Origin of the sequence: Methylobacterium persicinum (assembly GCF_022179525.1) — a bacterium.
Taxonomy (GTDB): Bacteria; Pseudomonadota; Alphaproteobacteria; order Rhizobiales; family Beijerinckiaceae; genus Methylobacterium; species Methylobacterium persicinum.
This window is the reverse complement of sequence record NZ_BPQX01000010.1, coordinates 56,363-102,383: the sequence shown is the minus strand read 5'-3', so window position 1 is coordinate 102,383 and position 46,021 is coordinate 56,363. Positions and strand designations below refer to the sequence as shown.

The following is a 46,021-nucleotide window of genomic DNA, read 5'->3' as shown; positions in this document are numbered from 1 at the left end:
GCCGCCGCCGTCTACAGCTACGCGCGGTAGACCCACGCCCTCGCCACCTCCGACGCAGCCCGCAAAGAGGGGAGCAATGGCGGGCAACGATACGGAAAAGAAATCGCGTTCTGCGATGACCTCGCGTATGGGCTGCGGATCGGCGGGCCGGACGAGGAGCCGGAGACACCGCCCGCTGCCTGGGACAAGGGTGCTGAGCAGAGCCCGATGAAAGCCGGACGTTCCGTCCCCCTCCGCGGGTTCCTTGCCGCCGCGTTATCGCTTCCGGGCCTGTGCCTCGCCCTTTCCGGAAGCGCCCAGGCCGACGTCACCGTCGGGGTGGCGGTGCCCCGCTCGGGCCCCTACGTCGCCGTGGGCGAGCAGGTGCTCCGGGGCGTCGAGGCGGCGGCCCGGGATGCCAACGCCATGGGCGGCCTCGACGGGCAGCCGGTGGTGCTCGACGTGCAGGACGACGTCTGCGATTCGAATTCCGCCACGGCGGTGGCCAACCACTTCATCCGCTCCAACGTGCGCCTCGTGGTCGGGCATGTCTGCTCGAACGCGTCCATCGCCGCGTCGGACCTCTACGCGGCCAATGGCATCGTGATGATCACGGCGGCCTCCGTCGCGGCGAAGCTGACCGACCGGAGCCTGCCGACGGTGTTCCGGGTGTGCGGGCGCGACGACGATCAGGCCCGGCTCTCCGCCGCCGTGCTGGCCGAGCGGTTCCGCGACCGCAAGATCGCCCTGCTGCAGGACCAGACCGCCTCCGCCCGGCTGCTCGCCGCTGCGACCAAGGACAACCTCAACCGCATCGGCGTGAACGAGGCGCTGTTCCTGTCCTTCCAGCCCGCCGAGAAGGACGACGAGGCCCTGGCCGACAGGCTCAAGGCCGCCGGGATCGAGGTCGTTTATTACGGCGGCGACGCCGCCGAGATGGGTCGCCTGGTGAAGATCGCCGCCGACCGGGGCTACCGCCCGCAATGGTTCGGCACCTCCGCCATCGCCACGCCGGACTTCGCCAAGGTGGCGGGGCCGGCGAGCAACGGCGTCCTCATGACCTTCTACCTCGATCCGAGCCGCCAGCCGGCCGCGGCCGGGGTGGTGAAAGCGTTCAAGGCCCAGGGAATCGACCCCACCGGTTCCACCATCTACGGCTACGCCGCGATGCAGGCCCTGGTGGCGTCGGCGAACTTCGTCCATTCCACCGAGCCGCGCCCGATCGCTCAGGCGCTCCACACCGAGCGGTTCGATCTCGTCCTCGGGACGGTGGGCTTCGATTCCAAGGGCGACGTCACCGCCCAGGGCTACGTCCTCTACGTCTGGAAGGACGGCAGCTTCACCCCCGCCGGGAAATAGCGGGAGTCCAGAGGGCGAGCCCTCTGGCCGGTGCAGGGCAGCGCCCTGCAATGTCCCAGGGGCCAATTTTCCAGGGGCCTTGCCCCTGGACCCCACCAAAGGACCTGTCCTTTGGAATCCCCGTCGGACCTCCATGCCGTCGGTCGGGCCGGTCCCGGCCGGTGGATACGGCCCCCGTGGGAAGGATTTCACATTGTTTCTGCGAGGCTGAGCCGTTAGGGTCGACTTAGCCGCGACGACGGCCTGTGCCGTCGTCGCGTCGTGCCTGAAGCCCCCGTGGGGGGAGGAGGTTGCGGTGACCGCCCTGTCGTCGGCATCCGGGCGGTTGCCCGGGAGATCGATCATCCCGGAGGTCAAGACGGCCTCCGTAGGGTCCAATCCCGTGATCCCCCCCTTCACGGTCGAGCCGGGCTCCGAAGGCGATGCTCTTCCGCCCGCCGTCCTCCTGACCCTCTCCACGACGACCCGGATCGCCGACGAACGCTTGGTCGCCTACGGCCGACCCGCGGCGGTGGCGGACACGGATCAGGCGCGCATGCTCGATCGCAGGATCGCGGCGGGACGCAAGGAGGTGGCCGCGATGCAGATCCGGCAGGCGAAGGCCGCCGCGCGGGACGCGCGCGTCCTCGCCCTCCTCAACCCCGAGGGCGGCCTCACCGTCGCCAAGACCCTCGGCAAGACCGTGTCGAGCGCGATGAAGACCTTCGGCGAGGCGGAGAAGACCATCCGGCGCACCGAGGACGACAGTCTCGCCGAGGCCGCCCCGGAGGAGGTTACGGCGGTCGCCTACGATCTCTACGAGCAGACCGCCACCCTTGGCCCCACCGACGAGGGGCGCCGCGCCATCGACGCTGCGCTGGCCCACCCGCCGGATGCGCAGGACCCGGGTCCGGCCGACCGGGACGACGCGTCCGGACCCGATGCCCCGGCGACGCTGACCGTCACGACGCAGGTCGAGGCGCTGAGCATCGTCCAGGTCGAGGACGACAGCGGCGGCACCGCCCGCGAGGCCGGCATCGAGGCAGATCGCTCGCAGCGGATGGGCCAGGACGCGGAGGTCATCAAGGACGGCGTGTCGGGCCTTCGCGACCTCGGCGGGCTCATCGCCGCCTCGACCCGGCGCCTGCGGGAAACCGGGCGCTTCGATGCGCAGAGCGCGCGTGAGGCCGCCGACGCCCGGAACGCGTGGGACGATGCGGTGGCGAGCACGGCGACCGCGGCCCTTCCGGTCGTCCAGGCCGGCTACAGCATCGTGCCGGACGGCGACGCCTGAGCGAAGCCCGGATTCGGGAGGGATCCGCGGGGGAATCGTGGGCGTCGTCAGGGGGCGACGGCGGCATCCACCTCGGCGCCCCGGCCCAGGGAGCGGAGCAGGTCCGCAAGGTGCGGCCGCACCCGCAGCTGTAGCCCGTGGAGCCGCCGAACGGCCTCGCTGAGGGTTCCCTCCCGGCCGAGCATGCCGTCGGCGAAGGCGATCATCCGCGCATTGGGCCAAGCCGGCTCGCGCAATGCGTGCAACCTCTCCACAAGCGCCCCGGCCTCCGTCCCGGGCTCGCCCTGGGCGAACAGCATCAGCAGCGCCGCCGTGGAGCGCGACAGCCCGTAATGGCAATGGACCAGCACGTGGGAAGCCCCGTCGAGATCCCGCCCGAAGGCGAGGATCGCCGCCACGTCCGCCGGCTCCGGCGGCACCAGCACCGTGCCGTGCTTGTCCGTGCCGGGGCCGAGGCAATCGTGGAAATGCAGGGTGGTGCGGCGGTGGACGCCGTAGCCCCCGAAGGCGGCAGGCTCGGGCGTGCCGGGATCGAGGAGCGACAGGACATGGCTGATTCCCGCTTCCCCATGGCCCGACAGTTCCTCCAGGCCACAGACGGTATGGAGCGTGAGGGCGGGTTCGGACGGGGGCATGGGTTCTCCTGACTGGCGGCAGAGGTGATATCGCCTCCCGCCGATCGCAACGATTTCGCGTCCCTCGCGACGGCGGCATGGGGACCGTCCGCCCGCAAAGTGCGACCGGTTCCTGAACCCGGTGGGCGGGTGATCCGTTTCGACAGGCGGGCCGGGCGTGCTACCGACCCCGGCCGATTCCCTGCGGCACGGACCATCAGCCCGGACGAGATGCCTTCGGACGACAGCAACGCCCCCGCCCGCCCCGCCTCCCCGGCCCGGCGCGGCCTCCTCACGGCCGGTCTCGGCGCGGCGCTCGCGGCCCCGCTGGCGGCGCCCGCCCTGGCGCAGGCGGCGCCGGAGCTGCGCTGGCGCCTGTCCTCGGCCTACGCCAAGAACCTCGACATCCTGTTCGGGGCCCCGGAATCGCTCGGGCGGATCATCGCCGAGGCGACCGACGGTCGCTTCCAGATCCAGGTCCAGGGGCCCGGCGAGCCGATCCCCGCCGAGGGGCTCCTCGATGCGGTTGCCGCGGGCACCGTGGAGATGGGGCACGGCCCCGCCTCCCTCGCCACCGCCAAGGACCCGACCTTCGCGCTGGCCACGGCGATTCCCTTCGGCCTCAACGCCAGGGGACAGGCCGCGTGGTGGTACGCGGGCGGTGCGAGCGAACTCTTCGCCGAGGTCTTCGCCAAGGCCGGGCTCGTCTGCCTGCCCGGCGGCAATACCGGCGCGCAGATGGGCGGCTGGTTCCGCAAGGAGATCAAGGGCGTCGCCGACCTCCAGGGCCTCAAGATGCGCATCGGCGGACTCGGCGGGCAGGTGCTGGCCAAGTTCGGCGTGCAGCCGCAGGCGATCCCCGGCCCCGACCTCTACGCCGCCCTCGAATCGAAGAAGATCGACGCGGCCGAATGGATCGGCCCCTACGACGACGAGCGCCTCGGCCTGCAGAAGGTGGCCCCGGTCTACCACTATCCCGGCTTCTGGGAGGGTGGGGCGATGCTCCATGTCTGGATCAACGCCGAGAAGTGGAAGGCCCTGCCGAAGGCCTATCAGGCGATCCTCCGGGCGGCCTGCGCCCAGGTCGGCGCCGAGGTGCAGGCCAAGTACGATGCCCGCAACCCCCGGGCCCTGCGCCGGCTGGTGGCCGGCGGCGCGCAGCTCCGCCCCTTCCCCCAGGAGGTGATGGAGGCCGCCCTCAAGAACGCCAACGAGGTCTATGCCGAGATCGCGGCCAAGAACGCCGATTTCCGCAGGGTTTACGAGGCCCTGCGGGTGTTCCGCAACGAGGAGTACCTCTGGTTCCAGGTGGCGGAATACACCTACGACAACTTCATGATCCGGGCCCGGGCGCGGGGGTAGACCCCGCCCCCGCCGGCCGGTGTCACGCACCGGTCATGTGGGCGGCCTAACGCCGCCGACCATCGTCACAGCGGATCGCACACCATGAGATACGTCGCCGGATTCGGGCTCGCCGCCCTGTGCCTCGCGGCCCCCGTGCCCTCCGTCGCGCAGTCGGCCGCCAACCTGAACGCCCTGCGCGGCCTCGCCCCGTTCTCCCGGCTCCCGGCGAGCCCGGAAGGCAAGGCCGCCCTGGACGCGAACCTCAAGGTGACCGGCGACATCCAGAGCGGCGCGGCGCACCAGCCGCTCCTGCTGCCGCTCCCGGAGCAGCGGCTCCAGGCGCTCAAGGATTGCTTCATCACCGACGGCAACGCGACCCAGCTCGCGGACGGCCTGGGCAGCCGGATCGGTGGCGCCTACCAGGCCAAGGCGCGCTATGCCGACCACAAGACCTTCACCAGCGTCTCGCCCGCCCTCGCCCGGCTGATCGGCTACACCAACACGGTCACGAAGTCCGATTCCAACGCCGGCAAGTACTTCTTCGCCAACGGCACGGTGGACGGAAAGAAGCCCGTCTCCGAAGAGGCCGCGGTAATCCTGGCGAAGGGGACGACGGATGTCTTCGGCAAGGCCTATGGCCGCCCCGCCGGAAGCCCCGGCTCTGATTCCTTCGGCGATGCCCGGCCGTTCCAGACCCTGCCCGCCCTCACCGCCTACCGGGGGGAGGATTATTTCGGCACGCCCTCCCACAGCCTCGACTGGCTGCGCGGGCCGAACCAGGATCTCCTGAACAGCCCCGCCTTCCCGAGCGGCCATACGACCTACGGCACCACCGAATCGATGATCCTCGCCATCCTCGTGCCGGCCCGGTACCAGCAGATGGTGACCCGCGCGGCCGAATACGGCAACGACCGGATCGTGGTGGGCGCCCACTACGCCATGGACGTGATCGGCGGCCGGACGACCTCGCTCCACGCCCTCGCCCACCTGCTCGCCAACGATCCGGCCTATGTCGGGCAGATCCGCACGAACCCCGCCGTGCTCGACCAGGCCAGCGCCGACACGAGCAAGACGGTCACCCTCGCGGACTATCCGGCGGTGGTGAAGGATGCCCGCGCTGAGATCGAAGCCTTCGTCGCGCAGACCTGTGGACGCGACGTCGCGGCCTGCGCCGGGGAGGACACGAGCCGGTTCCGGGATCCGGCCGCCAATGCCGCCTTCGTCGCCTCGACCCGAACCTACGGCCTGCCCGTCGTCCATCCCGAGACGGCCGGGAAGACCGAGGACGTCGCCGCCCTCGCCCCCGAGGCCGGGCATCTCCTGACCGCGGCCTTCCCCGAACTGTCCCTGGCCGAGGCCAACCGGATCCTCACCGAGACCCAGGGGCCCGGCGGCGGCTTCCTCGACGACGGATCGGAATTCGGCGTCTATTCCCGGCTCGACCTCTATGCGGCGGCCGGCCGGGCCGCGTCCCTGGCCGCGAGCCGGCGGGCCGGGGGGGCGCCCTCCCGCTGAAGCACCCAGAAAAAAGGCCACTTCCGAGGAAGCGGCCCGAAGTCTAGGGAGGAAACGCCCAAGGAGGGCTACGGAAGGGCGACGCCATCGCTCTCCCGCACTGCAAAACTGAGTGCACGGGCGGCTGTTGACAAGGTCTCGGCTGCCACGAATTCGCACCGTGAGAGTTTCGGCAATCGATTCAAGAGTTGCCGTGTTCAAAATGTCGCAGTGCATGCGACGGATACCAATATCGGCTTCGCGGTCCCGCCTCTCCGACGGAAGTTGCCAATGGCCTCCAACGTTTCCCGTCATACGTGCATGGGCCGTATTGCGGGGAAAACCGGTGCGATTCGGTGCGATCGCCGTGTTTTGCCGCATGTCCCGGTCTCCGGCCTCGGCCGGAAACGCCCTAGCTTCGCCCGGAGGTTGGAGCGTGGCAGGGGGCGGCAGCGTGGCGATACAGGGTGAGCGAATCCGGGTTCTCAACGATGTCGAACCGGACGAGAAGGGAGCCTACGTCCTGTACCTGCTGCAGCAGGCCAACCGGTCCCGGTTCAATCCCGCCCTCGAATACGCCATCGAGGAGGCGAACCACCTGAAAATTCCGGTGGTGGCCTGCTTCGGCCTGCTCGACGGCAAGAGTGGCTTCCCCGAGGCCAATGCCCGGCACTACGCCTTCCTTCTCCAGGGCCTCGCCGAGGCCAAGGCGGGGCTGGAGAAGCGGGGCATCGCCTTCGTGATGCGCAAGGCATCCCCGGCGCAGGTCGCCATCGATCTGGCCGGGAAGGCGGCGCTCCTCGTCCTCGACCGGGGTTACCTCGCCATCCAGAAGAAGTGGTACGCCGAGATCGGCCGGAAGGTGAAGGGCCGCATCGTCCAGGTCGAGGGCGACGTGGTGGTCCCCGTCGAGACGGCGTCCACCAAACACGAATTCGCTGCGCGCACCCTGCGCCCGAAGCTGCATAAGCTCTGGGAGCCGTTCATCGGGGAGGTGAAGGCCCGCCCGGTTCGGCACAAGGCGGATGACCTCGGGCTCAAGAGCGAGATCGACGTCTCCGACCCCGACAAGGTGCTGGCGGGCATGAGCCTGGACCGGGAGGTCGGCCCGGTGAAACGCTTCGTCGGCGGCGAGGGTGAGGCGCGCAAACGGCTGAAGGCGTTCCTGAAGGACGGGTTCGAGGGCTATGGCGCCGGGCGCAACAAGCCCGAGGCGGCGGCCGCCTCGCACATGAGCCCCTATCTGCATTTCGGCCAGATCTCCCCCGTCGAGATCGCCCTGGCCATCCGGGAGGCCAAGGACGGCGACGACGACGACCGGGGCGCCTACCTCGAGGAGCTGATCGTCCGGCGGGAACTCGCCATGAACCACGTCTTCTACACGGAGGGCTACGACGATTACGACAAGGCAGTGCCCGACTGGGCCCGCAAGACCCTGGCCGAGCACGCCGACGACGAGCGCCCCCAGACCTACACGGAGGCGCAGCTCGCGGCGGGGGAGACCCACGACCTCTACTGGAATGCGGCCATGCGCGAGATGCGCGAGACCGGCTACATGCACAACCAACTGAGGATGTACTGGGGCAAGAAGATCCTCGAATGGTCGCCCTCGCCCAAGGCCGGTTTCGAGCGGACCCTGCGGATCAACAACCGCTATTTCCTCGACGGCCGGGACCCGAACTCCTTCACCAACGTCGCCTGGGTCTACGGCCTGCACGACCGCCCCTGGCAGAAGCGCAAGATCTTCGGCACCGTCCGCTACCAGAGCGAGAACTCGCTGAAGAAGTTCGATGCGAAGTCCTATGTGAAGGCGGTGGAGAAGCTCTGCGAGGCGGAGGAGTGACCGCGGGGTCGCCCGGGAACGGCCCCCCTCGCGCAGTTCATCCCCTCGCACTCTGGCACGCTCCCCGCTAAGCCAGGGCGGGTGACGGAAGCGAAGGGTCGTGATGTCGGGGATGCGTGAGGGCTCGGAAACGGACGTGGCGCCGAGGAGGACCCGCTTCCGCTACGGTCGCTCGATCGCAAGGCTCCGTTCGGTCTCCCAGGATGCCTACCCCCTCTGGCGCTCGCGGCTGCTTTTCCTGGCAGGGGGCATCTGCGTCGGCCTCGCCGCGGTGGTGATGGCCAAGGGGGCCGACCTCGCGCAGGAAGGCTTCAAGGCCCTCACGGCGCCCTCGCCGCTGATCGCCCTCGTCCTGACGCCGGCGGGTTTCGCCCTGGCGGCGCTGCTCGCCAAAACCGTGTTCCCGAACTCTCAGGGCTCGGGTATCCCCCAGGTCATCGCCGCCCGCCATGCCAGGGAGGCCCGGTTCCGGCATGGGCTGATCTCCCTGCGGGTGGGCTTCGGCAAGGTGATGGTGCTGTTCCTCGGCCTGCTGTGCGGCGCCTCGGCCGGGCGCGAGGGACCGACGGTGCAGGTGGGTGCGGTGATCATGGCCGCCTTCGGCCGCCTGACGCCCGACCGCCTGCCCGGCCTCCTGCTCGCGGGGGGAGCGGCCGGCGTGGCGGCCGCCTTCAACACGCCGCTGGCGGGCATCGTGTTCGGCATCGAGGAACTCGGCCGGGCCTACGAGGCGCGCTCCTCCGGGCTCATCGTGGCGGGAATCGTGGCGGCGGGCCTGACCTCCCTGTGGCTCATGGGGAACTACACCTATTTCGGCACGACCCAGGCCGCCCTGCCCCTGGAGGCGTGGTGGATCGTGCCCCTCATCGGCGTCCTCGGCGGAGTCGCGGGCGGCGTTTTCAGCCGCCTCGTGATCCTGTTCGCCCAGGGCCTGCCGGGGCCGGTGGGCCGCCTGATCGCCACCCGGCCGATCCTCTTCGCGGCGGCCTGCGGCCTCGCAGTGGCCCTCTGCGGGCTGGCCTCCGGCGGGACCGTCTACGGCACCGGCTACGAGGAGGCGCGGACCATCCTCCACGGCGACGCCCCCGCGAGCCTCCTCTATGCGCCGTTGAAGTTCCTCGCGACCGTGCTGAGCTCGGTGAGCGGGATCCCCGGCGGCCTGTTCGCGCCGTCCCTGGCGGTGGGGGCGGGGATCGGCGGCGTGCTCCACCCGCTCCTGCCGGAGGTGCCGGTGGGGGCGTTCGTCCTCGTGGGCATGGTGGCCTACCTGACGGGCGTGCTCCAGGCGCCGATCACCAGCTTCGTGATCGTCACCGAGATGACCCAGAACCACGCCCTGATGATCCCGCTGATGGTGGCGGCGCTGATCTCGGACGCCGCCTCGAAGGCGGTGTGCCGGGGCGGCCTCTACCACACCCTCGCGGAGATCATGCTGGAGCGGGCGGACGTGCCGGCCCAGCCGGTCTCCCGGACCGCCTGAGAATAAACGCCCTTTCCCCCTGCTCCGGCACGGAACGGTCCCGCTTGGCCGCCGGTTGACTGATTGAATCGTACGTCGCCCGCCCCCCGGAGCGGGCCACCGGAGGACGGCTGATGACCCTTCTGAAATGGGCCCTGATCTGCTTCGTGATCTCGCTGATCGCCGGCGGTCTCGGCTTCACCGGCATCGCGTCGGGCGCAGGCTCCCTGGCCCGTATCCTGTTCGGCCTGTTCCTGATCGTGGCGATCGTGATCGTGGTCATCGCCTTCGCCGTCGGGCAGGTCGTCTTCTGAGCACTCTGCAGGGACGGGTCTGCCTCGTCACCGGGGCGACGGGTGGGATCGGCTACGAGACCGCCCTTTCGCTCGCCCGTAGGGGCGCGCGGGTCGGTCTCGTCGGCCGCGATGCGGGCAAGCTCGCCGGCTGTGCGGAGACAATCCGGGCGGCCGCGCCGGAGGCCCGGATCGACACCTACAAGGCCGACCTGTCCTCCCAGGCCGAGATCCGCCGGGTGGCCGGCGAGATCCGCGCGGCCTGCCCGCAGCTCCATGTGCTCGTGAACAATGCGGGCGCGATATTCGACCGGCGGGAGACCACCGTCGATGGAATCGAGCGCACCTGGGCCCTCGATCATCTCGGCTACGTGCTCCTGACGCTGGAACTTCTCGACACCCTCGCGGGGACGGCCGAATCCGGGGGCAAGCCGCGGATCGTCAACGTCGCCTCGGCGGCCCATTACCGGGGCCACATCGATTTCGACGACCTCGGCGGTGCGCGACGCTACGGGGCCATGCGGGCCTATTCCCAGGCCAAGCTCGGCAACGTGCTGTTCACCTACGCCCTGGCCCGGCGGATCGCCAGCCGGGGCATCATGGCGAACTGCGTTCACCCCGGCGTGGTGGACACCGGCTTCGCCAAGAACACGGGCGGCCTGTTCGGGACGGCCTGGAGCCTGATCCGGCCCTTCCTCATCAGCCCCGAGCGGGGGGCGCGCACGTCGCTCCACGTCGCCACGTCGCCGGACCTCGACGGCGTGACCGGGCGCTACTTCTCGAACGGCAAGCCCAAGACCTCCTCCTCCGAAAGCCGCGACGAGGCCGTGCAGGAGCGCCTGTGGCGGGTCAGCCTGCAGCAGGTCGGGCGGACGGGCTGAGGCCCGCCTGTCGTCCTCACAGCGCGTTCGCCATGACGGCACGGGTTCCCCTCTCCCCGTCTTGCGGGGGCGGACGGGCCGTAGGCCCTCACGCCGCCGCCGCGCGGGCCTCCTCGGGCTTGCCCTGGATCTCGATGAAGACCCGCTTCACGTCCGGCTCCCGGGCCTTGAGCGCCCGGTCGAGACGAGTCACCGTGGCCTCGACGGCGCCGGCGGTAAGGTCGTCGGCCATGTCCAGGCTGAGGTTCACGAGGATGTCCGAGGGGCCGAGATGCTGGGTCAGCACCTCGTTCAGGTGAATCACCCCCGGCTCCCCGCGCACGATCTCCCGGATCGCCTCGACCAGGGCCGGGTCGGCCGCTTCGCCGATCAGCAGGCCGTGGGTCTCGATCATCAAGAACAGGGCCATGCCCACGAGGACGAGGCCGATCCCGATGGAGGCGGCCCCGTCGAGGGCCGGCATCTCGAGCACGTGGGCCAGCACGACGCCCGCGAGGGCGATCAGCAGCCCGATCAGGGCCGCCGTGTCCTCCGCGAGGATGGTGAACAGGCTCGGGTCCTTGCTGCGCCGGATGGCATGGAGCGCCGAATGCCGGCCCTTCTCCGCCCAGAACTGTCGCATGGCGACCGTCCAGGAATAGCCCTCCGCCGCCACGGAGAAGCCGAGGATCGCGATGTTCACCCACAGGCCGGGGATGGTGTAGCCGAACAGGTGGGCGTCCCTGTCCGGCTCGGGATGCCACAGGCGCTCGACGCCCTCGTAGATGGCGAACAGTCCGCCGCCGAGGAAGATCATCAGGGCGACGACGAAGGCGTAAAAGTAGATCTCCCGGCCGTAGCCGAACGGATGGCGGGTGTCGGCGGGCTTTTCCGCGCGCTTCAGGCCGACGAGGAGCAGCATCTGGTTGAGGGTGTCCACCACCGAGTGCACGCCTTCGGCGAGCATTGCCGTCGATCCGGTGAGGAAGCCGCCTGCGAATTTCGCCGCCGCGATGGCGAGGTTGGCTCCCGCCGCGGCGTAGATCGCCCCCGTACTCTCGTGCGCCACTGTCGTTCCGCCCTCCTGCGCCCGACCGGCGCGGGGGGAGAAGGGGCCGGCCACCGTGACGGTTCCCGGCCGGTGGACGCCCGCCCCCGCGCCGTGCATCGTGCCGCCCCGGAAAGGGAGGCAGCATGGCGGACACGGCCTACGACCCCAACAATATCTTCGGCAAGATCCTGCGGGGGGAGATCCCCGCGCACAAGGTCTACGAGGACGAGCACACCCTCGCCTTCATGGATGTGATGCCCCAGGGCGAGGGCCATACCCTCGTCATCCCCAAGGCGCCGTCCCGGGGGTTGCTCGATGCGCAGCCCGAGACCCTGGCCGCGCTGATGCGCAGCGTCCAGACCGTCGCCCGCGCGGTGAAGGCCGCCTTCGATGCGGACGGGCTGACGATCTTCCAATTCAACGAGCCGGCGGGCGGGCAGACTGTGTTCCATCTGCACATGCACATCATCCCCCGGCGGGAAGGCGTGCCGCTCAAGCGTCACGAGGGCGGGATGGCCGATCCGGAGATCCTCGCCGGGCATGCCGCCCGCATCCGCGCGGCCTTGAACTGAGCCATATTGGGCTCAGCGGGCCCTCAGTCGAAATTCGCGGAAGCCGCCGCGGCGATCATGTCGGCGAGGCGGCGCTTGAGAGACGCATTCTCGGCCTCCAGCTCGCCCACCCGGCGCAGGAGGGCGGACACGGTGAGATCGGGGGCGGCGTCCGGCGTTGCGGTCTCGCCGCCATCGAAGGTCACGCCGATCCCGTCCTCCCGGCGCCAGCGCAGGGAGGCACGGTAGGTCCGCTCCTTCTGAGGAATGTAGAGATCGAACTTCTCGGGCAGTGTCGCAGTCTCGCTCAACATCAAGCGTGCGCCCTGGGGCGACATGTCCCGCACGAGGCAATCGATGCTCGACGAGTTATTGTTGAAGTGGATTCGTCCCTTCAGCAAAACCCGGAGGCGCGGTTGCTTTCGTTGCTCGATGGACATCAAAACGTTCCGGACTACGCGGCGGCGTCGAGTGTGCCCAAGACCTCTTAAGGAAGATTTGTCTTAAATGCTAATCGAGAGCCGCTGAAGACCGCCCAGGCGGTTACGCGATGAAGCGCCGGTCCACGGTCTGGAACAGGTAGAAGCCGTTGAAGCGCACGGCCGTATCCGCGGCACGCCCGTCGAAATCGAGGGGTGTGCGGCAGCCATCCTCCAGCTTACCGCCGAAGGTCCACCGCCCGGACCCGATGAAGGCCGGCACCGCGCTCGATTCGGGGACGGCGCAACACAGGCCCTCCACCTCGGTCAGCCGGAAGAGGTTGTAGTTTCGCATCGGAAACCCTCCGCTTGGCCGCCCTCGGACGCCGATTCCGTCGCATTGCGAGAAATCAGCTTGACCGTGTTCATAATGGCACAATCAGTCGGGTTTGTGACGGTCACGTTTCGGGGACGTTACGGGCCAGCTCGTCGAGCCAGATCCGGGCCGATCCGTCGGAGGGCGCCCGCCAGTCGCCCCGGGGCGAGAGCGCCCCGCCGGCGGTGACCTTCGGTCCGTTGGGAATCGCCGAGCGCTTGAACTGGCTGAAGCCGAAGAACCGCGTGAGGAACACCGACAGCCACCGCCGGATCTCCGGCAGGGCGTAGGCGACGCGCTTCTCGGCGGGGAAGTCCGCCGGCCAGTCGCCGCGTCCGGCCTCCCCCCAGGCATGGAGTGCCATGAAGGCGATCTTGGACGGCCGGAAGCCGTGCCGGAGGATGTAGAAGAGGGTGAAATCCTGCAGGGCGTAGGGACCGATGGCGGCCTCCGTGCTCTGGGGCGCCTCGTCGGCCCCGGCGGGCACCAGCTCCGGCGAGATCTCGGTGTCGAGGACGGCGCGTAGCACCCGCCCCTCCTCGGTGTCGAAGGCGCCCGACGAGATCACCCACCGGATCAGGTGCTGGATCAGCGTCTTGGGCACGCCAGCGTTGACGGCGTAGTGGCTCATCTGGTCCCCGACGCCGTAGGTGCACCAGCCGAGCGCCAGTTCGGACAGGTCGCCGGTGCCGATCACGAGCCCTCCCGCCTTGTTGGCGAGGCGGAAGAGGTAGTCGGTGCGCAGGCCCGCCTGTACGTTCTCGAAGGTGACGTCGTAGACCTTCTCTCCGGCCGAGTAGGGGTGGCCCATGTCGGCGAGCATGCGCTCGGCGGCGGGGCGGATGTCGATCTCCGCGGCGGTGGTGCCGAGGGCCCGCATCAGGGCGTGGGCGTTGGTCTTCGTGCCCGCGGAGGTGGCGAAGCCCGGCAGGGTGTAGGCGAGGATGTCCGAGCGCGGGTAGCCCAGCCGGTCGAAGGCCTTGGCGGCGACGATGAGGGCGTGGGTCGAATCGAGGCCGCCCGAGATGCCGATGACGACCTTCTTCGTGCCCGTCGCCTCCAGGCGCTGGGCGAGGCCGGCGACCTGGATATTGTAGGCCTCGTAGCAATCCTGCGCGAGGCGGGCCGGATCGCTCGGCACGAAGGGGAAGCGCTCGATCCGGCGCCTCAGGCCGAGGTCACCCTCCGGCGGATCGACCCGGAACGGCACCCGCCGCCACGGGGCCGTTCCACACGCCCGCGCATCGTCGTCGAAGCTGCCCGCCTGAAGGCGCTCCTGGGCGATCCTGTCGAGGTCGATGTCGGCGAGGGTCGCCACGGGCTCCCAGGCGAACCGCTCCCCCTCGGCGAGGCGCACGCCGCACTCGTCGATGCTGGTCTGCCCGTCCCAGGCGAGATCGGTGGTCGATTCGCCCCGCCCGGCCGCGGCGTAGAGGTAGGCGCAGGCGCCCCGCATGGAGGCCGCCCGCGACAGCAGTTCCCGGGAATCGGCCCGGCCGATGGTGATCGGGCTGCCGGAGGGGTTGGCCAGCACCGTGGCCCCCGCCAGCGCTGCGTTCATCCCGGGCGCCTGCGGCACCCAGAGGTCCTCGCAGATCTCCACGCCGACCACGAGGCCCGGCACGTCCTGCGCCGCGAAGAGCAGGTCCGTCCCGAACGGGACCGGCTCCCCCGCGACGGTGATCGTCTCCCCCGCGATCCCGGCACCGGAGGCGAAATGGCGCTTCTCGTAGAACTCCCGGTAGTTCGGCAGGAATGTCTTCGGCACGGCGCCGAGGATCCTGCCGCCCTGGATGACCAGGGCGCAGTTGTAGATCCGGTGGCGCCAGCGCAGCGGCGCGCCGACGATGAGCAGCGGCCGGAGGAAGGCCGCGTGCGCGGCAAGCTCCGCGGCGGCGGCCTCGACGGCGTCGAGGAGGGGCTGCTGCAGGAGCAAATCCTCGATGGCGTAGGCCGAGAGGGCGAGTTCCGGAAACACCGCCACCGCCGCCCCGGCCTCGTGGCAGGTCTGCGCCAGAGCGAGGACGGACTCACCGTTGCGGGCCGGGTCGCCCGGATGACTGCGCCCCGTGCAGGCGGCGACGCGGGCGAAGCCGTGGCGGTAGAGGGACAGGAAGCCGGCTTTGGAATCGGAGGACGTCGACACTTCACCGGTCCGCGTTCGGGGGGCTGCCCCCAAGTGTAATACAGGGATCGCCCGATGGGACCCGGCTTCGGGACACGCCCCTCCCCCGCTGCGGGGGGATCGCCGCCGCCGGGCGGATGCCGATCATCCCCTCTCCCCGTCTTGCGGGGAGAAGGCCGCGACGAACCCGTCGTCGGTGCGGCGAGGCGGCAGCCGAAGGTGAGGGGGCCCGGAAGAGCCTCCTCCGGGGCCGCCCCCTCACCATCGCTTCGGCTTCGCCTTCGCTCCCCGTTTGCACGGCGGGGTACAAACGGGCCTCTCCCCGCAGGCGGGGAGAGGGGGATCTGCGCCGCGCCGAAAGCCCCCGTTAACGCTGACGCTTCTAACTCTCGCAAGCCGCTGCCGCCTGCGGCCCCTGTATCCAGCGTTTCATTGGACACCCATGCGCGCATCGGGACGACCCCCGCATTCCCACCGTGACCCTGCCCGCCCGGTGAGGGGCGGCGATCGTTCCGGCCTGTCCCTGGGGGCGTTGGCGCATCGCCTCATGGCCTTGCGTGCGACCTTGACCCGCCGCCTCGCCGGCAGCGCGGCCGGCCCCTCCCGGGTCGGCTACGGCTCCGCCGGACGCCGGGCGGAACCAAGCTGGACCACGCCCCCCACGGTGATGGTCGGCCGCGAGGGCTTCGAGCGTGCCGCCCGCCCCGGCTACGGTGCCGAGGCGGCCTGGCCGGGCCAGACGGGCCCGGTCCCCGCCGGACAGGCCTGGCCGTCCGGAATCTTCGACGACCGGGCCACGCCCGGCGCGTCCGTTCCGTCGCGGGCGGAGAGCCGGATCGACCGGCAGGCGTCGTCCCCCGGCGTGCTGGTGCGCCAGCCCCGCCGGCCCGACGCGATCGCCCCGGAGGAGCCCTTCGCCCCGGTGTCGGCTGCCCCGCCGCCGCAGGCCTCGTCCGTGCGCTTCACCCGCACCCCCGACACGGTCCTGCAGGAGCGCCGGCAGCGCGCCCTGGAGGCCGAGCGCGTCGCCCTGGAGCGGGCCCGCGCCGAAGCGCAGGCCGCCGCCCAGGCCGTCGAGGCCGAGCGCAAGGCCCGCGAGGAGGCACAGGCGCTTCTGGAGAGGCAGGCCGAGGAGGCGGCGTCCCGCGGAGAAGTCATCCAGAGCGAGGAGCCCATGCGCGCCCTCGCAGGCGTGCCCCGGTGGCAGCAGCCCTTCGTCGCCAATCCCGGCGTTCGCTATTTCCGCACGCCGGACCGTCGTCCTACGCCTGTGCAGGCGGTCCCGGCCGCCGCCGCGCCGGCTCCCGAGCCCGCGCCGGAGCCCCGGGACTGGTCGGACCTCTCCGACTGGTCGCACAGCCAGCCCTGGTTCGGCGGGGACGACTGGTCGTCCGTCGATGTCTGGGCCTCCCTCGAGTCGCCGCCGGCCGAGGCTCCGCCCGCCGCGACGCCCGTGGCCGAGCCTGTCTCGACCATCGCCATGCCCCTCGATATCTCCCTCCTGCGGGCGCTGCCGCCGCGGCCGGCCTACGGGCTCGATCGCCTCGTGCGCTTCGACCAGCCCCCGCGTCCCGCCGCCGGACAGGACAACCGGCATGAGGCGCCGCAGGAAGCGGTTCATGAGGCAGGCCAGGAGACCGCGCCGGCCCTGAGGCCCGCCCTGTCCCTGGTCTTCGGCCCCCAGGGTGAGAGCGAGGCACCGGCCGCCGCGCCGCATTCCGCGTCCCGTCGCCCCACCGTCCCCTGCGCCATGGCGGCCCGCGCGGCGATCCGCACCGCGTCGTCTCCGGTGCAGGCGCCGGTCTCGGACGCCACCGTGCCCGCGGCGCCGGCCTCCACGGAGGTCCGGTCGGAGGAGCGCGTGGTGATCCCGCTCGCACCCCGGCCCGTGCTCCTGCGCGGGCGGGCCGCCCCGGCCCCCGAGCCGACCTTTTTGGCCGAGGAGCCCGTCGAAGCTCAGGTCGTCGAGATGGCACCTCCGGCCCCGGTCGCGCCCGAGGCTCCCGCGCAGGACTTCGCCGCGCAGGAGACGTCCATCCAGCAGGAAGCGTCCGTCCCGGCGGTGGCTCCGGCCACAAGCAACGTGCCGCTGGTCGCCGCCCGCCCGCGGATGATCGCGGCCCCCCGGCACTTGGAGATCGCCTCGTTCGACAACGCCGACTACGAGCTGCCCTCCCTTGATCTCCTCGCCCTGCCCGCCCCGGGCGCCAGCGAGGAAGTCGATGCCGACGTGCTGGAGCAGAACGCCCTCAACCTCCAGCAGACGGTGCAGGATTTCGGCGTCCGCGGCGACATCCTGGCCGTGCGCCCTGGCCCGGTCGTGACGCTCTACGAACTGGAGCCGGCGCCCGGCACCAAGTCGAGCCGGGTCATCGCCCTGTCGGACGACATCGCCCGGTCGATGTCCGCCGTCTCGGCCCGCGTCGCGGTCGTCCCCGGCCGCAACGTCATCGGCATCGAACTGCCGAACGAGGTGCGCGAGACCGTCTACCTGCGCGAGCTGCTCTGCGCCCCGGACTTCGCGGAGACGAAGCACAAGCTCGCCCTGTGCCTGGGCAAGAATATCGGCGGCGAGCCGATCATCGCCGACCTCGCCCGGATGCCCCACCTCTTGGTGGCCGGTACCACCGGCTCGGGCAAGTCGGTGGCCATCAACACGATGATCCTGTCGCTGCTCTACCGGATGAAGCCGGAAGAGTGCCGGCTGATCATGGTCGATCCCAAGATGCTGGAACTGTCGGTCTACGACGGCATCCCGCACCTGCTCTCCCCCGTCGTCATCGACCCGAAGAAGGCGGTGATCGCCCTCAAGTGGGCGGTGCGCGAGATGGAGGAGCGCTACAAGAAGATGTCGAAGATCGCCGTCCGCAACATCGACGGCTACAACGCGCGGATGAAGGAGGCCCGCGACAGGGGCGAGACCATCACTCGCACGGTGCAGACCGGCGTAAACCGCGAGACCGGCGAGGTCATCTACGAGCAGGAGGCCATGGACCTCTCGGCGCTTCCCTACATCGTGATCGTGGTCGACGAGATGGCCGACCTGATGATGGTGGCGGGCAAGGACATCGAGGGGGCGATCCAGCGCCTCGCGCAGATGGCCCGTGCGGCGGGCATCCACCTGATCATGGCGACGCAGCGTCCGTCGGTGGACGTGATCACCGGCACGATCAAGGCAAACTTCCCGACCCGGATCAGCTTCCAGGTGACGAGCAAGATCGACTCGCGGACGATCCTCGGGGAGATGGGCGCGGAGCAGTTGCTCGGCCAGGGCGACATGCTGTTCATGGCCGGCGGCGGGCGCACGACCCGCGTCCACGGGCCGTTCTGCTCGGATGCGGAGGTGGAGAGCGTGGTGGCGCATCTGAAGCGCCAGGGCCGCCCGAGCTACCTCGACGCCGTCACCGCCGACGACACGCCGGAGGAGGCGCCCAAGGAGACCGGACGCCGGGGCAAGGCGGCCGAGAAGGCCGAGCGCGCCGAGGAGCCGGAGGAGGACGCCCCCGTTTTCGACATCGGCGCCTTCGCGGCGGCGACTGGCGGCGAGTCGGACGACCTCTACAAGCAGGCGATCGAGGTGGTGCTGCGGGACCAGAAGGCCTCCACCAGCTACATCCAGCGCCGGCTGCAGATCGGCTACAACCGCGCCGCCTCGATCATGGAGCGCATGGAGATCGAGGGAATCGTCGGCCCGGCCAACCATGCCGGCAAGCGCGAGATCCTCGTCGCCGGCGCCGCCCACGGGGCGGGGGTGATGTACGACGACGAGTGACGGTTGGACCCCTCTCCCCGCAGGCGGGGAGAGGGGCTCGTCGCAAAATCACGTCGCCGACCTCCTCTCCCACCCATCCCCTCATCCTGAGGTGCCGTCGCGGAGCGGCGGCCTCGAAGGAGGGCTCCAGACAGCTCTGCGATCCCTGGAATCCTCCTTCGAGGCCCGCCGAGGCGGGCACCTCAGGATGAGGATGCGTGATGGATCGATGGCGCAACGATCCCCGCCGCGGGAGAGATGACGCCGCGTCGCATCTTCGCCACAGGGCGGGGCTCTAAGCGGAGGCCCGCCCTAATTCCCGCCCGAGCCGCGCACCCCCGCGGTGCGAAGGAGTCTTCGGATGATCGGCCGCCGCACCCGCACCGTCGGCACCCTGCTCGCCGCGAGCCTGACCCTCGCGCCCCTCCAGGCCGAGGCCCAGGTGTCGTCGTTCCTCGACGGGCTGTTCGGCCGCAAGGAGCAGGCCGCCCCCGAGCCCGAGGCGACCCCCGCCGCGCCGGAGGCGGAGCCCGTGAAGAAGCCCGCCTCGAAGGCACCCAAGCCCAACGACAGGACGGGCAGCCTCAAGCCGGCCGCCAAACCGACGGAGAAGGCCACCGAAAAGGCGCCCCGCCCCGCCGAGCCCAAGGTCGCGGCCGTGACCACGCCGGCCCCCCCCGCCGCCGCCGAGCCCGCCGACCCGGCGACCGTGCTCGCCCAGGCCAACGCCTACTTCAACGGTATCTCGACGCTCACCGGCTCGTTCATGCAGATCGGCCCCGACGGGCGGCGCATCGGCGGCAGGCTGACCCTCGCTAAGCCCGGCCGCCTGCGCTTCGACTACGACGCGCCCTCCCCCCTGGAGGTGGTGGCGGACGGCACCTCCGTAGCGGTGCGCGACAAGAAGCTCGCCACGCAGGACCTCTACTTCATCGCCCAGACGCCGCTGAAATTCCTCCTGCGGGAGAAGATCGACCTCGCCCGCGACCTCTCGGTGACGGATGTGTCGAACGACCCGGCGGGCGTGAGGATCAGCCTGGAGGACCGGGCGACCTTCGGCGGCACCTCGCGGATCCAGCTTCTGTTCGACGGCGACGTGAAGACCCTGTCCCAGTGGCGGATCACCGATCCTCAGGGCTACGTGACCACCGTCCAGCTCTCGAACCTGCAGAAGGGCAAGCCGGTCGATTCCAGCCTGTTCTTCATCAATTACGGCCGGGCCGAGGACAAGGCGGCGCAGCAGGCGATCCAGCAGTCGCAGCGCCCATAGACCGGACTCCCCGTGCGCCTCACCGTCACCACCTGGAACATCAACTCGGTGCGCCTGCGCATCGACCTCGTCCTGCGCTTCCTCGCCGAGCACAAGCCCGACGTGCTCTGCCTGCAGGAGACCAAATGCCCGGATGATGCCTTCCCCCTGAAGGCGCTCCGGGGCTCAGGCTACGAGCACGTCGTGTTCGCCGGGCAGAAGGGCTACAACGGCGTGGCGATCCTCTCGCGCCTGCCACTCCACACCCGGGACGTGATGGGCTTCTGCGGCCGGGCCGACGCCCGCCACATCTCGGCGGTGCTGGGCCCGGAGGCAGGACAAGCCGCGGGCCTCGTGCTCCACAACTTCTACATCCCGGCCGGCGGGGACGTGCCCGACCGGGACCTCAACGAGAAATTCGCCCACAAGCTCGACTTCCTGCAGGAGCTGCGCGCCTGGGGCGGGCGCCGGCCCGCCGGCCCGGCGATCCTCGTGGGTGACCTGAACGTCGCGCCCCTTGAGCACGACGTGTGGTCGCACAAGCAACTCCTCGGCGTGGTGAGCCACACCCCCGTCGAGACGGAGGCCCTGGAGACCCTGCGGGGCGAGGCGGGCTGGATTGACGCGGCCCGCCACCTCACCCCGGAGCCCGAGAAGATCTACACGTGGTGGAGCTACCGCTCCCCGGACTGGAACGCCGCCAACAAGGGCCGGCGCCTCGACCATGCCTGGGTCTCCCCGGACCTCGCCGGCACCGTGCGGGCCGTGGACGTGCTCCGCGACGCCCGGGGCTGGGACCGGCCCTCCGACCACGTGCCGGTGACGCTGGCCCTGAACCTGTAGGCTTTTCGGGGGGCGTGACGCCCGCGCTCCGTCATTGCGAGCGGAGCGGAGCAACCCAGGGCAGCGGGACCTTACCGAGCGTCGCGCCGCTGGATTGCTTCGCTGCGCTCGAAATGACGGCGGGTGCATCGCCGGCCCCACTTGCCGCAGGCCTCATGCCGGGCGGAACAACGGTGCCCCTCGCACGCTTGCCGCTCACATTCCCGTCATGCGAGGCTTCCCGTGCGCAAGATCCTGATCTCCTTCCTGCTGCCGAAGATCATCTCCGTCCTGCGCCGCCGCTACGGCCAGTCCCACACCGCCCGCACCCGTTCTTTCTGAGGGACGCCGGACCGGCCGCCGCAAGGATATCGACGATGACGACGGATCCCCGCGATGCCGGTCCCCGGCCGCCGTTTCCCGGCGACCAGCAGCAGCCCCGGCCGGGGCTCACGTCGAAGATGACGCCCCGGCCCGACCACGGCGAGGAGAGCTACGTCGGTAAAGGGCTGCTCACAGGTCAGGCCGCCCTCATCACCGGGGGCGATTCCGGCATCGGCCGGGCCGTGGCCATCGCCTATGCCCGCGAGGGCGCCGACGTGGCGATCTCCTACCTCGAGGCCGAGCAGTCGGACGCCGAGGATACGGCCTCCTGGGTCGAGAAGGCCGGGCGCCGCTGTCTGCTCCTGCCCGGCGACATCCGCGACGAGGCCCATTGCCGGACCCTCGTGGCCCGCACCGTCGAGGCGTTCGGCCGGCTCGACGTGCTGGTCAACAACGCCGCCGCGCAGGTGGTCAACGAGGGTATCGGCGACCTGAAGGCCGATGACATCGAGGGCTCGTTCCGGGCGAACGTCTTCGCCATGTATTACCTCGCCCAGGCCGCCGTGCCGCACATGAAGCCCGGCGGCGCGATCGTGAACACCACAAGCGAACAGGCCAAGATCGCCGACCCGACCATGCTGATCTATGCCGCCACCAAGGGCGCCATCGCCAGCCTGACGATCGGCCTGTCGAACCTGCTCGCGCCGAAGGGGATCCGGGTGAACTGCGTCGCCCCAGGCCCGATCTGGACGCCGATCCAGCCGATCGTGAAGAACCCCGAGCAGATCGAACGGCTCGGCAGCGATACGCCGCTCGGCCGCGCCGGGCAGCCGGCCGAACTTGCCCCGGCCTACGTTCTGCTGGCCTCCCGCGAGGGCAGCTACATGTCGGGTACCCTGGTGCCCGTGACCGGGGGCGTGCCGATGCTGTGAGGCAAGCTGCATCCTTGCCTTGAAATGCGTCCGGACCCGCGATAAACCCCCCGCTAGTGCCGCCGTAGCTCAGTTGGTTAGAGCACCAGATTGTGGATCTGGGGGTCCCCCGTTCGAGCCGGGGCGGTGGTACCATTCTCCTCATCGGCGTCCTGATCCGTTCCGCACGCGATCCGCGCGGGCGCCGTCCGGCGAGAGGACGACGGGACCCCGATCATGAACAGCCCCGCTCGCCCCGTCCGCACCCTCTACGACGAGGACGCCATCGCCCGGCGCAATGTCGAGCTGGCGCAGGAGATCCTCGCGGCCGAGCCCCAGGACCTTCTGGTCGTCGCCGTGCTGAAGGGCAGCTTCATGTTCGCGGCCGACCTGCTGCGGGCCCTGCACCGGGTCGGCCTCGCGCCGCAGGTGGAGTTCGTGCACCTGTCGAGCTACCGCACCGGCACCGTCTCCACCGGACAGGTGGAGATCCTGCGGGACGTCCAGAGCGAGGTGCGCGGGCGCGACGTGCTCCTCGTGGACGACATCCTCGAATCCGGGCGCACGGTCGTGTTCGCCAAGGACCTCCTGATGGCTCGCGGCGCGAAGCGTGTCCTGACGGCGGTGCTCCTGGAGAAGCCCGGAAAGCGGGCCGTCTCCATCGATGCGGAGTTCGTTGGCTTCACCTGCCCGGACGTGTTCGTGGTCGGCTATGGGATGGACGCTGCCCACGCCTACCGCCAGCTGCCCTTCGTCGGTGTGGTAGACTACGGAAATACCGACCCGGATCTGTTCGGCGGCACCTGACCGAACGTCTTTCCCGCGACTTTTTGCCATTTCCGGGCGCGGCGGTGCAGCTTTTGCGTGCATACCGTCTTGACAGTAGGGCGCTTCCATCCGCGTTCTGGTTGCAACGACGGCTGGACCCCAGGCGCAGCGGGATCAATTCGGGACATCATGGCGCGCATCCTTCTGGTGGATGACGAAGAGACGGTGCGTGGCTTCCTGAAACGGGGGCTGGAGATCGACGGCCATGCCGTGGTGACCGCCACCGATGGCAGCGACGGGCTCGATCGGCTGAACGAGGCCGGGGGCGCCTTCGATTTGATGCTTACCGACATCCGCATGCCGCTGATGGACGGGATCGCCCTGGCGCTGGCCGCCAAGCGGGATTTTCCGGAGCTGACCATCCTGCTGATGACCGGTTTCGCGGACCAGCGCGAACGCGCCCGGGGCCTTGATGCCATCGTCACCGACGTGCTGACGAAGCCCTTCTCCCTGGCCGATCTGCGTTCCACCGTCCGTCGGGCGCTGGCCGCCTGATCGGCCACCCGGTTCACGAATTCTCAACCACTGCGGTTAGGTCGAATTTCACGAGATCGTGACACTCTCGTCCCGTGAGAAGCCGGTCCGATGCCCCGTGGTGGGCTTGGCCGGTTCAGGACGGAGCGTCGGATGCTCGGGCACGACCGCAACGCCGGTGATGGCGGGGACTGGGATTGGGACGACGAGCGCCCCAGGCGGCGGAGCCGGCGTCGGAGATCCCGCTGGGGTCTCTTCACCCTGGTGAAGCTCGCCGTGTTCCTGATGCCGGCCGCGTTGTTCCTGTTCGGCAGCCTCTTCGCCGATTGCCAGGCCCGCCCCTCCTTTGGAGACTGGGCATCGATGCTGGGCGCCACGGCCTGCGCCCGCAACGAGATGATGGGCAGCGCCCTCGCGATGCCGGACAACTTCGCCGTGCTGAAGCGGTTCATCGACTGACGCGGCCCCTCCCTCGGACCGGATCCGATCATGCAGATTCCCCCCTCCGCTTCCACCAACTCTGACGACCTGGAGGAGGCCCGCTTCCGGGCACGCATGGCCCGGGTGAGCTTGAACGGTGCCGCCCCCCGGTCGAGGAGCCGGGACCGGGACAACGAGGACGAAGGGAAGGGCGGGTTCCGCCTGGGGTGGATCGGCTGGCTGGTGATCGACAGCCTCGTGGTGCTCGGCACCGTCGCCGCCGTGGTGGTATGGCCGCCCGTGGAATCCTGCCGGGCGCAGGACAAGCAGGTCGGCTTCTACGCGGGCGACACCGTCGAAAAATGCATCCGCCGGGGCGTCAGCCAGCGGGTCGCCAACGCGGACCAGCGCATCAAGATGCTGCTGCGCGGCTCGGGACACTGAGACGCCTGCGCCTCCGACTCCCCCCGGATAGGGCTGAGGGATTCTCTTCGGACCTAGGGCGGTTTCGGGTCGATCCGGATCGCGTCCTCAATCGTCTTTGCGAGCGACAGCGAAGCCATCCAGGGCAGCGGAACATGACCGCATGGGGCAGATCCCTGGATTGCTTCGCTCCGCTCGCAAAGACGGGATGTGCCGCATGATCCGATCGCCTTGCCCACGAGGATGGCGTGCGCCGAGGGGCATCCGGCCTCCCCTCCCGCGGATGATCCCCTAACCTTCGAACGAGAGGAACGCCCGCGTCCCCCGGGGTGCCGGGGTGTAGACGAGGGCACTGCGCAGGTTCGTCGCCATTGCCCGGACGATGCGGGAGCCGAGGCCGGTGCCCCGGGGCTTGCCCTCGCCGGTCCAGCCGACGCCGTCGTCCTCCACGGCGAGTTCGAGCCGGTCCGCCGACCGCCGCAGGGCGACGCGGATCTCCCCGGGCTCCTCCGGCGGGTAGGCGTACTTGTAGGCGTTCGTCACCAGTTCGGTGACCACGACACCCACGGACACGGCCTTGTCCGTGGCGAGGCGCACCGGTTCCGCACTGAGGCGGATGGCGTGGTCCCGGCCCGCCGCCTTCATGGCGAGTTGCAACTCCTCCACGAGGCTGCCGAGATAGGCATCGAGTTCCACCGCCTCCACGTCCTCGGAGGTGTAGAGCCGGCGGTGGATGCCGGCGATGGCCGAGATGCGCGCCTGCATCTCCTCCAGGGCCGCCTTCGCCGCAGGGTCGGCCACGGCGTTGGTCTGCATCCGCGCGAGGGCCGCCACGAGGGCCAGGGAATTGGCCACCCGGTGGTTGACCTCCCGGAGCAGCAATTCGGCCCGATCGCGGGCGTCGCGGACCTCCGCCTCGGCCCGCTCCTTGTCCCGGCGCATGGCCTCCGCCCCCAGGGCGGTGGCCACCGCTTCGCCGAGCAATTCCCGGAACTGCCCCTGGAGGTCCTTCCACACGTAATCGACGGCCCCGGCCTTCAGCGCCGCCACCGCCACCCGGCTGTCCTCCGAGCCGGTGACGTAGACCACCGGGGGCGCCTCGGGCAGGGCCCGGATCGCCGGCAGGAGGTCGAGCCCGGTCTGGCCGGGCATGTGATGGTCGAGGGCGACGAGGTCGATGCCGCCGGCCGCAAGGCGGGCGAGGCCGGCCTCCCCGTCCGCGGCATGCTCCACCACGTAGCCCCGGGCGGTGAGGCTGCGTTGCACGAGGCGGGCGAGGCCGGCATCGTCGTCGATATAGAGGATGCGAGTGCCGGGCCCGCCTGCCGCGCTCGTCATGGCGTTTCGGGGATCTGCATGACGGAGAAGAACAGCCCGAGTTGGCGGATGGCGTGGGCGAAGCCCTCGTAGTTCACCGGCTTGGTGACGTAGACGTTGGCGCCGAGATCGTAGCACCGCTGGATCTCGCGGGCGTCGTCGGTGGTGGTCAGCACGATGACGGGCGAGCGCTTCGTATGCGCGTTGGCCTTCACCTTCTCCAGGATGTCGATGCCGGTCATGTCCGGCAGGTTGAGGTCGAGGAGGATCAGGAGGTGGCGCCGGCGGCTGACCTCGCCGGACCCGTCCGGCCCGAACAGGTAGGTGAGCGCCGAGGTCCCGTCGCGGAACGGCACGATCTCGTTGTTCACCCCCGCCCGGCGGATGTTCCGCTCGATGAGCCGGGCATGGCCCTCGTCGTCCTCGATCATCACGATACAGACGGGATGCATGGCCGGCCCTCGCTTCACTCGGCGGCGATCGACAGGGGAGCGGGCGCCTCACGCTCCATAGACGGCCCGCGGGGCAGCGTCACCGTGAAGGTCGAGCCCCGGCCAGGCTCGGAGTCGAGGTCGATCCGTCCGCCCAGCGCCCGGACTAGGGCCTTGACGTGTGCGAGGCCGATCCCCTCCCCCGGCCGGTCCTGGGTGCCGGAGCGCCGGAACAGCTCGAACACCCGGACATGGTCCTTCGGCGGGATGCCGCGGCCGTTATCCGAGACGGCGAAGCGCACCCGCCCGGCCCCCGCCACCTCCGCGGTGACGGTGACGCGGCCGGGGCGCTCGCCATCGAGGTACTTGAGGGCGTTGTCGAGGAGGTTGCCGAAGATCTGCTCCACGGCCAGCCGGTCGGCCACGATCTCCGGCAGATCGGGGGCGACGGTGACGACGGCGTTCTGGGAGCCGGCCTGATGGCGCGTGGCGTCGGCGAGGCGGCGGATCAGCGCCGTCATGGCGAGGGGCTCCGGCTCGAAGCGGCGGCGGCCCTCCCGGGACAGCTTGAGGATCGCGGCGATCAACGTCTCCATCCGGGTGACGGCGGCGCCGATGAAATCCAGGGCCTCGCCCATCTCGGCGTCGATCCGGTCGGCCTGGGGATTTCCGGCCAACACGCCGCGGAGTTCCACGCGGGTCTCGGCCAACTCGCTGGTGAAGCCCATGATGTTGACCAGCGGCGCCCGCAGGTCGTGGCTGACGATGTAGGCGTAGCGCTGGATCTCCTCGTTGGATTCGCGCAGCTCCGCCTCGGCCTCACGCTGGGCGGTGATGTCCGTGTGCACCCCCACCCATTCGCGGATCGTGCCGTCCTCGTTCAGCACCGGCACGGCGCGGATCGCGTAATGCCGGTAGCCGCCTTCCTTCGCCCGCACCCGGTGCTCGAACACGAAGGTTTTTCGCGAGGCGACGGTCTCGTTCCAGGCGGCGATGCTGGGGGCGGCATCGTCCGGGTGGACGGCCTCGGCCCAGCCGAAGCCCTGGTACTCGGCGGGCGTCTGCCCGGTGATCGCAGCCCAACCCGGCTGCGGGCCGACCATCCGCCCCTCCGCATCATTGGTCCAGAGCACGCCGCTCACCGCCTCGATGGCGGCCTTGAACCGGGCCTCGCTGGCGGCGAGCTCGCCCTGGATGCGGGACTGGTCGACGGCGATGGCGAGCATGCCGACGAAGAGCGTCAGGAACGTCGCCCCGGCCACGGCGAAGGCGAGGTAGAGGGGGGCCGTCGTCCCGAAGGCGGCGGCATGGGCCAGGGAAGGTCCCAGGGAATGGGCTTGCTCGTGCAGCATGCCCCCATCCCCGGCCGGGAAGGTCGCCGCCGCCATGCCGGTGTAGTGCATGCCGGCCACCGCGAGCCCCATCACCACCGCCGCCGCGACCTTCTCGGCCACGCTGTTGTGCCGGAAGGCCAGCCACAGGGCGGCCGTGGCTGCGAGGATCGCGATGAAGACCGATACGACGACGAGAACCGGATCGTAGACGATGCCGCCGGACATCCGCATCGCGGCCATGCCGGTGTAGTGCATCAGGGCGATGCCGAGCCCGGTCAGGGGGCCCGCGACCAGCACGGCGCCGGCTCCCGCCGCCGTGCGGCCGACCCAGGCGAAGCCCGCCCCCGTCACGCCCACGGCGATGAGGAAGGACAGGGCCGTCAACCAGGGATCGTAGGCCGCCGGCATCCCCGTCTCGACGGCGAGCATGCCGACGAAGTGCATCGACCAGATGCCGCCGCCCATGGTCACCGCCGCGCCGATGATCCACAGCCATCGGTGTCCGAAGCGATCGGTGCCGCCCCGGACGCGGGAGGCGAGGTCCAGGGCCGTGTAGGCGGCAAACATCGCGATCATCACCGACAGGGCGACGAGGGCGGGATTGAAGCCTGGGCTGGACATCGACGTCTCGAACGGCGGGCGGTTCCGGCACCGCGAGTTCGGTTCCGGCGTCGCGATAATGCCCCGTTGTATAAAGGACTTTCGAGCAAATTCGCGGCGGATTCACGCGGGGGCGTGAAAACGGTTCACGCCTCCTTCTCGGCTGCCGCACGGGCTGCCGTCGATGCGCGCGAAGCCGGGCGGTGCAGGCAGTCCGGCCCGCCGCGGTGGCGGAGGGCCGGATGATCGTTCGGGCCCGGCGGGTCCGCATCCGGAGAGCGGCGCCGTCGGGGATCGGATGTCAGCCGCCCGGGTGGAAGACCACCTTCACGCAGCCATCCTTCTTGTCGCGAAAAGCCTTGTAGAGGTCCGGCCCATCGGCCAGCTCCCGCGACCGGTGGGTGATCAGGGAGGACGTGTCGATCTTGCCCTCCTGGATCAGCTTGAGCAGGGGCTCCAGGTAGCGCTTCACGTGGGTCTGGCCGCTCTTCATGGTCAGACCCTTCTGGACGATGGAGCCCATGTTGATCGGCACGGGGCCGCCGTAGACCCCCGGCACCGAGACGATGCCGCAGGGGCGCACCGCCTTGATCGCGTCCGCCAGGGCGAGGGGCCGCTCGGTGGAGGTCAGCTTCTCCTGCACGGCGGTGACGAAGCCCGAGAGCCCGTGGCCGCCGCTCGCTTCCATGCCGACACAGTCGATCACCCCATCGGGGCCCTGCCCCTTGGTGATCTCCTTGATGCGCTCGAAGACATCCTCACCCTCGAAATCGATGATGTCGGTGGCGCCGGCCTTCCGCGCCAGGGCGATCCGCTCGGGCACCGTCTCGATGACGATGATCCGCCCGGCGCCCATGAGCTTGGCCGCCTGGATGGCGAAGAACCCCACCGGGCCCGCACCCCAGATGGCGATGGTCTCGCCGCCCTTGATCTCGCAATGCTCGGCGCCCTGCCAGCCGGTGGGCAGGATGTCCGTGAGGAACAGGACCGATTCGTCGTCCATGCCGTCCGGCACCTTCATCGGCGCGACGTCGGCGAAGGGCACCCGGACGTATTCCGCCTGTCCGCCCGCATAGCCGCCGGTGAGGTGCGAGTACCCGAACAGACCGGCGGTGGTGTAGCCGAACTGCGCGGCGGCCATCTGGGCGTTGCGGTTCGACCGCTCGCAGACGGACCAGTTGCCGAGCTTGCACTGCCGGCACTCGCCGCAATTGATGTTGAACGGCACGACGATGCGGTCGCCCTTGCGGAACTTGGAGTGGCCGCTCCCCGTCTCGACGACCTCACCCATGAATTCGTGACCGAGGACATCGCCGGATTCCATCGTCGGCATCAGCCCGTCCATCAGGTGCAGGTCAGAGCCGCAGATGGCGCAGGACGAGACCTTGATGATGACGTCGCGCGGGTCCTCGATCATCGGATCGGGAACCGTATCGCAGCGGATATCGCCCTTCCCGTGCCAGCACAGTGCCTTCATGGTCTCATTCCTCGCGAACCCGGAAAGGCCGAAGCCGACCTTCCCGGGACAAGCCGCCGGGACCACGGCCAAGTTCCGTCATCGGGTAGGCGCAGCTTGCCGCGGCTGCCGAACGGGCGCAGCGTACGTTTGCCGTGGCTAAAGATTCGGGGCTCGTCGGGAATGCAGGCGCCGCGGCGGCGTTCACCCCTATGACGGCGTCGGAATTGTCTCCGGACCCGGGCTTCCGCAATCGGCGATCGTGGGTGTCACGGGAACGGTTGCACCGGGTCGATCGCTGAGTCGAACGCGGACGCGCCCTGCCACCGCCGCTGGAGCCAAGGTTGGCTTTGTTGTTATTTAGCCGACATGGCAAGGAACGGAGATGCCGACCCGCCCCCGCCCACGCGACCGCTACACCACCTTCCTCGTGGCGCAGTTCGCCGACAAGCCGTCCGAAACGCCCGTCTATGCGGTGCGGGTGCGGGCCGCCGCGGAGGCCCTCGCCACCGTGACGGCCCTGACGCAGGGGGCCGGCAAGCCAGCCATCGTCGGCAGCCTGTCGACGCGCACCACCAAGGTGATGAAGCTCAAGCCGGGCGACGTGCGCCGCGTCTGAGCCTGCCCGTCCGGGGAGGTTGGCGTCAGCCGATGCGCAGGTGGGTGCGCGGCCCCAGACGAACGAGGAGACGGATGAGGTCGGGGCGGGCCAGGGCGACGCAGCCTTCGGTGGGACGATAGCCCTCCCGCGCCACGTGCATGAAGATCGCCGAGCCTCGCCCCCGGCGAATGGGCGCCCGGTTGTAATCGATGTCGAGGACCACGTCGTAGAGGTGGTCGGGGCGCCACATGGCCTCGGCGCTGACGCCCGGTGCCGGCAGGCGCATCGGCCGATTGTAGCGGCGGTCCTTCCGGTCGTCGCACCAGCCGTCGTCCCGGCGCAGGGGCCGGAGCGGAAGGGCGGTCCGCGGGCGGATGGGCAGGTGGTCCGGCCGGTAGTTCCCGCCCCGCAGACGGAACCGGCCCTTGGGGGAGCCCCCGTCCCCTTCGCGCTTGGCGCCGACGATCCCGCAGGCGCCCAGCGCGCAGGGAATCACGGACTGGCCCACCAGGAGATGCCCCTTGCGCCTGTCGGCCACGGTGGCGCGGACGCGGATCTCACGGACCGTCGTCCGGACGACACGCTTCACCGGCGGCGCCCCACCGCCGAATCGGCGAAATCCGGGAGCGAATTGCGCACAAGCCACTTTACGGTCACAAAGCTCATCCTTTGCAAGTCCGCCCCCGCTCGGGCGGCCGGGACCCGGTGTAGAAGAGCGGACCGGTTGACCATCCCGCGCTATCTTTCCACCGGAGGGATTTTGCGGGCTAGGGCTTTTACGCTAGGGCTTCGTGACGATGTCGAATGCCTACAATCTCCTGATCTGCGACGACGACGAGATCCTGCGCGATACGCTGATCGAACAGCTCGCCCTGTCCGACGAGTTCAAGGTCGTCGGGGAAGCCTGCGCGGCGGATGCCATGCGCCGGGTGGCGGACGACCGCATCGACCTCGCCGTAATGGATGTCGGCCTTCCCGACATGGACGGCCGGGAAGCGGTGCGCCGCATGCGGCAGGCGGGCTTCCGCAGCCCGGTGATCATGCTCACGGCGCAGGATTCGGAGGCCGACCACGTCGAGGGGCTGGAGGCCGGGGCGAACGACTACGTCACCAAGCCGTTCAAGTTCGGCATCCTGCTCGCGCGGATCCGCGCCCACCTGCGCAGCCACGAGGCGTCCGAGGACGCGGTGTTCCAGATCGGCCCCTACACGTTCCGGCCGAGCGCCAAGCTCCTGATCGGCGAGCGGGGCTCCAAGCTGAAGCTCACCGAGAAGGAGACCGCGATCCTGCGCTTCCTCTACCGGGCGGGCCGGGCGGTGGTGAACCGGGACACGCTGCTCGCGGAGGTGTGGGGCTACAACGCCCACGTCACCACCCACACCCTCGAGACGCACATCTACCGCCTGCGCCAGAAGATCGAGCCGAATCCCGCGGTGGCGGCGATCCTCGTGACGGAGGGCGGTGGTTACAAGCTCCTTCCCTGATTTATTAGGCTTTTTCGGATAAGCCGTCCTGCCGGGGATGCCGGAGGCGGAGCGGCAGGGCAGCGTGGGGCTCGACGACGACATCGCGATCCTCGCGGCGGCGCCGGTTTTCGGTTTCCTGGACCGCGATGCCCTGCGCCTTCTCAGCTTCGCCGCCGAGCGGCGGGAACTCGCCGATGGCGACCGGCTGTTCGCCAGGGGCGATTCAGCCGACGGCGGCTTCGTCGTGATGTCGGGGGCCGTCCGGCTGGTGCCCCGGAAGGGGAAGCCTGTCGAAGCCGGGCGCTCGGCCCTCATCGGCAACCTCGCCCTGTTCGTGCGCGGCGAACGCCCCTGCGACGCCTTCGCGGTGGGCCGCTGCGAGGTGATGCGCATCACCCCGACCCTGATGCGGCGCGTGCTGGAGGAATTTCCCGCCGCGGCCCAGGCGATCCACGACGCGATGGCCCAGGACCTCGTGAGCTTCACGGGCGACCTCGACAGGGTCCGCTCCCTCCTCGGCGAGGCGTGAGCGGCGCCCTGCGCCCCGGTGACAGCCCCGGCGGGCGGCTGTAAGCACGGGCACCCCTTCACCGGAACCGCTGCCGCCCATGTCCCACGCCGACCTTGCCCAGACCATCGAGACCGCCTGGGAGGAGCGCGCCGGCATCTCGTCCGCCACCACCGGCGCCGTGCGGGAGGCCGTGGACGAAGCCCTGAACCTCCTCGACTCGGGCAAGGCCCGGGTGGCCGAGAAGGTGGCCGGCGCGAACGGTCATGGGTGGCAGGTCAACCAGTGGCTGAAGAAGGCGGTGCTGCTCTCCTTCCGCCTGAACGACATGGCGCCGATTTCCGGCGGCCCCGGCGGCGCGCCGTGGTGGGACAAGGTGCCCTCCAAGTTCGAAGGCTGGGACGCGGCCCGCTTCCAGGAAGCCGGCTTCCGGGCCGTACCCGGCTGCTTCGTGCGCCGGGGCTCCTACGTCGCGCCCAACGCCATCCTGATGCCGAGCTTCGTGAACCTCGGCGCCCATGTGGGCGAGGGCACCATGGTCGATACCTGGGTGACGGTGGGGTCCTGTGCGCAGATCGGGAAGAACGTCCACCTCTCGGGCGGCGTCGGCATCGGCGGCGTGCTGGAGCCGCTCCAGGCCAACCCGGTGATCATCGAGGACGATTGCTTCATCGGCGCCCGATCCGAGGTGGTCGAGGGCGTGATCGTCGGCCAGGGGTCCGTGCTGTCGATGGGCGTCTACCTCGGCGCCTCCACCAAGATCGTGGATCGGGCGACGGGCGAAATTACCTACGGCTACGTGCCGCCCTATTCCGTGGTGGTGTCGGGCTCGCTTGCGGGCAAGAACCTGCCGGACGGCTCGCCGGGGCCGAGCCTCTACTGTGCCGTCATCGTCAAGCGCGTCGATGCCGGGACCCGGGCGAAGACGGCGATCAACGACCTCCTCAGGACCTAAAGGCGGAGCATGGCGGCGGAACGAACCTTCGATCTGACCGTCGCCGGGCAGGGGATCGCCATTCCCTGCGATGTGTCGGGGGAAGGCCCCGACGCATTTATTTTGCCGGCTTTGTCGACGATTTCGTCTCGTCGGGAAATGAGTGAGCTGGCTCATGATCTCTCCCGGGATCATCGCTGCCTCGTGCCGGACTGGCCGGGTTTCGGCGCACGGCCGCGGGAGCGCGTTGCCCTGAACCCCGACACCTTCCATGATTTCCTCGACAGCCTGATCGCGGCGGCGCCGGGGCCCTATGCGGTGGGCATCGCCGCGGGGCATGCGGCCGGCTACCTCGTGGCGGCCGCCCGCCGGCACCCCGGCACCTTCGGGCGTCTCGTACTGGTGGCGCCCACGTGGCGCGGCCCCCTGCCGACAGCGATGCCCGACCGGGCCGCGTGGTTTCCCCGGATCCGGCGCGCCGTCGAGGCCCCGGTGATCGGCGAGGCGCTCTACCGGCTCAACATCAGCCCCCCGATCATCGGGCGGATGATGAAGGCCCATGTCTATGGAGACAGGGAGGCGGTGACGCCGGCCGTGGTTCGGGCGAAGCACGCCATCACGCGCCAGCGCAACGGCCGCTTCGGCACCGCCGCCTTCGTCACCGGCGGCCTCGATCCGGTGGCGAGCCGCGACGCGTTCCTGGGGCTGTTCGGGCCTGGCCTTCCCCCGGTGCTCGTCCTGCGGCCCGAGGGGGCACCCCGGCGCTCCGGCGCGGAGATGGATGCCCTAGCCGAAAGCGGCCTCGCCAGGGCCATGCGGGTTCCGGGTGCCCTGAGCCCCCACGAGGAGCACCCCGCCGCCGTGGCGGCGGCGATCCGGGCGGGCTGACTGCACCCCTCGCATCGCGTCCACCACCGGGGGCACCGGGTGCCCTGGACTCCCGCTTTCGCCGAAGGCAGGGAATGGGTCGCCCCGAGATCCGTCTGCCTTTCGTGAGGCTTTGAGTCCGACGCCGTCGTCGCAACGCGAGGATACGAGATGCGCCGCCTTCCGCTCCCGATGGTCCTGTCGCTCGTCGCAAGCCTCATGGCACCGGTCCCCGGCCGGGCCGAGGACCAAGGCGCCCCGCCCTCCGCGCCATCCATCGGGGCGGATTCGGTCAAGCCCGGCAAACCGGCGGTGAAGGCCTACCTCTCCGATGAGGCCCTTCCCGATCCCCTGAAGATCCTTCCGCCGCCGCCGGCATTGCATTCCCCCTTGGATGCCGCCGACCACGCGGCCTTCACCAGCACCCGGTCCCTGAAGGGCAGCGCCCGGTGGAACCTCGCAGCCAACGATGTGGCCGAAGGCGCGGTGGCGGTGCTCGACAATTTCGCCTGCGTCCTCGGCGTGCGCATCGATCAGGCGCGGGTGCCCGTGACGCTCAACCTGCTGGAGCGCGCCCGCCTGGACCTCGCCCACATGACGCGGATTCCGAAGGTGCATTACCGGCGGCTGCGGCCCTTCGTCGGCAACGACGCGCCCATCTGCGTGCAGCGGACCCAGGCGCTCGCCGACAGCTTCAGCTATCCCTCCGGCCATGCCACGCAAGGGTGGGCCTACGCGCTGATCGTGGCCGCCCTGGTGCCGGAGAAGGCCACGGCAATCCTCTCCCGCGGGCGGGCCTATGGCGAGAGCCGGGTGGTCTGCGGCGTCCACTGGCTGAGCGATGTGGCGGCGGGCCGGACCAACGGCTCCTCGACCTTCGCCGCCCTGATGGGCGATGCGGGCTTCCGGGCGGACCTCGACAAGGCCAGGACCGAGATGCGTGCCGCCCTCGCCGCGGGCGGCACGGCGCCGGATGCTGCCCTCTGCGCCCGGGAGACCGAGGCGCTGCGCGAGCCACCGCTGGAGTTTTGAATTGGACAAGCTTCAGATTTGAGCTGTTTTAAGTGTGTGATTTAGAACACGTTTCCGGCTTGATCGCGGGAGTGTGATCGGTGAAGTCAAGGAGGGGTGCCGCTGGGAGGCGCCCGTCCGAGGCCCGCCATGACCGATCGCTCCCCCCTTCCCGCCCTGCTCATGGCGGCGGCCGCCCTCGGCGGACTTGCGCGCGGCACACCCGCCCGGGCCGAGGAGACCCAGCTTCAGCTCGATGAGATCTCGGTCGAATCGGTGCGAGGCCCCTCGGGCAACGTCGCGACGTCGCAGGATGGGGCGGCGACGAGCGGCGGCGGCGGGGGACCGTCCGGTGTCACCGGCTACACCGCCCGCGTGTCACCGACGGCGACGAAGACCAATACGCCGCTCATCGAGACGCCGCAGGCCGTCTCCGTGGTTACCCGGGAGCAGTTGAACGACCGGAACGTCCAGACCTTCGATGAGGCGCTAGCCTACGTTCCTGGCGCCACCATCAACATTGCCGGCTTCGATCCCCGGTTCGACGAGGTCTACATCCGCGGCTTCCCGGCGCTCGCCAACAGCAGCTACCGCGACGGGCTGCGCCAGATTGGCAGCGGTTTCATCTTCCCGCGCTATGAGCCCTATGGACTTGAGGCCATTACCATCCTCCGCGGGCCGGCCTCCGGCCTTTACGGCCAGGGCTCGCCCGCCGGCATCATCGACGCGACGTCGAAGCGGCCGGTCTTCGCGCCTTTCGGGGAGGTCTGGCTGCAGGGGGGCAGCTACGGCCGGGCGCAGGGCAACTTCGATCTCGGTGGCCCCGTCGAGGGCTCCGACGGCACGATGGCCTGGCGCCTGACCGGCGTGCGCCGGGAGGCCGGCACCTTCATCGGCCGCGGGACGATGGACGACCAGCTCAACATCGCCCCGGCCTTCACTTGGAAGCCCTCGGCCGACACGACCCTGACGATCCTCGGCGAGTATCAGCAGCGCAACACGCCGGCATCCGTCTATTTCTACAACGATCCCGGCTTCCGGGTGACGCGCTTCTTCGGGGGCGACCCGGCCTTCCAGAGCCTCGACCAGACCCAGTACCGGATCGGCTACGCCTTCGAGCACCGGTTCTCCGACGACCTGATCGTTCGGCAGAACTTCCGCCATTACGGCGTCTTCCTCAGCGCGAAGTACACGCAGATCGACTCACTTGACGACACACGCACCTTGGGCTTCCGATCCACCGGCTATCTCCGGGAAGGGCTCGTCCAGCAGACCCTCGACAACCAGATCGAGGCCCATGTCGCGACCGGGCCGGTGGCCCACACCCTGCTCGCCGGCATCGACTACGCCCATTACGGCTTCAGCTACCGGATGGGCTTCGGCGCCGCCCCGCCGATCAACCTCGTGACGCGGAACTACGGGGCGCAGGTCATTCCGACTCCGGTCCTGGGGTCGAGCACGCGGCAGATCCAGGATCAGGTCGGCGTCTACCTGCAGGACCAGGCGAAGTTCGGGGACTTCGTGCTGACGCTCACCGGCCGGCACGATTGGGTGTTCCAGGACGACCGGGCGACTCCCGCGAGCGCCCTCACCCGCCAGGACGACACGGCCTTCACCGGCCGCGTCGGCCTGAACTACATCCTGGCGCCGGGGCTCGTGCCCTATGCGAGCTACGCCACCACCTTCGTGCCGCAAGTGGGCGTGAGTGCGAGCGGCGTGGCCTTCAAGCCCTCGACCGGCGACCAGATCGAGGCCGGCGTCAAATACCTGATCCCCGGCACCAGCATCCAGACGGGCTTCGCCGGGTTCGACATCGTCCAGTCCAGCATCCTGCGGCCAGATCCCGCCAACCTCGCCTTTCAGGTGGCGACGGGCTCGGTCCGCTCCCGGGGATTCGAGGCCGAGGCGACGGCCAACCTCGCCCCCGGCACGAACCTGACGGTCGCCTACTCCTATGTCGATTTCCGCTACGAGCGGCAGACGTCCTATACGGGCCAGTCCCTCGACGGCAATTTCGTCTCCGGCATTCCCGGCAACACCTATACGTCGTTCCTCACCTACGCCTTCCCACCCGCTTCACTGTTCCGGGGGCTGACGCTGGGCGGCGGCCTGCGGTTCATCGGGCCGAGCTATGCCGACGACGAGAACACGGTGCGCAACACCGCCAAGACGCTGTACGACGCCCTCGTCGCCTACGATTTCGCGGCGCTCGACCCCAAATTCCAGGGTCTGCGGGCGCAGGTGAATGCGACCAACGTCTTCGACCGCCGCTACACGACCTGCCAAGCGGGCTATTGCTACCGCGGCACGCCCGCGACGGTGATCGGCAGCCTGATCTACCGCTGGTGATCCAGCCCCCGTCCTCACTCATCGCCCCTGCACTCGCAGGGGCCACGGCGACTGTTATCCCCGGAAACATCCCGACCATGCTGTCGCCGTAGAGGAATCGTAAGGGCTCGCTCCGAGAGTCGTGGCGCGGGACCCCAGGTCCGCGCTAAGACCGAAGCGAAGCGGGGCAGGACGGCGCGATGAGGCTTGGCGTAGGATCGGTGGCTGTGCGGGCCGGGCGGCTTGCCCTGGTGGCAGGAGCGTGCCTGAGCCTGTCGGCCTGCTTCCGCCCACTCTACGGGCCGACCGCCTCGGGCGAGCCGATCCAGGCCCTCCTGTCCTCCGTGCAGGTCGATGAGATCGTCATGGCACAGGGCCAGGAGCGCCTCGGGCACTACCTGCGCAGCGAGCTGATCTTCGACCTCGACGGGTCGGGGCAGCCGGCGAAGAAGCGCTACCGCCTGAAGCTCTCCGGCTCGGAAACGGTGCAGACGCCCATCGTCTCGTCCACCACGGGCCGGGCCGAGGCCGGCACCGTGGTCGGCAACATCCGCTACAGCCTGGAAGACCTGGACGGCACGAAGGTGATCGCCGAAGGCGTCGCGACCTCGACGGCGACCTACGACCGGTCGGTGCAGCGCTTCGCCAGCCAGCGGGCGGCCCGCGATGCGGAGATCCGCCTCGCCGACACCCTCGCCGACCAGATCAAGACCCGGATCGCGTCGGTGCTGGCGGCGAAGCCGTGAGCCGCCGGTGACGGCTGTCCGACCGGGGGAGATCGAAGAGCTGATCCGGCGCGGGCCGGATCCGCGCATCCCGGTGATCCTCGTCTACGGGCCCGATGCTGGCCTCGTCACCGAGCGGGCCAAGGCCCTCGCCGAGGGGTTCGTACCCGATACAGCCGACCCGTTCGCCCTGGTGCGGATCGACGGGGATCTCGTCGCCTCCGATCCCGGCCGGCTCTGCGACGAGGCGGGGACGGTCGGCTTGTTCGGTGGAAAGCGGGCGATCTGGGTGAGGCCCGGCAGCCGCAACATCGCCCCCGCCGTCGAGGCGGTGCTCGGCATCCCCGTGACCGACACGCGGATCGTGGTCGAAGCCGGCGACCTCAACAAAGGCAACCCCCTGCGCGCCCTCTGCGAGAAGTCACAGCGGGCGCTGGCCGTCCCCTGTTATCCGGACGACGAGCGGACCCTCGGGGACCTGATCGACCGCACGTTGCGGACCCACGACCTGCGCATCGACCGGGATGCCCGGGAGGTGCTGGTCCGCAGCCTTGGGGGCGACCGCCGGGCGAGCCTGATGGAGATCGAGAAGCTCGCCCTCTACGCCGCCGGAAAGGGGACGGTGTCCCTCGACGACGTCGAGACGACGGCGAGTGACGTGGCCGCGAGCGTCCTCAACACCCTGGTGGATGCGGCTTTCGATGGGCGGGCCGACGCCGTCGAACGCGATTCCCGCCGTTTCCGGTTGGAGGGGCTCGATCCGGGGCAGGTGCTCGGCAGCGCCCTGCGCCACGCCTTGACCCTCCTGGCCTTGCGCCTGGACAACCCGGACAAGACACCGGCGGCGATGGCCGCCGCGTGGCGGGGCCTTCATTTCAAGCGCAAGCCCAGCATCGAGCGGCAGCTGGCAGTGTGGGGCCCGGGACGCCTGCGGCAGGCCACCGACATCCTGCAGCAGGCGGTGCTGGCCTGCCGCCGGGCCGAGCCCAGCCTCGCCGAAGCCTTGGCCTCGGCCGCCCTTCTGCGGATCGCCGAGGCGGGGCGTCGCCGCCCCTGAGGACACCCGAAGGGCGGCCCCCCCTCCGGTAATCCCGGATCAGTCGTCCGTCGGAACCTTCAGCCGATCGAGCAGCGTCTGCAGTTCGGTGCGGTTGGCGTAGCGCAGACGGATCTCCCCCGTCTCGTCATCCTTCGGGCGATAGCTCACGCTGACGCCGAGCGCCTGATGCAGGCGAAGCTCAAGGGAGCGGACGGGGGCCGGCCGCTCGGCGGCGAGGCGCGGCCGGCCGGGGCGCGGCGTTTCTGAGGGCTCCGCCTCGGCGGCGGCCAGCGCCTCGACCTCGCGGACGGACAGGCCTTCGGCGACAATGCGCCGGGCCGTCGCCTCCGGATCGCGCAGGGCGAGCAGGGCCCGGGCATGGCCGGCGGTGATCTCCCCGGCGCTCAGCCGGTCCTGGACCGCCGGCGGCAGGTTGAGGAGCCGGAGCGTGTTCGCGAGATGGCTGCGGCTCTTGCCGAGGATCTCCGCCAACTCCCGCTGCGTGTAGGAGAAATCCCGCATCAGGCGCTCGTAGCCGGACGCCTCTTCGATGGGGTTGAGGTCGGCCCGCTGGACGTTCTCCAGGATCGCGAATTCGAGGGAGGCCCGGTCGTCGATCTCCACGACGACGACGGGCACCTCATCGAGCCCCGCCCGCTGGGCAGCCCGCCAGCGGCGCTCGCCCGCGACGATCTCGAATGCGCCTGGCACGTCGGCCATGGGCCGCACCACGATAGGCTGGATCAGGCCCCGGGCCTTGATCGACCCGGCGAGTTCGGACAGTTCCTCCTCGCCGAAGTGCCGGCGGGGATTGCGCGGGTTCGGCCGCAGGAACTCGACGGCAACCTTGCGCTGGCCCTCGTGCTTGGGCGGGGGCTGCGCCGCATCTCCGAAATCACCGATCAGGGCCGCGAGTCCGCGCCCCAGCCGGGGCCTTGCGACCTCCTCCGCCATCGTCTCACCTGTTCTCAGTCTTCGGAACGCCCCGCGCCGTCGGCGGCAGGGCCAATCGTTGGCACCGAATGCGCCGTCACGCCGCCGCGGGGACGCGGCCCTCCCGCTGGATCACCTCGGAGGCGAGCCGCAGATAGGCTTGGCTGCCGGCGCATTTCAGATCGTACAACAAAGCCGGCTTGCCGTGCGAGGGAGCCTCCGAGACGCGGACGTTCCGGGGGATCATGGTCTCGTAGACCTTGTCGCCCATGAAGCCGCGGACATCCGCCACCACCTGGGCCGACAGGTTATTGCGCGGGTCGAACATCGTCAGCACGATGCCCTGGATGGTCAGGCGTGGGTTCAGGGCGCCGCGTACCTGCTCGACGGTGCGCAGGAGCTGGCTGAGGCCCTCCAGGGCGAAGAACTCGCATTGCAGGGGCACAAGCACGGCATCCGCGGCCGCCAGGGCGTTGATCGTCAACAGGTTGAGGGAGGGCGGACAGTCGATCAGCACGTAGCTGATGCGCTTCAGGCTCTCGGACTTGGCCATGCTCCGCAGGGCATTGCGCAGGCGGTGTGCCCGATCCTGGGACGTCGCCATCTCCATTTCCAGACCAAGGAGGTCCATGGTGGAAGGCGCGATGGAGAGCCGCGGCACGGCGGTAGGGATCACGGTCTGGGCAAGGCTCGCCTCCCCCGCCATGAGATCGTAGGTCGAGATCCGGCGCCGAGCCTTCTCGATGCCGAGGCCCGTCGACGCGTTGCCCTGGGGGTCGAGATCGACCACCAGCACCTCCTCACCGATGGCCGCCAGGGCGGTGCCGAGGTTGATGGCCGTCGTGGTCTTGCCGACGCCCCCCTTCTGGTTCGCCAGGGCGAGGATGCGCAGGGGCTTGACCGGCTGGCCGGTGGCGGGGCGCTCGGAGGCGTCGACGGTCGTCGCGTCGCTCATCGGGGGCTCAGTTCGCGGTAAGGGCTGACACCCGGACGATCCGGGCGTCTGGGTCGGTCCGACTCGGCACGAGATCGTGGGCGACTGTCCACCGGGTGGTCGCCTGGGTCAATTCCGCCTGGACATCCCGGCCCTTCGGAAACAAGCCCATGGTGCCGGATTTCAACAGTGGTTCCGACCACGCAAGCAGCTGGTCGAGGGGGGCGAGGGCGCGGGCGCAGACCACATCCGTGCCGGCGAGCGTCGCGATCACCCCTTCGATCCGGGTGTTGCGGATCGCGGCCGGCGCCCCGGTCAAACGGGCGGCCTCGGTGAGGAAGGCGCACTTGCGCGCGTTGCTCTCGACCAGCGTCACCCGGATGCCCCGCTCCCTCCCTGCGATGGCCAGGATGAGTCCGGGAATGCCGGCGCCTGAGCCGAGATCGAGCCACGTTTTGGCGTCCGGTGCGAGGGTGAGAAGTTGGAGGGCGTCCGCCACATGGCGGCTCCAGACCTCTGACAGGGTCGATGGGCCGACGAGGTTCTTTACCGTCTGCCAGCGTGCGAGCTGAGCGACGTAGGTGTCGAGGGACTGCGTTGTTTCACGTGAAACATCGTAATCCCGAAGGACCTGTTCGCGGGCCCGATCCGTCATGCGGCTGTCCGCCCACGCCGGTCACCGCGCTTCGCGTGGGCCGCGAGGAGCGTGAGGGCTGCGGGCGTCACGCCCTCGATGCGGGCGGCCTGACCGAGGGTTCCAGGCCTCACGGTCTCAAGCTTCAACCGCATCTCGTTCGAGAGGCCGCTGATGCCGGCATAGTCCAAACCCTCGGGTAGCCGGACGGCCTCGTCCCGGCGGAAGGCCGCGATGTCGGCGGTCTGGCGAGCGAGATACACCGCATAGGTCGCATCGGTCCGCAGCCTGTCGGCGATCCGCGGGGGGATTCCGGCGAGGTCCGGCCAGACGGCGGCGAGCCGGTTCCAGTCGATCTCGGGATAGGACAGGAGCTGGAAGGCAGTCCGTCGGATCCCGTCCCGGTTCAGATTGATCCCGTGGGAGGCTGCCTCATTGGGGGTAAGGCTGAGGGCGTCCAGGGTGGCGCGCGCCGCGTCGAGGGCGGAGCGGGAGCGCGCGAAATGGTCGGCCCGGTGATGTCCGACGACGCCCAGAGCAACGCCCCGGGGTGTCAGACGCTCGTCCGCGTTGTCGACCCGCAGGCTCAGCCGGTACTCAGAGCGCGAGGTGAACATCCGGTAGGGCTCGCTGACCCCGTGGGTGATCAGATCGTCGATCATCACGCCGAGGTAGGATTCTGCCCGGTCGAAGGCTGCGGGGGTGAGGCCGCCCGCAAAGCGCGCGGCGTTCAGGCCCGCCACGAGCCCCTGCCCTGCGGCTTCCTCGTAGCCGGTCGTCCCGTTGATCTGGCCGGCGAGGAAGAGGCCGGGCTGGCGCTTCACCTGCAAGGCGGCGTCGAGCTCCCGGGGATCGACGTAATCGTACTCGATGGCATAGCCCGGCCGCAGGATCTCGGCCCGCTCGAGGCCGGGGATGACCCGGACGATGGCGTGCTGGACTTCCTCCGGGAGAGCGGTCGAAATTCCGTTGGGATAGACGACCGGGTCGTCCAGACCCTCGGGTTCGAGGAAGATCTGATGGCCTTCCCGGTCGCCGAAGCGGACCACCTTGTCCTCGATGGAGGGGCAATAGCGCGGCCCCCGGCTGGCGATCCCACCGGAATACATGGGCGAGCGGTGGAGGTTCTCGCGGATCAGGTCGTGGACTGCCTGAGTCGTCCGCGTGATACCGCACGCGATCTGCGGCGTGGTGATCCGCTCGGTCAACGTCGAGAACGGCACGGGATCGTCGTCAGCGGCCTGCATCTCCAGGCTCGACCAGGCGATGCTGTCTCGGGCGAGGCGCGGCGGCGTGCCGGTCTTCAAGCGCCCGAGGCGAAGGCCAAGACGGTCGAGGCTGAGGGCCAGCCCGACCGCGGGGGCTTCACCGACCCGCCCGGCGGGAATCTGCCTCTCGCCGATATGGATGAGGCCGCGGAGGAACGTGCCCGTCGTCAGCACGACGGCGGGGGCGCCGAGATTCGTGCCGTCGGCCAGGACGATCCCGGCAAGGTGCCCCCCGGCATCCCACAGCAAATCTTCGCAGGCCCCGGCGATTACCTGCAGATTGTCCGTGGCCGCGATGGCCGCCTGCATGGCCGAGGCGTAGAGCTTGCGGTCGGCCTGCGTCCGCGGACCGCGCACGGCCGGCCCCTTGCGCCGGTTCAGGAGCCGGAACTGGATGCCGGCGGCATCGGCCACCTGGCCCATCAGCCCGTCGAGGGCGTCGACCTCACGGACAAGGTGACCCTTCCCCAGGCCGCCGATGGCCGGGTTGCAGGACATGGCCCCGATCGTCGCCGGATCGTGGGTGACGAGGGCTGTCTGCGCGCCGCAGCGGGCGGCGGCCGCAGCGGCTTCGACACCGGCATGGCCTCCGCCGACGACGATCACGTCGAAGCGGTCGGAACGGGACGTGGGCATGCCTGTGCTTACGCGGGCGACCCGCGTCCGGTCAACGCGAGAGGCTCCTCACCCAATCTGCTTTGCCCCGAACGATGCCGGAATGTGCGTTCGCAGTCGGAGATCACGCGGGCTGAGTTGCGGGGTGATTCGCGAGCGGCGTATCGGGAATTGCCTGGCCAGGCGCCATGACTGCGCAAATGCTGTTCAATTAAGTGCCAAAAATACAGCAAAACTATTCGAAACAGCAGAAGTTGGTCCCGGTCGGGCCTTTTGATCGCGATGAATAGTCTGAAAACTTGATCGTCGATGAATAGCCGCATATTCATAACGCGGTGGTGAAGAGCGAGGTGTGGCTCACAGCACAGGACCGGGAGCGAGTGTCTCGACCGTCGTGCTGTTAATCGGAGGGGAGGCTGTGATGTCGTCCTTGGCAATCGGTATCGGCTCCGTGTGCTGTGCGGCCGGAGCGGTGTCTCACTTCCTCGATAAGACTCATCGAAAGGAAGGCGCGTTTGGGTTGGCCGCCTTCGCCTTTCTCATGGCCGGGATGTATCTCACCCGCGCCTGATGGTGAGCAGTTGTTTCACGTGAAACAACGACCGGCGTCGGCCTCGCAGCGGTCGCGGCCAACGTTCTCCCACGGCCACAGGTTACGAAAAAGCCGCATGCATTTGCGGTGAGGGCTTGCCCGAAGGGGTCGGCTCGGCGACACCTTTCCTCTGACTGATTCTGGGGGCACAGGTCGCCGCTCGGACAATCTCTTGTGACGGATGATGGCGACGATGGCCCGGTTATTCGGCCGGCATACAGGGCTATGGGCCGCCGGACTCCTCGGTGTCGTCACGCTTGGTCCCCTCGCTGTCTTCTTCCCATCCACCGCTGCCTTCGCCCTCGGCGCCGTGGGATGCCTGGGTGCTGGAACGGCACTCGGCCGTGGCTCCGGGCTGAAGGCGCGGTGCGAGAAGCTCTCGCAGGAAGTCAACGTCCTGTCCCAGCGGCTCCTCAAGGCCGAGCAAGTGGCGGCTCCACACCCGGACGCTTCACCCCCAGAAGGCCTGCGCGCGGAGGTGCATGAGCTGACCGTCGAGATCGGTCTCCTCAGCGGGATCGTGCGCGATCTCAGCGCGGTGATCCGAAGCCAGGACGATGAGATCGCCGCCTTGAAGGCCAGAGATGCGGCAAGGGCGCAGCAAGCTGCAGCCCCGGAACCCCAACCAGAGCCGATGCCCCGGATCCCGGTGATGGCGGAAATGGCCCCCGTGGTACCTCCGGCCCCTCCGCCCCGGCCGTCGTCGGTGGAGCAGGCATGGACACCGCCCATCCTGTCGCGGTTGCCCGAACCCCCGGCTGCCAATGTCGTCGAGCCCGCTCCCCTTCCGGTGCCCCGGCCCATCCCACCCCGTCGCTTGGAGACGCCCCGGGCGCCCAGTGAGGCTGCCATCATCGCCGCCTTCGATAGGGGGCGCCTCGACGTCTACCTGCAGCCCGTCGTGACGCTGCCCCAGCGTAAGGTCGTGGCCTACGAGGCCGTGGCCCGGCTGCGCATCGACGAAGAGTCTCTCGAACCGGTCCACTATCTTTCGGCTCTGGAGCGGAATGGGCGGACGACGGAACTCGACCGGCGCATGCTGGCCCGGGCCGAAAGCATCGTTCGCCACCTCCTGCGCCGCGGCAGCGACGCCCGTGTCACCTATGGCCTGTCGCCCCTCTCGCTGTTCGAGCCGGGTTTCCTGAAGGAGATCGCCCGGATGGCGGGCGACGGGCAGGACCTCGCCGCCCTCGAGATCGCCCTGCCGCAGGCTAGTTGGCGAGGGCTCGACAGCGGCCAGCGTGCGCTCCTCACGGCCCTGCGCGGGCGGGTCGGCTTCTGCCTCGACCGACCGACAGACCTCCGCTTCGACACCCGGGAGATGGCCGATCAGGGCATCGGTCAGGTGAAGGTGCCTGCCTCACTGCTTCTGCAGCCGGCGGCGGCCCGGGGTGCCCTGAGCGACCTCGCGGTGGAGGATCTCGCCCCTGCCCTCGCCCGGGCGCGGATCCGCTTCGTCGTCACCGACGTCGAGACGGAGGCGGACGTGCCGGACCTCATCGATCTGAACGTGCCCTTCGCGCAGGGTGCTGCCTTCGCGCCAGCGCGGCCGGTGCGGGGCGAGATCCTGGCGGCCCTGCCGCAGGAAGCCCCACCTCCCCCGCCGCCGGCCGACGATCCGGGGACGGAGCGGCGCTCCTTCCGCTCCCTCCTCCGCAGGGCGAGCTGACGACGCGCGTCAGACGGGAACGTTGTCGATGAGCCGGGTCCGGCCGAGGATGGCTGCGGCCAGCACCCGGGCCGGGCCAGCGACCCGCTCCACGGGGATGAGGGTCCGCGCATCGCAGACCGCGAGATACTGGACCGTGAACCCCGCCTCCCCCAGGACCGCCATCCCCTCCGCGACGGGGCCCGCCACGGGAGCGCCGTCGCGCGTCCGGGCGGCGATGTCCGCGAGCACGGCGTGGAGTCGCGGCGCCCGGCGTCGCTCCTCGACGGAGAGGTAGCGATTGCGGGAGGACAGGGCGAGCCCGTCCGCCTCCCGGATCGTCGGCACGCCGTGGATCGCGACGGCCATGTCCAGGTCGGCGACCACCTGCCGGATCACCTGCAATTGTTGGAAGTCCTTCTCCCCGAACAGCGCGACATCGGGGCGGACCTGATTAAGGAGCTTGGTCACCACCGTGGCGACGCCCGAGAAGTGGCCGGGCCGAAGGGGGCCGCAGAGCCCATCCGTGAGCCCTGCC

At 69.8% G+C, this 46,021-nt stretch carries 42 protein-coding genes and 1 tRNA gene (1 of these 43 only partly in view); 28 read left to right on the top strand and 15 right to left on the bottom strand.

Annotated elements, in window-relative coordinates; genetic code table 11:
- Positions 1-207 precede the first annotated feature (207 nt).
- Positions 208-1,338 carry a branched-chain amino acid ABC transporter substrate-binding protein gene (locus tag MFF22_RS02320; protein ID WP_238247492.1) on the top strand — a complete coding sequence of 377 codons (1,131 nt, stop codon included), beginning with the start codon at positions 208-210 and terminating at the stop codon, positions 1,336-1,338.
- A gap of 295 nt (positions 1,339-1,633) precedes the next feature.
- Positions 1,634-2,611, top strand: coding sequence for a hypothetical protein (locus tag MFF22_RS02315; RefSeq protein ID WP_238247491.1), 978 nt, complete (start codon positions 1,634-1,636; stop codon positions 2,609-2,611).
- Between the two features lie 47 nt (positions 2,612-2,658).
- Here MFF22_RS02315 and MFF22_RS02310 read toward each other — a convergent pair whose 3' ends face one another.
- The gene (locus MFF22_RS02310) at positions 2,659-3,246 is read right to left on the bottom strand and encodes a tyrosine phosphatase family protein (RefSeq protein ID WP_238247490.1); all 588 of its coding nucleotides are present in this window, start codon (positions 3,244-3,246) and stop codon (positions 2,659-2,661) included.
- Between the two features lie 210 nt (positions 3,247-3,456).
- On the opposite strand from MFF22_RS02310, the gene MFF22_RS02305 reads away from it, so the two are divergent.
- The 6 genes from MFF22_RS02305 to MFF22_RS02280 all read left to right on the top strand — a co-directional run bounded on the left by MFF22_RS02305 (position 3,457) and on the right by MFF22_RS02280 (position 10,539).
- Positions 3,457-4,587 (top strand): TRAP transporter substrate-binding protein, encoded by a 1,131-nt coding sequence (locus MFF22_RS02305; protein WP_238247489.1) that lies wholly within the window; start codon positions 3,457-3,459, stop codon positions 4,585-4,587.
- An 84-nt stretch (positions 4,588-4,671) separates the two neighbouring features.
- Entirely contained in the window at positions 4,672-6,084 is a 1,413-nt protein-coding gene (locus tag MFF22_RS02300) for a phosphatase PAP2 family protein (protein WP_238247488.1), read from the top strand.
- 433 nt (positions 6,085-6,517) lie between these two features.
- On the top strand, positions 6,518-7,906 hold the full coding sequence (locus MFF22_RS02295) for a deoxyribodipyrimidine photo-lyase (RefSeq protein ID WP_238247487.1): 1,389 nt from the start codon (positions 6,518-6,520) through the stop codon (positions 7,904-7,906).
- A gap of 112 nt (positions 7,907-8,018) precedes the next feature.
- Positions 8,019-9,386 carry a chloride channel protein gene (locus MFF22_RS02290; protein WP_238247505.1) on the top strand — a complete coding sequence of 456 codons (1,368 nt, stop codon included), beginning with the start codon at positions 8,019-8,021 and terminating at the stop codon, positions 9,384-9,386.
- Between the two features lie 113 nt (positions 9,387-9,499).
- Positions 9,500-9,679 (top strand): DUF1328 domain-containing protein, encoded by a 180-nt coding sequence (locus MFF22_RS02285; protein ID WP_238247486.1) that lies wholly within the window; start codon positions 9,500-9,502, stop codon positions 9,677-9,679.
- A 5-nt stretch (positions 9,680-9,684) separates the two neighbouring features.
- Entirely contained in the window at positions 9,685-10,539 is an 855-nt protein-coding gene (locus MFF22_RS02280; RefSeq protein ID WP_238247504.1) for an SDR family oxidoreductase, read from the top strand.
- An 88-nt stretch (positions 10,540-10,627) separates the two neighbouring features.
- Here MFF22_RS02280 and MFF22_RS02275 read toward each other — a convergent pair whose 3' ends face one another.
- Positions 10,628-11,587: a cation diffusion facilitator family transporter gene (locus MFF22_RS02275; protein ID WP_238247503.1), complete on the bottom strand. Its 960-nt coding sequence runs from the start codon at positions 11,585-11,587 to the stop codon at positions 10,628-10,630.
- A 125-nt stretch (positions 11,588-11,712) separates the two neighbouring features.
- Here MFF22_RS02275 and MFF22_RS02270 point away from each other — a divergent pair, with 125 nt between their 5' ends.
- Positions 11,713-12,141, top strand: a complete 429-nt coding sequence (locus tag MFF22_RS02270; protein ID WP_238247485.1) for an HIT family protein — start codon at positions 11,713-11,715, stop codon at positions 12,139-12,141.
- A gap of 23 nt (positions 12,142-12,164) precedes the next feature.
- Here MFF22_RS02270 and MFF22_RS02265 read toward each other — a convergent pair whose 3' ends face one another.
- The 3 genes from MFF22_RS02265 to MFF22_RS02255 form a co-directional block, all read right to left on the bottom strand.
- Positions 12,165-12,560: a PilZ domain-containing protein gene (locus MFF22_RS02265; protein WP_238247484.1), complete on the bottom strand. Its 396-nt coding sequence runs from the start codon at positions 12,558-12,560 to the stop codon at positions 12,165-12,167.
- 103 nt (positions 12,561-12,663) lie between these two features.
- The gene (locus MFF22_RS02260; protein WP_238247483.1) at positions 12,664-12,894 is read right to left on the bottom strand and encodes a hypothetical protein; all 231 of its coding nucleotides are present in this window, start codon (positions 12,892-12,894) and stop codon (positions 12,664-12,666) included.
- 103 nt (positions 12,895-12,997) lie between these two features.
- Positions 12,998-15,061 carry an NAD(+) synthase gene (locus tag MFF22_RS02255; protein ID WP_238247482.1) on the bottom strand — a complete coding sequence of 688 codons (2,064 nt, stop codon included), beginning with the start codon at positions 15,059-15,061 and terminating at the stop codon, positions 12,998-13,000.
- Positions 15,062-15,587: 526 nt separating this feature from the next.
- Here MFF22_RS02255 and MFF22_RS02250 point away from each other — a divergent pair.
- From MFF22_RS02250 to MFF22_RS02210, 9 genes are all read left to right on the top strand, one after another.
- The gene (locus MFF22_RS02250) at positions 15,588-18,812 is read left to right on the top strand and encodes a DNA translocase FtsK (RefSeq protein WP_238247481.1); all 3,225 of its coding nucleotides are present in this window, start codon (positions 15,588-15,590) and stop codon (positions 18,810-18,812) included.
- Positions 18,813-19,152: 340 nt separating this feature from the next.
- Entirely contained in the window at positions 19,153-20,061 is a 909-nt protein-coding gene (locus tag MFF22_RS02245; RefSeq protein ID WP_238247480.1) for an outer-membrane lipoprotein carrier protein LolA, read from the top strand.
- A gap of 12 nt (positions 20,062-20,073) precedes the next feature.
- Positions 20,074-20,883: an exodeoxyribonuclease III gene (gene xth, locus MFF22_RS02240; RefSeq protein ID WP_238247479.1), complete on the top strand. Its 810-nt coding sequence runs from the start codon at positions 20,074-20,076 to the stop codon at positions 20,881-20,883.
- A 356-nt stretch (positions 20,884-21,239) separates the two neighbouring features.
- A complete protein-coding gene (locus MFF22_RS02235) occupies positions 21,240-22,118 on the top strand; it encodes an SDR family oxidoreductase (protein WP_238247478.1) in 879 nt (292 codons plus the stop codon).
- Positions 22,119-22,176: 58 nt separating this feature from the next.
- Positions 22,177-22,253: transfer RNA gene (locus MFF22_RS02230), tRNA-His, on the top strand.
- Between the two features lie 81 nt (positions 22,254-22,334).
- Positions 22,335-22,904, top strand: a complete 570-nt coding sequence (hpt, locus tag MFF22_RS02225; RefSeq protein WP_238247477.1) for a hypoxanthine phosphoribosyltransferase — start codon at positions 22,335-22,337, stop codon at positions 22,902-22,904.
- 150 nt (positions 22,905-23,054) lie between these two features.
- Positions 23,055-23,420: a response regulator gene (locus tag MFF22_RS02220; RefSeq protein WP_238247476.1), complete on the top strand. Its 366-nt coding sequence runs from the start codon at positions 23,055-23,057 to the stop codon at positions 23,418-23,420.
- A 132-nt stretch (positions 23,421-23,552) separates the two neighbouring features.
- A complete protein-coding gene (locus MFF22_RS02215; RefSeq protein ID WP_238247475.1) occupies positions 23,553-23,858 on the top strand; it encodes a hypothetical protein in 306 nt (101 codons plus the stop codon).
- Between the two features lie 30 nt (positions 23,859-23,888).
- Positions 23,889-24,263: a hypothetical protein gene (locus MFF22_RS02210; protein ID WP_238247474.1), complete on the top strand. Its 375-nt coding sequence runs from the start codon at positions 23,889-23,891 to the stop codon at positions 24,261-24,263.
- Between the two features lie 270 nt (positions 24,264-24,533).
- Here MFF22_RS02210 and MFF22_RS02205 read toward each other — a convergent pair whose 3' ends face one another.
- The 4 genes from MFF22_RS02205 to MFF22_RS02190 all read right to left on the bottom strand — a co-directional run bounded on the left by MFF22_RS02205 (position 24,534) and on the right by MFF22_RS02190 (position 29,401).
- Complete coding sequence (locus MFF22_RS02205) at positions 24,534-25,580, bottom strand: sensor histidine kinase (RefSeq protein WP_238247473.1); 1,047 nt, start codon at positions 25,578-25,580, stop codon at positions 24,534-24,536.
- On the bottom strand, positions 25,577-26,011 hold the full coding sequence (locus tag MFF22_RS02200; protein ID WP_238247472.1) for a response regulator: 435 nt from the start codon (positions 26,009-26,011) through the stop codon (positions 25,577-25,579). Before MFF22_RS02200 ends, MFF22_RS02205 begins: the two co-directional genes overlap by 4 nt.
- 14 nt (positions 26,012-26,025) lie before the next feature.
- Positions 26,026-27,945: an MHYT domain-containing protein gene (locus MFF22_RS02195; RefSeq protein ID WP_238247471.1), complete on the bottom strand. Its 1,920-nt coding sequence runs from the start codon at positions 27,943-27,945 to the stop codon at positions 26,026-26,028.
- A gap of 280 nt (positions 27,946-28,225) precedes the next feature.
- On the bottom strand, positions 28,226-29,401 hold the full coding sequence (locus MFF22_RS02190; RefSeq protein WP_238247470.1) for a zinc-dependent alcohol dehydrogenase: 1,176 nt from the start codon (positions 29,399-29,401) through the stop codon (positions 28,226-28,228).
- A gap of 364 nt (positions 29,402-29,765) precedes the next feature.
- Between MFF22_RS02190 and MFF22_RS02185 the strand changes: the two genes are divergently transcribed.
- Positions 29,766-29,999, top strand: coding sequence for a hypothetical protein (locus MFF22_RS02185; RefSeq protein ID WP_238247469.1), 234 nt, complete (start codon positions 29,766-29,768; stop codon positions 29,997-29,999).
- Between the two features lie 25 nt (positions 30,000-30,024).
- Here MFF22_RS02185 and MFF22_RS02180 read toward each other — a convergent pair whose 3' ends face one another.
- Positions 30,025-30,570: a L,D-transpeptidase family protein gene (locus tag MFF22_RS02180; RefSeq protein WP_370877499.1), complete on the bottom strand. Its 546-nt coding sequence runs from the start codon at positions 30,568-30,570 to the stop codon at positions 30,025-30,027.
- Positions 30,571-30,778: 208 nt separating this feature from the next.
- Between MFF22_RS02180 and MFF22_RS02175 the strand changes: the two genes are divergently transcribed.
- The 8 genes from MFF22_RS02175 to holA all read left to right on the top strand — a co-directional run bounded on the left by MFF22_RS02175 (position 30,779) and on the right by holA (position 38,877).
- Positions 30,779-31,465, top strand: coding sequence for a response regulator transcription factor (locus MFF22_RS02175; RefSeq protein WP_238247501.1), 687 nt, complete (start codon positions 30,779-30,781; stop codon positions 31,463-31,465).
- Positions 31,466-31,529: 64 nt separating this feature from the next.
- Entirely contained in the window at positions 31,530-31,976 is a 447-nt protein-coding gene (locus MFF22_RS02170) for a Crp/Fnr family transcriptional regulator (RefSeq protein WP_238247500.1), read from the top strand.
- A 79-nt stretch (positions 31,977-32,055) separates the two neighbouring features.
- Positions 32,056-32,910 (top strand): 2,3,4,5-tetrahydropyridine-2,6-dicarboxylate N-succinyltransferase, encoded by an 855-nt coding sequence (gene dapD, locus MFF22_RS02165; protein ID WP_238247468.1) that lies wholly within the window; start codon positions 32,056-32,058, stop codon positions 32,908-32,910.
- A gap of 9 nt (positions 32,911-32,919) precedes the next feature.
- Positions 32,920-33,777, top strand: a complete 858-nt coding sequence (locus tag MFF22_RS02160) for an alpha/beta fold hydrolase (protein WP_238247467.1) — start codon at positions 32,920-32,922, stop codon at positions 33,775-33,777.
- Positions 33,778-33,927: 150 nt separating this feature from the next.
- Positions 33,928-34,788 carry an acid phosphatase gene (locus MFF22_RS02155; protein ID WP_370877498.1) on the top strand — a complete coding sequence of 287 codons (861 nt, stop codon included), beginning with the start codon at positions 33,928-33,930 and terminating at the stop codon, positions 34,786-34,788.
- Between the two features lie 129 nt (positions 34,789-34,917).
- A complete protein-coding gene (locus MFF22_RS02150; protein ID WP_238247466.1) occupies positions 34,918-37,116 on the top strand; it encodes a TonB-dependent siderophore receptor in 2,199 nt (732 codons plus the stop codon).
- Positions 37,117-37,295: 179 nt separating this feature from the next.
- Positions 37,296-37,841, top strand: a complete 546-nt coding sequence (lptE, locus tag MFF22_RS02145; RefSeq protein ID WP_238247465.1) for an LPS assembly lipoprotein LptE — start codon at positions 37,296-37,298, stop codon at positions 37,839-37,841.
- 7 nt (positions 37,842-37,848) lie between these two features.
- A complete protein-coding gene (gene holA, locus MFF22_RS02140; protein ID WP_238247464.1) occupies positions 37,849-38,877 on the top strand; it encodes a DNA polymerase III subunit delta in 1,029 nt (342 codons plus the stop codon).
- A 39-nt stretch (positions 38,878-38,916) separates the two neighbouring features.
- Here holA and MFF22_RS02135 read toward each other — a convergent pair whose 3' ends face one another.
- From MFF22_RS02135 to mnmG, 4 genes are all read right to left on the bottom strand, one after another.
- The gene (locus tag MFF22_RS02135) at positions 38,917-39,813 is read right to left on the bottom strand and encodes a ParB/RepB/Spo0J family partition protein (RefSeq protein ID WP_238247463.1); all 897 of its coding nucleotides are present in this window, start codon (positions 39,811-39,813) and stop codon (positions 38,917-38,919) included.
- 76 nt (positions 39,814-39,889) lie between these two features.
- Complete coding sequence (locus tag MFF22_RS02130; protein ID WP_238247462.1) at positions 39,890-40,747, bottom strand: ParA family protein; 858 nt, start codon at positions 40,745-40,747, stop codon at positions 39,890-39,892.
- A 7-nt stretch (positions 40,748-40,754) separates the two neighbouring features.
- A complete protein-coding gene (rsmG, locus tag MFF22_RS02125; RefSeq protein ID WP_238247461.1) occupies positions 40,755-41,381 on the bottom strand; it encodes a 16S rRNA (guanine(527)-N(7))-methyltransferase RsmG in 627 nt (208 codons plus the stop codon).
- Complete coding sequence (gene mnmG, locus MFF22_RS02120; RefSeq protein ID WP_238247460.1) at positions 41,378-43,264, bottom strand: tRNA uridine-5-carboxymethylaminomethyl(34) synthesis enzyme MnmG; 1,887 nt, start codon at positions 43,262-43,264, stop codon at positions 41,378-41,380. The genes rsmG and mnmG overlap by 4 nt, the downstream gene beginning before the upstream one ends.
- A 764-nt stretch (positions 43,265-44,028) precedes the next feature.
- Here mnmG and MFF22_RS02115 point away from each other — a divergent pair.
- The gene (locus MFF22_RS02115; RefSeq protein WP_238247459.1) at positions 44,029-45,504 is read left to right on the top strand and encodes an EAL domain-containing protein; all 1,476 of its coding nucleotides are present in this window, start codon (positions 44,029-44,031) and stop codon (positions 45,502-45,504) included.
- A gap of 9 nt (positions 45,505-45,513) precedes the next feature.
- Here MFF22_RS02115 and panC read toward each other — a convergent pair whose 3' ends face one another.
- Positions 45,514-46,021 carry the 3' portion of a pantoate--beta-alanine ligase gene (panC, locus tag MFF22_RS02110; protein ID WP_238247458.1) on the bottom strand. The gene runs 341 nt beyond the window's last position, so the window shows 508 of its 849 coding nt (coding positions 342-849); its start codon lies beyond the right edge, outside the window — the gene reads right to left on this strand; the stop codon is at positions 45,514-45,516.

Excerpts from the sequence above, each read along its gene's own strand:
- MFF22_RS02305 (WP_238247489.1), top strand. The coding sequence starts at position 3,457 with ATGCCTTCGGACGACAGCAACGCCCCCGCCCGCCCCGCCTCCCCGGCC.
- dapD (WP_238247468.1), top strand. The coding sequence starts at position 32,056 with ATGTCCCACGCCGACCTTGCCCAGACCATCGAGACCGCCTGGGAGGAG.
- MFF22_RS02175 (WP_238247501.1), top strand. The coding sequence starts at position 30,779 with ATGTCGAATGCCTACAATCTCCTGATCTGCGACGACGACGAGATCCTG.
- MFF22_RS02130 (WP_238247462.1), bottom strand. The coding sequence starts at position 40,747 with ATGAGCGACGCGACGACCGTCGACGCCTCCGAGCGCCCCGCCACCGGC.
- MFF22_RS02290 (WP_238247505.1), top strand. The coding sequence starts at position 8,019 with ATGCGTGAGGGCTCGGAAACGGACGTGGCGCCGAGGAGGACCCGCTTC.
- MFF22_RS02310 (WP_238247490.1), bottom strand. The coding sequence starts at position 3,246 with ATGCCCCCGTCCGAACCCGCCCTCACGCTCCATACCGTCTGTGGCCTG.
- MFF22_RS02270 (WP_238247485.1), top strand. The coding sequence starts at position 11,713 with ATGGCGGACACGGCCTACGACCCCAACAATATCTTCGGCAAGATCCTG.
- mnmG (WP_238247460.1), bottom strand. The coding sequence starts at position 43,264 with ATGCCCACGTCCCGTTCCGACCGCTTCGACGTGATCGTCGTCGGCGGA.
- MFF22_RS02185 (WP_238247469.1), top strand. The coding sequence starts at position 29,766 with ATGCCGACCCGCCCCCGCCCACGCGACCGCTACACCACCTTCCTCGTG.
- lptE (WP_238247465.1), top strand. The coding sequence starts at position 37,296 with ATGAGGCTTGGCGTAGGATCGGTGGCTGTGCGGGCCGGGCGGCTTGCC.
- MFF22_RS02235 (WP_238247478.1), top strand. The coding sequence starts at position 21,240 with ATGACGACGGATCCCCGCGATGCCGGTCCCCGGCCGCCGTTTCCCGGC.
- MFF22_RS02265 (WP_238247484.1), bottom strand. The coding sequence starts at position 12,560 with ATGTCCATCGAGCAACGAAAGCAACCGCGCCTCCGGGTTTTGCTGAAG.
- MFF22_RS02250 (WP_238247481.1), top strand. The coding sequence starts at position 15,588 with ATGGCCTTGCGTGCGACCTTGACCCGCCGCCTCGCCGGCAGCGCGGCC.
- MFF22_RS02135 (WP_238247463.1), bottom strand. The coding sequence starts at position 39,813 with ATGGCGGAGGAGGTCGCAAGGCCCCGGCTGGGGCGCGGACTCGCGGCC.
- MFF22_RS02320 (WP_238247492.1), top strand. The coding sequence starts at position 208 with ATGAAAGCCGGACGTTCCGTCCCCCTCCGCGGGTTCCTTGCCGCCGCG.
- MFF22_RS02245 (WP_238247480.1), top strand. The coding sequence starts at position 19,153 with ATGATCGGCCGCCGCACCCGCACCGTCGGCACCCTGCTCGCCGCGAGC.
- MFF22_RS02150 (WP_238247466.1), top strand. The coding sequence starts at position 34,918 with ATGACCGATCGCTCCCCCCTTCCCGCCCTGCTCATGGCGGCGGCCGCC.
- MFF22_RS02215 (WP_238247475.1), top strand. The coding sequence starts at position 23,553 with ATGCTCGGGCACGACCGCAACGCCGGTGATGGCGGGGACTGGGATTGG.
- MFF22_RS02115 (WP_238247459.1), top strand. The coding sequence starts at position 44,029 with ATGGCCCGGTTATTCGGCCGGCATACAGGGCTATGGGCCGCCGGACTC.
- rsmG (WP_238247461.1), bottom strand. The coding sequence starts at position 41,381 with ATGACGGATCGGGCCCGCGAACAGGTCCTTCGGGATTACGATGTTTCA.
- MFF22_RS02205 (WP_238247473.1), bottom strand. The coding sequence starts at position 25,580 with ATGACGAGCGCGGCAGGCGGGCCCGGCACTCGCATCCTCTATATCGAC.
- MFF22_RS02155 (WP_370877498.1), top strand. The coding sequence starts at position 33,928 with ATGCGCCGCCTTCCGCTCCCGATGGTCCTGTCGCTCGTCGCAAGCCTC.
- MFF22_RS02285 (WP_238247486.1), top strand. The coding sequence starts at position 9,500 with ATGACCCTTCTGAAATGGGCCCTGATCTGCTTCGTGATCTCGCTGATC.
- MFF22_RS02190 (WP_238247470.1), bottom strand. The coding sequence starts at position 29,401 with ATGAAGGCACTGTGCTGGCACGGGAAGGGCGATATCCGCTGCGATACG.
- MFF22_RS02210 (WP_238247474.1), top strand. The coding sequence starts at position 23,889 with ATGCAGATTCCCCCCTCCGCTTCCACCAACTCTGACGACCTGGAGGAG.
- MFF22_RS02160 (WP_238247467.1), top strand. The coding sequence starts at position 32,920 with ATGGCGGCGGAACGAACCTTCGATCTGACCGTCGCCGGGCAGGGGATC.
- hpt (WP_238247477.1), top strand. The coding sequence starts at position 22,335 with ATGAACAGCCCCGCTCGCCCCGTCCGCACCCTCTACGACGAGGACGCC.
- MFF22_RS02220 (WP_238247476.1), top strand. The coding sequence starts at position 23,055 with ATGGCGCGCATCCTTCTGGTGGATGACGAAGAGACGGTGCGTGGCTTC.
- MFF22_RS02260 (WP_238247483.1), bottom strand. The coding sequence starts at position 12,894 with ATGCGAAACTACAACCTCTTCCGGCTGACCGAGGTGGAGGGCCTGTGT.
- MFF22_RS02200 (WP_238247472.1), bottom strand. The coding sequence starts at position 26,011 with ATGCATCCCGTCTGTATCGTGATGATCGAGGACGACGAGGGCCATGCC.
- MFF22_RS02195 (WP_238247471.1), bottom strand. The coding sequence starts at position 27,945 with ATGTCCAGCCCAGGCTTCAATCCCGCCCTCGTCGCCCTGTCGGTGATG.
- MFF22_RS02300 (WP_238247488.1), top strand. The coding sequence starts at position 4,672 with ATGAGATACGTCGCCGGATTCGGGCTCGCCGCCCTGTGCCTCGCGGCC.